The 57,671-nt window shown below is 71.3% G+C and carries 44 protein-coding genes and 3 pseudogenes (1 of these 47 running past the window's edge); 23 read left to right on the plus strand and 24 right to left on the minus strand.

Features of this window, described 5'->3' with window-relative positions; translation table 11 throughout:
* The 3 genes from treS to glgB form a co-directional block, all read left to right on the plus strand.
* Window positions 1-1,437: maltose alpha-D-glucosyltransferase (gene treS / locus AC068B_RS33445; RefSeq protein WP_478675292.1), on the plus strand; the 1,437-nt coding region annotated here is incomplete at its 5' end.
* A 13-nt stretch (window positions 1,438-1,450) separates the two neighbouring features.
* A complete protein-coding gene (locus AC068B_RS33450) occupies window positions 1,451-2,791 on the plus strand; it encodes a maltokinase N-terminal cap-like domain-containing protein (protein WP_478675293.1) in 1,341 nt (446 codons plus the stop codon).
* Between the two features lie 121 nt (window positions 2,792-2,912).
* Window positions 2,913-5,093 (plus strand): 1,4-alpha-glucan branching enzyme, encoded by a 2,181-nt coding sequence (gene glgB, locus AC068B_RS33455; RefSeq protein WP_478675408.1) that lies wholly within the window; start codon window positions 2,913-2,915, stop codon window positions 5,091-5,093.
* A gap of 42 nt (window positions 5,094-5,135) precedes the next feature.
* Here glgB and AC068B_RS33460 read toward each other — a convergent pair whose 3' ends face one another.
* Window positions 5,136-5,861, minus strand: a complete 726-nt coding sequence (locus tag AC068B_RS33460; protein ID WP_478675294.1) for a nucleotidyltransferase domain-containing protein — start codon at window positions 5,859-5,861, stop codon at window positions 5,136-5,138.
* A 235-nt stretch (window positions 5,862-6,096) separates the two neighbouring features.
* On the opposite strand from AC068B_RS33460, the gene AC068B_RS33465 reads away from it, so the two are divergent.
* The 4 genes from AC068B_RS33465 to narI are packed head-to-tail and all read left to right on the plus strand — an operon-like array spanning window position 6,097 to window position 12,714.
* Complete coding sequence (locus AC068B_RS33465) at window positions 6,097-9,771, plus strand: nitrate reductase subunit alpha (RefSeq protein ID WP_478675295.1); 3,675 nt, start codon at window positions 6,097-6,099, stop codon at window positions 9,769-9,771.
* Window positions 9,771-11,387, plus strand: a complete 1,617-nt coding sequence (gene narH, locus AC068B_RS33470; RefSeq protein WP_478675296.1) for a nitrate reductase subunit beta — start codon at window positions 9,771-9,773, stop codon at window positions 11,385-11,387. The genes AC068B_RS33465 and narH overlap by 1 nt, the downstream gene beginning before the upstream one ends.
* The gene (narJ, locus tag AC068B_RS33475; RefSeq protein WP_478675297.1) at window positions 11,384-12,016 is read left to right on the plus strand and encodes a nitrate reductase molybdenum cofactor assembly chaperone; all 633 of its coding nucleotides are present in this window, start codon (window positions 11,384-11,386) and stop codon (window positions 12,014-12,016) included. Before narH ends, narJ begins: the two co-directional genes overlap by 4 nt.
* On the plus strand, window positions 12,013-12,714 hold the full coding sequence (gene narI / locus AC068B_RS33480; RefSeq protein ID WP_478675298.1) for a respiratory nitrate reductase subunit gamma: 702 nt from the start codon (window positions 12,013-12,015) through the stop codon (window positions 12,712-12,714). The genes narJ and narI overlap by 4 nt, the downstream gene beginning before the upstream one ends.
* Window positions 12,715-12,901: 187 nt before the next feature.
* Here the strand turns inward: narI and AC068B_RS33485 are convergent, their stop codons facing one another.
* Window positions 12,902-13,702: an SDR family NAD(P)-dependent oxidoreductase gene (locus AC068B_RS33485; RefSeq protein ID WP_478675299.1), complete on the minus strand. Its 801-nt coding sequence runs from the start codon at window positions 13,700-13,702 to the stop codon at window positions 12,902-12,904.
* Between the two features lie 14 nt (window positions 13,703-13,716).
* On the minus strand, window positions 13,717-14,337 hold the full coding sequence (locus AC068B_RS33490) for an acyl-CoA-like ligand-binding transcription factor (RefSeq protein WP_478675300.1): 621 nt from the start codon (window positions 14,335-14,337) through the stop codon (window positions 13,717-13,719).
* A gap of 171 nt (window positions 14,338-14,508) precedes the next feature.
* Here AC068B_RS33490 and AC068B_RS33495 point away from each other — a divergent pair, with 171 nt between their 5' ends.
* Window positions 14,509-15,486 carry a helix-turn-helix transcriptional regulator gene (locus tag AC068B_RS33495; RefSeq protein WP_478675301.1) on the plus strand — a complete coding sequence of 326 codons (978 nt, stop codon included), beginning with the start codon at window positions 14,509-14,511 and terminating at the stop codon, window positions 15,484-15,486.
* A 50-nt stretch (window positions 15,487-15,536) separates the two neighbouring features.
* Window positions 15,537-16,250: pseudogene (locus AC068B_RS33500) on the plus strand (dioxygenase family protein); the annotation flags it as partial.
* A gap of 225 nt (window positions 16,251-16,475) precedes the next feature.
* On the opposite strand, the gene AC068B_RS33505 reads toward AC068B_RS33500, so the two are convergent.
* The 8 genes from AC068B_RS33505 to AC068B_RS33540 all read right to left on the minus strand — a co-directional run bounded on the left by AC068B_RS33505 (window position 16,476) and on the right by AC068B_RS33540 (window position 25,984).
* The gene (locus AC068B_RS33505) at window positions 16,476-17,432 is read right to left on the minus strand and encodes a GNAT family N-acetyltransferase (RefSeq protein WP_478675302.1); all 957 of its coding nucleotides are present in this window, start codon (window positions 17,430-17,432) and stop codon (window positions 16,476-16,478) included.
* Between the two features lie 375 nt (window positions 17,433-17,807).
* Window positions 17,808-19,373 carry a dynamin family protein gene (locus tag AC068B_RS33510; protein WP_478675303.1) on the minus strand — a complete coding sequence of 522 codons (1,566 nt, stop codon included), beginning with the start codon at window positions 19,371-19,373 and terminating at the stop codon, window positions 17,808-17,810.
* Window positions 19,363-19,962, minus strand: a complete 600-nt coding sequence (locus AC068B_RS33515; protein ID WP_478675304.1) for a hypothetical protein — start codon at window positions 19,960-19,962, stop codon at window positions 19,363-19,365. The genes AC068B_RS33510 and AC068B_RS33515 overlap by 11 nt, the downstream gene beginning before the upstream one ends.
* Entirely contained in the window at window positions 19,955-20,773 is an 819-nt protein-coding gene (locus tag AC068B_RS33520) for a C39 family peptidase (protein ID WP_478675305.1), read from the minus strand. Before AC068B_RS33520 ends, AC068B_RS33515 begins: the two co-directional genes overlap by 8 nt.
* Window positions 20,770-22,800 carry a dynamin family protein gene (locus AC068B_RS33525; protein WP_478675306.1) on the minus strand — a complete coding sequence of 677 codons (2,031 nt, stop codon included), beginning with the start codon at window positions 22,798-22,800 and terminating at the stop codon, window positions 20,770-20,772. The genes AC068B_RS33520 and AC068B_RS33525 overlap by 4 nt, the downstream gene beginning before the upstream one ends.
* 36 nt (window positions 22,801-22,836) lie before the next feature.
* Window positions 22,837-25,125, minus strand: a complete 2,289-nt coding sequence (locus AC068B_RS33530) for an Hsp70 family protein (RefSeq protein WP_478675307.1) — start codon at window positions 25,123-25,125, stop codon at window positions 22,837-22,839.
* Window positions 25,126-25,149: 24 nt separating this feature from the next.
* A complete protein-coding gene (locus AC068B_RS33535; protein ID WP_478675308.1) occupies window positions 25,150-25,350 on the minus strand; it encodes a hypothetical protein in 201 nt (66 codons plus the stop codon).
* Between the two features lie 13 nt (window positions 25,351-25,363).
* Window positions 25,364-25,984 carry an RNA polymerase sigma factor gene (locus AC068B_RS33540; RefSeq protein WP_478675309.1) on the minus strand — a complete coding sequence of 207 codons (621 nt, stop codon included), beginning with the start codon at window positions 25,982-25,984 and terminating at the stop codon, window positions 25,364-25,366.
* Between the two features lie 258 nt (window positions 25,985-26,242).
* Between AC068B_RS33540 and AC068B_RS33545 the strand changes: the two genes are divergently transcribed.
* A complete protein-coding gene (locus AC068B_RS33545) occupies window positions 26,243-28,156 on the plus strand; it encodes an Hsp70 family protein (RefSeq protein ID WP_478675310.1) in 1,914 nt (637 codons plus the stop codon).
* 12 nt (window positions 28,157-28,168) lie between these two features.
* Here the strand turns inward: AC068B_RS33545 and AC068B_RS33550 are convergent, their stop codons facing one another.
* On the minus strand, window positions 28,169-28,594 hold the full coding sequence (locus AC068B_RS33550) for an ATP-binding protein (protein ID WP_478675311.1): 426 nt from the start codon (window positions 28,592-28,594) through the stop codon (window positions 28,169-28,171).
* 240 nt (window positions 28,595-28,834) lie between these two features.
* On the opposite strand from AC068B_RS33550, the gene AC068B_RS33555 reads away from it, so the two are divergent.
* The 5 genes from AC068B_RS33555 to AC068B_RS33575 all read left to right on the plus strand — a co-directional run bounded on the left by AC068B_RS33555 (window position 28,835) and on the right by AC068B_RS33575 (window position 34,372).
* The gene (locus tag AC068B_RS33555) at window positions 28,835-30,010 is read left to right on the plus strand and encodes an alpha-hydroxy-acid oxidizing protein (RefSeq protein ID WP_478675312.1); all 1,176 of its coding nucleotides are present in this window, start codon (window positions 28,835-28,837) and stop codon (window positions 30,008-30,010) included.
* A gap of 84 nt (window positions 30,011-30,094) precedes the next feature.
* On the plus strand, window positions 30,095-31,615 hold the full coding sequence (locus AC068B_RS33560; protein ID WP_478675313.1) for an MFS transporter: 1,521 nt from the start codon (window positions 30,095-30,097) through the stop codon (window positions 31,613-31,615).
* 155 nt (window positions 31,616-31,770) lie between these two features.
* Window positions 31,771-33,078, plus strand: coding sequence for a ricin-type beta-trefoil lectin domain protein (locus tag AC068B_RS33565; protein WP_478675314.1), 1,308 nt, complete (start codon window positions 31,771-31,773; stop codon window positions 33,076-33,078).
* 92 nt (window positions 33,079-33,170) lie between these two features.
* Entirely contained in the window at window positions 33,171-33,653 is a 483-nt protein-coding gene (locus AC068B_RS33570) for an Lrp/AsnC family transcriptional regulator (protein WP_055568291.1), read from the plus strand.
* A 26-nt stretch (window positions 33,654-33,679) separates the two neighbouring features.
* Window positions 33,680-34,372 carry an HAD family hydrolase gene (locus tag AC068B_RS33575; protein ID WP_478675315.1) on the plus strand — a complete coding sequence of 231 codons (693 nt, stop codon included), beginning with the start codon at window positions 33,680-33,682 and terminating at the stop codon, window positions 34,370-34,372.
* 10 nt (window positions 34,373-34,382) lie between these two features.
* Here AC068B_RS33575 and AC068B_RS33580 read toward each other — a convergent pair whose 3' ends face one another.
* A complete protein-coding gene (locus tag AC068B_RS33580; RefSeq protein ID WP_478675409.1) occupies window positions 34,383-35,669 on the minus strand; it encodes a phosphatase PAP2 family protein in 1,287 nt (428 codons plus the stop codon).
* Window positions 35,670-37,110: 1,441 nt separating this feature from the next.
* Between AC068B_RS33580 and AC068B_RS33585 the strand changes: the two genes are divergently transcribed.
* The 4 genes from AC068B_RS33585 to AC068B_RS33600 all read left to right on the plus strand — a co-directional run bounded on the left by AC068B_RS33585 (window position 37,111) and on the right by AC068B_RS33600 (window position 39,869).
* Window positions 37,111-37,314, plus strand: a complete 204-nt coding sequence (locus AC068B_RS33585) for a cold-shock protein (RefSeq protein ID WP_478675316.1) — start codon at window positions 37,111-37,113, stop codon at window positions 37,312-37,314.
* A gap of 247 nt (window positions 37,315-37,561) precedes the next feature.
* On the plus strand, window positions 37,562-39,058 hold the full coding sequence (locus AC068B_RS33590) for a DEAD/DEAH box helicase (RefSeq protein ID WP_478675317.1): 1,497 nt from the start codon (window positions 37,562-37,564) through the stop codon (window positions 39,056-39,058).
* A gap of 46 nt (window positions 39,059-39,104) precedes the next feature.
* Window positions 39,105-39,509, plus strand: a complete 405-nt coding sequence (locus tag AC068B_RS33595) for a CBS domain-containing protein (RefSeq protein ID WP_478675318.1) — start codon at window positions 39,105-39,107, stop codon at window positions 39,507-39,509.
* Window positions 39,510-39,560: 51 nt separating this feature from the next.
* On the plus strand, window positions 39,561-39,869 hold the full coding sequence (locus AC068B_RS33600) for an SCO5918 family protein (protein WP_478675319.1): 309 nt from the start codon (window positions 39,561-39,563) through the stop codon (window positions 39,867-39,869).
* Window positions 39,870-39,931: 62 nt separating this feature from the next.
* Here AC068B_RS33600 and AC068B_RS33605 read toward each other — a convergent pair whose 3' ends face one another.
* A complete protein-coding gene (locus tag AC068B_RS33605) occupies window positions 39,932-40,951 on the minus strand; it encodes an asparaginase (protein ID WP_478675320.1) in 1,020 nt (339 codons plus the stop codon).
* A 141-nt stretch (window positions 40,952-41,092) separates the two neighbouring features.
* Here AC068B_RS33605 and AC068B_RS33610 point away from each other — a divergent pair, with 141 nt between their 5' ends.
* Both AC068B_RS33610 and AC068B_RS33615 read left to right on the plus strand, forming a co-directional pair.
* The gene (locus tag AC068B_RS33610; RefSeq protein WP_356265659.1) at window positions 41,093-41,548 is read left to right on the plus strand and encodes an Lrp/AsnC family transcriptional regulator; all 456 of its coding nucleotides are present in this window, start codon (window positions 41,093-41,095) and stop codon (window positions 41,546-41,548) included.
* A 104-nt stretch (window positions 41,549-41,652) separates the two neighbouring features.
* The gene (locus tag AC068B_RS33615; RefSeq protein WP_478675321.1) at window positions 41,653-42,708 is read left to right on the plus strand and encodes a chitinase; all 1,056 of its coding nucleotides are present in this window, start codon (window positions 41,653-41,655) and stop codon (window positions 42,706-42,708) included.
* Window positions 42,709-42,731: 23 nt separating this feature from the next.
* Here the strand turns inward: AC068B_RS33615 and AC068B_RS33620 are convergent.
* The 8 genes and pseudogenes from AC068B_RS33620 to AC068B_RS33655 all read right to left on the minus strand — a co-directional run.
* Window positions 42,732-43,248: pseudogene (locus tag AC068B_RS33620) on the minus strand (LysR substrate-binding domain-containing protein); the annotation flags it as partial.
* Between the two features lie 261 nt (window positions 43,249-43,509).
* Entirely contained in the window at window positions 43,510-46,224 is a 2,715-nt protein-coding gene (gene pulA, locus AC068B_RS33625) for a pullulanase-type alpha-1,6-glucosidase (RefSeq protein WP_478675322.1), read from the minus strand.
* Between the two features lie 118 nt (window positions 46,225-46,342).
* Window positions 46,343-47,740 (minus strand): annotated as a pseudogene (locus AC068B_RS33630) (alpha-amylase); the annotation flags it as partial.
* Window positions 47,741-47,839: 99 nt separating this feature from the next.
* A complete protein-coding gene (locus tag AC068B_RS33635; protein ID WP_478675323.1) occupies window positions 47,840-48,904 on the minus strand; it encodes a LacI family DNA-binding transcriptional regulator in 1,065 nt (354 codons plus the stop codon).
* Window positions 48,892-50,541: a glycoside hydrolase family 13 protein gene (locus AC068B_RS33640; protein ID WP_478675324.1), complete on the minus strand. Its 1,650-nt coding sequence runs from the start codon at window positions 50,539-50,541 to the stop codon at window positions 48,892-48,894. The genes AC068B_RS33635 and AC068B_RS33640 overlap by 13 nt, the downstream gene beginning before the upstream one ends.
* A gap of 106 nt (window positions 50,542-50,647) precedes the next feature.
* On the minus strand, window positions 50,648-51,532 hold the full coding sequence (locus AC068B_RS33645; protein WP_478675325.1) for a sugar ABC transporter permease: 885 nt from the start codon (window positions 51,530-51,532) through the stop codon (window positions 50,648-50,650).
* A complete protein-coding gene (locus tag AC068B_RS33650) occupies window positions 51,526-52,536 on the minus strand; it encodes a carbohydrate ABC transporter permease (protein ID WP_478675326.1) in 1,011 nt (336 codons plus the stop codon). The genes AC068B_RS33645 and AC068B_RS33650 overlap by 7 nt, the downstream gene beginning before the upstream one ends.
* Before the next feature lie 20 nt (window positions 52,537-52,556).
* Entirely contained in the window at window positions 52,557-53,828 is a 1,272-nt protein-coding gene (locus AC068B_RS33655) for an extracellular solute-binding protein (RefSeq protein ID WP_478675327.1), read from the minus strand.
* A gap of 357 nt (window positions 53,829-54,185) precedes the next feature.
* Between AC068B_RS33655 and AC068B_RS33660 the strand changes: the two genes are divergently transcribed.
* Window positions 54,186-55,205, plus strand: coding sequence for a LacI family DNA-binding transcriptional regulator (locus AC068B_RS33660; protein ID WP_359356821.1), 1,020 nt, complete (start codon window positions 54,186-54,188; stop codon window positions 55,203-55,205).
* A 33-nt stretch (window positions 55,206-55,238) separates the two neighbouring features.
* Here AC068B_RS33660 and rfbB read toward each other — a convergent pair whose 3' ends face one another.
* The gene (rfbB, locus tag AC068B_RS33665) at window positions 55,239-56,231 is read right to left on the minus strand and encodes a dTDP-glucose 4,6-dehydratase (RefSeq protein ID WP_478675328.1); all 993 of its coding nucleotides are present in this window, start codon (window positions 56,229-56,231) and stop codon (window positions 55,239-55,241) included.
* A complete protein-coding gene (locus AC068B_RS33670; protein WP_478675329.1) occupies window positions 56,228-57,295 on the minus strand; it encodes a glucose-1-phosphate thymidylyltransferase in 1,068 nt (355 codons plus the stop codon). Before AC068B_RS33670 ends, rfbB begins: the two co-directional genes overlap by 4 nt.
* 316 nt (window positions 57,296-57,611) lie before the next feature.
* Between AC068B_RS33670 and AC068B_RS33675 the strand changes: the two genes are divergently transcribed.
* Window positions 57,612-57,671, plus strand: the start of a protein-coding gene (locus AC068B_RS33675) for an aspartate aminotransferase family protein (protein ID WP_478675330.1). It continues 1,245 nt past the right edge of the window; 60 of the gene's 1,305 nt are visible here — the first part of the coding sequence; its start codon is at window positions 57,612-57,614; its stop codon lies beyond the right edge, outside the window.

The raw sequence follows: 57,671 nt of genomic DNA on the forward strand, positions 1-57,671 counted from the left end.
GTCGAATTCGTCGACTCCACCCACCAACGCGGCATGCGCGTCATCATCGACTTCGTCATGAACCACACCAGCGACCAGCACCCGTGGTTCCAGGCCTCGCGCACCGACCCCGAAGGACCCTACGGCGACTACTACGTCTGGGCGGACGACGACAAGCAGTACCAGGACGCCCGCATCATCTTCGTCGACACCGAAGCCTCCAACTGGACCTTCGACCCCGTCCGCAAGCAGTACTTCTGGCACCGCTTCTTCTCCCACCAACCCGACCTCAACTACGAGAACCCCGCCGTCCAGGAAGAAATCATCTCCGCCCTCCGCTTCTGGCTCGACCTCGGCATCGACGGCTTCCGCCTCGACGCCGTCCCCTACCTCTTCGCCGAAGAGAACACCAACTGCGAAAACCTCCCCCGCTCCCACGCCTTCCTGCAACGCGTCCGCGCCGAAATCGACGCCCACTACCCCGACACCGTCCTCCTCGCCGAGGCCAACCAATGGCCCGAAGACGTCGTCGACTACTTCGGCGACTTCCAAAACGGCGGCGACGAATGCCACATGGCCTTCCACTTCCCCGTCATGCCCCGCATCTTCATGGCCGTACGCCGCGAATCCCGCTACCCCGTCTCCGAAATCCTCGCAAAAACCCCCGCCATCCCCTCCGGCTGCCAATGGGGCATCTTCCTGCGCAACCACGACGAGCTCACCCTCGAAATGGTCACCGACGAAGAACGCGACTACATGTACGCGGAATACGCCAAAGACCCCCGCATGCGCGCCAACATCGGCATCCGCCGCCGCCTGGCCCCCCTCCTGGACAACGACCGCAACCAGATCGAGCTCTTCACCGCCCTGCTCCTCTCCCTGCCCGGCTCGCCGATCCTCTACTACGGCGACGAAATCGGCATGGGCGACAACATCTGGCTCGGCGACCGCGACGCCGTCCGCACCCCCATGCAATGGACCCCCGACCGCAACGCGGGCTTCTCCTCCAGCGACCCCGGCCGCCTCTACCTCCCCACGATCATGGACCCGGTCTACGGCTACCAGGTCACCAACGTCGAAGCCTCCATGTCCTCCCCCTCCTCCCTGCTCCACTGGACCCGACGCATGATCGAAATCCGCAAACAGAACTCCGCCATGGGCATCGGCACGTACACCGAACTCCCCTCGTCCAACCCGGCAGTTCTCGCCTTCCTGCGCGAATACCAGGACGACGTGGTCCTGTGCGTGCACAACTTCGCCCGCTTCGCTCAACCCACCGAACTCGACCTGCGGATCTTCGAGGGACGCCATCCCGTCGAGCTCATCGGCGGAGTGCGCTTCCCGGCCATCGGTGAGCTCCCGTACCTGCTGACACTCGCGGGACACGGCTTCTACTGGTTCCGGCTGTGCAACGACCTCCGCCCGCGCCGCCCGGCCGATCCCGCCGTGCGCCTCTGAAGGGACGCAGCGCATGCCCACGACCACAACGCAGTCGTGCGAAAGCCTCAGCCCTCCGCTGCTGCTCACCTCGCTGGCCGGAGTGCTGCGGCGGTGGCTGCCCGAACAGCGGTGGTTCGCGGGCAAGGGGCTGCCCGTCACGGAGTTGGCCGTGGCGTCGATGACCGAGCTGCACCCCGGCTGCCTGCACCTGCTGATCCGTTCCCGGCACGCCGGGTCGCGCAACGACTGCTACCAACTGCTCCTCGGCGTCAGCAGGGTGCTGCCCCCGCGCCTCCACCACGCCGTGATCGGCCGCCCGAGCGAGGGCCCGCTCGCGGGACTCACCGTGTACGACGCCCTCCACGACCCCCGCTCGGCCGCGCTGCTCCTGGAACGCCTCCGCACCCCGGGCACGGCGGGCCCCCTGCGCTTCGAACGTGCCGCACAGACCGTGGTGCCCCCGGGGCTCACGCCCCGCGTCCTGGACGGCGAGCAGTCCAACACCTCGCTGGTGTACGGCGATTCCTTCATCCTGAAGGTCTTCCGGCGCATCCAGTACGGCATCAACCCCGACCTCGAAGTGCCGTGGGCGCTGGCCGGTGAGGGCTGCGCCCGGGTGCCCGCCCCCGTGGCCTGGTTCTGGACGAGCGAGCCGCGCAGGACGACGCTCGGCGTGCTCCAGCCGTTCCTGCGCGGGGCGGCCGACGGCTGGACGCTGGCGCTCCAGTCCCTCGCTTCGGGGCGGGACTTCACCGACGAGTCGTACGAGCTGGGACGCGCCACCGCCGAGGTGCATCTCGCGCTGGCCCAGGTCTTCGTCCCCGGCACCCCGGACCGCCACGGGGGCCGCAGGCTCGCCGCCGCGATGATCTCGCGCCTGGACACCACCGCCCGTCAGGTGCCCGCGCTCGTTCCGTACGCGTCCCGGCTGCGAGCCGCGTACGACGCCGTGGCGGCGCGCGGTCCCGGACGGCCGCCCCAGCGCATCCACGGGGACCTGCACCTCGGCCAGGTCCTGCGGGCCGGACACCGCTGGTTCGTCATCGACTTCGAGGGCGAACCGGCCCGCCCGATCTCCGAGCGAAGACGCACCCAGGCTCCTGTGCGCGATGTGGCGGGCATGCTCCGCTCCTTCGAGTACGCGGCCCACGCCAGGCGCCCCTGGCAGCCCCGGTGGGCCCAGCGCTGCCGGGAGGCGTACTGCGCGGGGTACGCCGCCGAGGCGGCGTGGGACCCGCGGACGCAGGCCGAACTCCTGCGAGCCCACGAGACGGACCGGGCCGTGTACGAGGCGTTGTACGAGGCCCGGCACCGCCCGGACTGGCTGCCCGTGCCGATGGCGGCGATCGCCCGGCTCGCGGAGGGCCGCTGACCGCCACCGCCCTCCCCCGCCCTGAGGAGCCCTGAGATTCGTGGTCATCATCGATACGTCGGTCGGTACCTCCATCGATACGTCCGAGGCCGATCCCGCGCTCGCCCTCCGCGCCCCTTCCGTGCCGCTCGACGACGAGAGCCGCGGACGTCTCCTGTCGGGCACGCACCACGACCCGCACGCGGTGCTCGGCGCCCATGCGGTGGCGGGCGGCGTGGCGTTCACGGTGCTGCGCCCGTACGCCCGGGCGGTGAAGGTCGTCGTCGAGGGGCGGGCCGTGCCGCTCGACGACGTGGGGGACGGTCTGTTCACGGCCGTGCTGCCGCTCCCTTCGGTCCCCTCGTACGAACTGCGGGTGGCCTACGACGGCCTGGAGACGGAGATCCAGGACCCCTATCGCTTCCTGCCCGCGCTGGGCGAGCTCGATCTGCACCTGATCGGCGAAGGCAGGCACGAGGAGCTGTGGAAGGCGCTGGGGGCGCATCCGATGACCCACGAGGGCGTCGTCGGCACCCGGTTCACGGTGTGGGCGCCCAACGCCAGGGGGGTGCGGGTGTGCGGGGAGTTCTGCCACTGGGACGGGGCCGCCCACCCGATGCGTTCGCTCGGCTCGGCGGGGGTGTGGGAGCTGTTCCTGCCCGGCGTCGGCGAGGGGGACCTCTACAAGTTCGACATCACCCGCCCCGACGGCACGCACACCGTCCGCGCGGATCCGATGGCACGCCGGACCGAGGTGCCGCCCGCGACCGCCTCCGTCGTCACGCGGTCGGCCCACGTCTGGTCGGACGCGGAATGGATGGCGCACCGGGCGGACCGCCCCGTGCACCGGTCCCCGTTCTCCGTGTACGAGGTCCATCTCCCTTCCTGGAGACCGGGGTTGACGTACCGGCAGCTCGCCGACGAGCTCACCGAGTACGTGTCCGAAGCGGGCTTCACACACGTGGAGTTCATGCCGGTGGCCGAGCATCCGTTCGGCGGGTCGTGGGGGTATCAGATCACCGGGCTCTACGCTCCGACCTCCCGGCTCGGCACGCCGGACGACTTCCGGCACCTGGTCGACGCACTGCACCGGGCGGGCATCGGCGTGATCGTGGACTGGGTTCCCGCACACTTCCCCAAGGACGACTGGGCGCTGGCCGCGTTCGACGGGGAGCCGCTGTACGAGCCGCGGGACCGCCGTCGTGCCGAACATCCCGACTGGGGGACGCTCACCTTCGACTACGGCCGTCGGGAGGTGCGCAACTTCCTGGTGGCCAACGCCCTCTACTGGTGCGAGGAGTTCCACGTCGACGGGCTGCGCGTCGACGCCGTGGCCTCCATGCTCTACCTCGACTACTCGCGCGAGGACGGCCAGTGGGCACCCAATGGACACGGCGGCCGGGAGAACCTGGACGCGGTGTCGTTCCTGCAGGAGATGAACGCCACCGTGTACCGCCGCTGCCCCGGCGTGGTCACCATCGCCGAGGAGTCGACGGCGTGGGACGGCGTCACGCGGACCACCCACGACCAGGGGCACGGGGGCCTCGGCGGCCTCGGCTTCGGGCTGAAGTGGAACATGGGCTGGATGCACGACTCCTTGGAGTACGTCCAGCACGAACCGGTGCACCGGCAGTACCACCACGGGGAGTTGACCTTCTCGATGGTGTACGCGTACAGCGAGAACTACCTCCTGCCGATCTCGCACGACGAGGTCGTCCACGGCAAGCGGTCACTGGTGTCGAAGATGCCCGGCGACTGGTGGCAGCAGCGCGCCGATCACCGCGCCTATCTGGCGTACATGTGGGCGCACCCGGGCAAGCAACTCCTCTTCATGGGTCAGGAGTTCGCCCAGGGTGCCGAGTGGTCGCACGAGCACGGCCCTGACTGGTGGCTGCTCGACCCGTCGTACCCCGCCGCGCCGGACCACGACGGCGTGCTGCGTCTGGTGCGGGACCTCAACCACCGGTACCGGGCCGAGTCCGCGCTGTGGGAGCAGGACACGGTCCCGGCCGGGTTCGCCTGGGTCGAGGCGGACGCGGCCCAGGACAACGTGGTCGCGTTCCTGCGGTTCGCCGCCGACGGGACGCCGCTCCTGGCCGTGAGCAACTTCTCCCCGGTCGTCCGGCACGACTACGTGCTCGGCGTGCCAAGGACGCACGGACCGTGGCGGGAGGTGCTCAACACGGACGAGGCGCGCTACGGCGGCGGCGACGTGCGCAACGCGGAACCGCTGCGGACGGCCCCCGAGCCCGCGGGCACCTTCCCGGCCCGCCTGCGTGTGACCCTGCCGCCGCTGGCCACGCTGTGGCTGCGGCCCGAGTGAGCGGGCCCCGCGGCTGAGGGAGCCTTGAGAGGCCGGAGCGGATCAGGGGCGCCAGCGGTGCACGTACCCCTCCCGCAGCGGCCCTCCGAACAGGTCGAGCACCTTCTCGGCGGCGGCCGTCAGCGGCCCGGGATCGGCGTGCTCGGCCACGGCCCGATGACCGTCAAGCAGCGCCTTGCCCAGGGTCGGGTCCGCGCTCAGGAGTCGGCGGGGCAGCCACCTGCCCACGCCCGACCAGGCGTTGTGGTGGGCGGTGAGGAGGTGCGCCGCCTCGCGCAGCGTGAAGTCGGCGCAGGCGAGCTGTTCGTACCGGTCGGCCCGCGTGACGTCGGCCAGGTCGTCCATGAAGCAGGTGAGTCCGTAGCGGCTGCGCTCGCGTTCCGCGGGGGTGAGGGGAGGCGGGCCTGCGGCGAGGACGTCCCGGGCCTGTGCGCACGTACGGGCGAGATGGCCGTCGGGGTCGAGGACGGGCAGGCCTTCGGCGTAGATGAACAGGGCCGTGCCGCGTCGGCGGGCGCTGTCCCACGCGAAGAACTCCGGCACGTCCGCGAGCGCGGTCAGGAACAGCTCGACGGGGCGGCCCTCGTGGCGCATCACTTCGCGGCCGGTGGTGCCGGAGTCCGGCAGGAGGACGGCGACGTCGAGATCGCTCGTCGCGGTGGCACGTCCCTGGGCGGCCGAACCTCCCAGCACGGCGCCCAGAGCTTCGGGGAAGAGGGAGTTGACGAGGCGTGAGGCGTGCGTGGCGGGGCTCTCTCGACTGTTCATGGATGACCATCCTGGCAGCGCATATGCCTGCTCCCGGTAAAGGGACTGTGCTAGTCCGGCCTCCCGCGGCACTGGTCCGTACCAAGAGCGGGAAAAACAACTTCTAGGTACAACCAACTGGCCGGAATGAGATCCACACCGCGGACGGGGCGGGAGGACTCTGAGCTCGTTCATCGAGAGGCGCATGCCGGAAGTGACCGTTCCGGCAGGCCGGTCCCCGAGGGGAGTCCGTGGAATGGGACGTGGCAGGGCGAAGGCGGAGCGCATCGCGGCGGATGCCGCAGAACGCCTTTTCGCCGCGGGGCAGTTGCTGCAGAGGGCGCCGACCACGCCCGACAGCCGAGCGGTGTTCCGCACGGATCAAGAAGTCAACGACCAGCCGTACCGCGACCGTTGGGCGCACGACAAGGTGGTGCGTTCCACCCACGGGGTGAATTGCACAGGGTCGTGCTCCTGGCAGGTGTATGTCAAGGACGGTCTCATCACCTGGGAGACACAGGCGACCGACTACCCCTCGGCGGGAGCGGACCGGCCGGACTACGAGCCGCGGGGCTGCCCGCGCGGGGCGTCCTTCTCCTGGTACACGTACTCCCCGACGCGCGTGCGCTACCCGCACGCACGCGGCGTCCTCGTGGAGATGTTCCGCGACGCCAAGCGCCGCCTGGGCGGCGACCCGGTGGCGGCCTGGGCGGAGGTCACCGGCGATCCCGACCGGCGGCGCCGCTACCAGTCGGCGCGCGGCAAGGGCGGCCTGGTGCGCATCGGTTGGGACGAGGCGCTGGAGATGGCGGCAGCCGCGCACGTGCACACGCTCAAGGAGTACGGGCCCGACCGCATCGCCGGGTTCTCGCCGATCCCTGCGATGTCGATGGCCTCGCACGCCGTCGGGGCCCGCTTCCACTCCCTGATCGGCGCCCCGATGCTGTCCTTCTACGACTGGTACGCGGACCTGCCGATCGCCTCCCCGCAGGTCTTCGGCGACCAGACCGACGTGCCCGAGTCCGGGGACTGGTGGGACGCGGCGTATCTGATGCTGTGGGGCTCGAACGTCCCCGTCACCCGCACGCCCGACGCCCACTGGATGGCCGAGGCGCGCTACCGGGGGCAGAAGGTCGTCGTGGTCTCGCCGGACTACGCGGACGCGACGAAGTTCGCCGACGAGTGGCTGCACCCGCATCCGGGCACCGACGGCGCGCTGGCGATGGCGATGGGGCACGTGATCCTGCGGGAGTGCTTCGTGGAGCGGCAGGTGCCGTACTTCACGGACTACGTCAAGCGCTTCACCGATCTGCCCTTCCTCGTCGCACTCGACGAGCGGGGCACGGACACCCGCGTGCCCGGCGCCTTCGTCACCGCGCGGGACCTCGACCTGGTCAAGGAGGCCAAGGCCGAGTCACGGCGCTGGATGCCCGTCCTGTACGACGCGGCCACCGACCGCCCCGCCGTCCCCAACGGCACGCTGGGCGACCGCTGGGGCAAGGCGGGCGAGGGCCGCTGGAACCTGGACCTCGGGGACATCGACCCCCTCCTGACCCTGCACGGGCACCCCGCCGCCGAGACGGCCCACGTGGTGCTGCCCCGCTTCGACGAGGAAGGGGCGACGGTGCGCCGCCAGGTGCCCGCGCTGCGCGTCGACGGGCACCTGGTGACCACGGTCTTCGACCTGATGCTCGCTCAGTACAGCGTCGGGCGCGCGGGGTTGGGCGCGGAGCCGGGCAATGACGCGGCCGTGTCGTACGACGACGCGGACACGCCGTGCACCCCGGCCTGGCAGGAGGTGGTCACGTCGGTGCCCGCGCAGGCCGTGGTGCGTGCGGCGCGGGAGTTCGCCAGGACCGCGGAGCAGACGCGGGGCCGCTGCATGATCGTGATGGGGGCGGGCACCAACCACTGGTTCCACTCGGACACGATCTACCGGTCGTTCCTCTCGCTGCTGCTGCTCACCGGCTGCCAGGGCGTCAACGGCGGCGGCTGGGCGCACTACGTGGGGCAGGAGAAGGTCCGTCCGTACGCGGGCTGGCAGCAGGTGGCCACGGCGTCGGACTGGGTGCGCCCGTCACGGCAGATGGCCGGGACGCCGTACTGGTACCTCAACACCGACCAGTGGCGGTACGAGAAGTACACCGCGGACACCCTGGCGGCCCCCACCGCGCCCGGCGCTCTCACGGGCCTGCACACCGCGGATCTCGTCTCCCGCTCCGTCCGGCAGGGCTGGATGCCCTCGTACCCCACGTTCGGCGCGAACCCGCTGGACCTGGGGCGGCGCCTGCACGAGTCGGGCGCCGACCCCACGAGCTGGGTCGGCGCCGAGCGTGACGCCGGGCGTCTCTCGTACGCCTGCGAGGACCCGGACGATCCGGCCAACTGGCCCCGGGTGCTCACCGTGTGGCGGGCCAACCTCATCGGCTCGTCCGCCAAGGGCAACGAGTTCTTCCTGCGCCACCTGCTGGGCGCGTCCGACAACGCCAGCGCCGATGAGGCGCCGCCGGACCAGCGGCCGCGCGAGGTGACGTGGCGGGACGAGGCGCCGCGCGGGAAGGTCGACCTGCTGCTCGCCCTGGACTTCCGCATGACGTCCACCACGCTCTTCGCCGACCTGGTGCTGCCCGCGGCCACCTGGTACGAGAAGCACGACCTGTCCAGCACGGACATGCACCCCTACGTGCACGCCTTCTCCCCCGCCATCGACCCGCCGTGGCAGGCCCGCACCGACTTCGAGATCTTCCACGGCCTGGCCGCCGAGGTCGGCCGCCTCGCCGCGGGCCGCCTGGACGTGGCCCACGACCTGGTCGCCACACCCCTGCAGCACGACACCCCCGGCGAAGCGCCGCCCGACGGGCCCACGGGCCCCCGGTACACCCTCGTGGAGCGGGACTACACCGCCATCGGCGACCAGATCGCCTCGCTGGGGCCGCTCACCGGCGAGGAGGGCATCACCGTCAAGGGAGTGACCGTCCGCCCGCTGCCGGAGATCGACTGGCTCGGCGCCCGCTGCGGCAAGGCGACTCGCGGGCCGGTGCGCGGGCGGCCCCTCCTCGACACAGACGTCAAGATGTGCGAGGCGATCCTCGCGCTGTCGGGCACCACCAACGGACGGCTGGCCGCCGAGGGCTTCGAGCGGCTCGCCGAACGCTGCGGCGCCGACACGGGCCTCGGCGAGCTGGCGGCCTCGGTCGCCGAGCGGCGCGTCACGTTCTCCGACACGCAGGCCCGGCCGGTGCAGGTGGGGGCGAGCTTCGAGTGGTCCGGCAAGGAGGGCCCCGAGCGCCGCTACTCCCCGTTCACGATCAACACGGAGCACTTCAAGCCCTGGCACACCCTCACCGGACGCCAGCACTTCTATCTCGACCATCCCTGGATCGCCGAGTACGGCGAACAACTCCCCGTGTACCGGCCGCCGTTGAACCTCTCCGTGCTCGGCGAGCAGCCGACCGCGGATCCGGACGGGGGACGTTCGGTGACGGTGCGGTATCTGACGCCCCACTCGAAGTGGTCCATCCACTCCGAGTACCAGGAGAACCTGCTGATGCAGACGCTGGCCCGCGGCGGCCCCGTCATCTGGATCGGCGTGGACGACGCCGCGTCGATCGGCGTGGCGGACAACGACTGGATCGAGGCGCACAACGCCAACGGCGTGGTGGTGGCCCGCGCGGTCGTCTCCCACCGCATGCCGCCCGGCACCGTGTTCATGTACCACGTCCAGGAACGCATGGTGAACGTGCCGAAGTCGGAGGCGACCGGGCGGCGCGGCGGCGTCCACAACGCCCTCACCAAGCTCCTGATCAAGCCGACCCATCTGATCGGCGGCCACGCGCAGCTCAGCTTCGCCCCCAACTACTACGGCCCCACCGGCAACCAGCGCGACGCGGTCACCGTCATCCGGCGCCGCTCCCAGGAGGTGCAGTACTGATGCGCGTGATGGCACAAGTGGCGATGGTGATGAACCTCGACAAGTGCATCGGCTGCCACACCTGTTCGGTCACCTGCAAGCAGACCTGGACCAACAGGGCGGGCACCGAGTACGTGTGGTTCAACAACGTCGAGACGCGTCCCGGCCAGGGCTACCCTCGCGGCTACGAGGACCAGGAGAAGTGGCGGGGCGGCTGGCAGCTCAAGCGCGGCCGTCTCGTACCCCGGGGCGGCGGGCGCGCCCGGCGCCTTGCCCGGCTGTTCGCCAACCCCGAACTGCCCGCGCTCGACGACTACTACGAGCCGTGGACGTACGACTACGAGACCCTCACCACCGCCCCCCTCGGCGACGACGTGCCCACCGCGCAGCCGCGCTCCCTGATCGACGGTGAGCCCACCGCGGTGACGTGGGGGCCCAACTGGGACGACGACCTGGGCGGCGGCCCCGAACACCTCGCCGGTGACCCGGTGTTGAAGAAGATGAACGAGAAGGTGCGCCTCGAGTACGAGGAGGCGTTCATGTTCTATCTGCCGCGGATCTGCGAGCACTGCCTCAACCCCTCGTGCGTCGCGGTGTGCCCGTCGGGCGCCCTCTACAAGCGCATCGAGGACGGCATCGTCCTCGTCGACCAGGACCGCTGCCGCGGCTGGCGCATGTGCGTGAGCGGCTGCCCGTACAAGAAGGTGTACTTCAACCACCGCACCGGCAAGGCCGAGAAGTGCACCTTCTGCTATCCGCGCATCGAGTCGGGCGAGCCGACCGTCTGCTCCGAGACGTGCGTGGGCCGCCTGCGGTATCTCGGCGTGATCCTCTACGACGCGGACAAGGTCGGCGAGGCCGCCGCAACCGAAGACGAACAGGACCTGCACCAGGCCCAGTTGGACTGCTTCCTGGACCCCGACGATCCCGAGGTGGCGCGCGCCGCCGAAGCGGCCGGTATCCCCCACGACTGGGTCACCGCCGCCCGGCGCTCCCCCGTGCACGCGCTGATCAGCCGCCACAAGGTGGCGCTCCCGCTGCATCCCGAGTACCGCACCATGCCCATGGTCTGGTACGTCCCGCCGCTGTCGCCCGTCGTGGAGTCCCTGACCGCCACCGGGCACGACGGCGAGGACCCGGCCAAGCTCTTCGCCGCCATCGACTCGCTGCGCATCCCCATCGGCTACCTCGCGGAGCTGTTCACCGCGGGCGACCCGGCCCCGGTGGAGGCGGCGCTGTGCCGACTGGCCGCGATGCGCTCCCACATGCGGCGCGTCAACCTCGGCGAGGAGCAGGATCCCGCCATCGCACGCGCGGTCGGCATGGACGCCGACGAGATCGAGGCGATGTACCGGCTGCTCGCGCTTGCCAAGTACGACGAGCGCTATGTGATCCCCACCAGCTACACCGGCCAGACCCCCGCCGACGAGCTGGACGCGGGCTGCAGCCTGGACGGGCAGGGCGGACCCGGCATGTACGACCCGGACGCCTTCCACATCCCCCTGGGCCCGCCCAAATCCGGGAAGGAGCCCGAGCACGCGGGGACTTCGCTGCGCGACCGGGTCAACCTCCTGAACTGGAACGGCCGCGGGCGCCCCGATGGCCTCTTCCCGAGCACGGAGGGCGACGCCCGGTGAACCGAGCCGTCGTCCACCAGGCCGCGTCCCTGCTGCTCGGCTACCCGGACCGGGACTGGCCAGGTCGGCTGGACACAGTGCGTTCGGCGCTGGAACCCGTGCCGGGCGCCGACATCCGGCTGCTTCGACAGTTCTGCGCCCGGGTCGACGGCACGGAGCCGCTCGAACTCGCCGCGCGGTACGTCGCCACGTTCGACCGGAGCCGCCGCCGCTGCCTGTACCTGACGTACTACACGGACGGGGACACCCGCAGGCGGGGCACCACCATGGCCGGGCTCAAAGCCCTCTACCGCGAGCACGGGTGGCGGCCGCCCGCGGACGAGCTCCCCGACTTCCTGCCCCTGATGCTCGAGTTCGCCGCCCGCACCCCGGACACCGGCGTGCGACTGCTCGCCGACCACCGCCCCGCCCTCGAACTCCTGCGCTTCGGCCTCACCGCATACGACAGCCCCTACGCCAACGTCATCGAGGCCGTCTGCCACACCCTGCCGGGCCCCGGCCCCGCCACCCGCGAGGCGGCCCTCCGCCTCGCCCGCACGGGCCCGCCCGCCGAATCGGTGGGCCTCCTCCCCTTCCCCCGGCTCCGACCGGTTCCCGACGCCCCGCACGCGGAGGAGACTTCCCGGTGAACCATCTGCACATCGCCCTGTGGGGCGTACTGCCCTATCTCGTCCTGGCCCTGCTGGTCACCGGCACGGCCTGGCGCTACCGCTACGACCGGTTCGGCTTCACCACCCGGTCGAGCCAGCTGCACGAGCACCGCCTGCTGAGCGTCGGCGGCCCGCTGTTCCACTACGGGCTGCTGTTCGTGGTGGCCGGGCACGCCGTCGGGCTGCTGATCCCCGAGTCGCTCACCGAGCGCGCCCACGTCCAGGAGTGGATGTACCACCTGAACGCCCTGGTCGTGGGCGGCACCGCGGGCCTGGCCACCCTCGCGGGCCTCGGGATCCTGGTCCACCGGCGGCTGCGCGTGCCCGCCGTGCGGGCGGGGACCAGCCGCAGTGACCGCGTCGTCATGCCGGTCCTGGTCTGCGTGATCCTGGCCGGACTGACGGCCACGGCCACCACGCTGCAACCCCACTCCTACGACTACCGGCTCGGGGTCTCGGTGTGGTTCCGCTCCCTGTTCGCCCTCGACCCGGACGTGTCCGCCATGGGGAACGCCCCGCTCGCCTACCAGGTCCACGCGCTGCTCGGCATGGCCCTGTTCGCCCTGTGGCCGTTCAGCCGCCTGGTCCACGCCTTCACGGCACCGCTCGGCTATCTGGCCCGGCCCTACGTCGTCTACCGCTCGCGCGGGGTTCCGGCGGGGCGGCGGGTGCGCTGACGGCGGCGGTCGGCCCTCAGGGCAGGGGCCGGGCCGGGGTCAGCTCTTCCGTGTGGACGACGACGTCGAACCAGCTCACGAGTGACCCGCCCGGCAGGTGGTGGGATGCGTCGTCCCGGGGGTCGTAGGAACGGAGTCGCCGAGCGCGAGCCCGGTGACGCCCGCGGCGCTGTCCGCCTTCATCATCTCAACGTGCCGCGTAGCCGCCGTCGACCAGGTGGTAGCTGCCGTTGATGAACGAGGCGCGGTCCGAGAGCAGGAACAGCGTGAGCTCGGCGACCTCGTCGGCGGTGCCGAGGCGGCCCTGCGGGTGGAGGGCGATGAGCGCGCGGTGCTGGGCCTCGTCGCCCTTGAGCAGCGGGGTGTCGATGAAGCCGGGTGCGACGGCGTTGACGCGGACGCCCCTGGCCGCGTACTCGACGGCCGCGGTCTTGGTCAGGCCGACGACCGCGTGCTTGGCGGCGGAGTACGCGGCGGAACCCGCGAAGCCGTTCGTGCCGAGGATCGACGACATGTTGACGACGGCGCCGCCGCCCGCGGCGAGGAGGTGCGGCAGCTCGTACCGGAGCGAGTAGAAGACGCCGTTGAGGTTGGTGTCGATGACGCGCTGCCAGTTCTCGACCCCGTACTCGCCCGTCGGAGCGGAGGCGCCCGCGATCCCGGCGTTGTTCACGGCCAGGTGCAGGCCGCCGAAGGTCTCGACGGTGAAGTCGACGGCGTGGCGCACCGACTCGGGGTCGGTGACGTCGACGCGCACGGCAGCGGCCCGGCCGCCCGCCTCGGTGAGCGTGCGGGCGACGTCGTGGGCGCCCTGTTCGTTGTAGTCGGCGACGACGACGGCCGCTCCCGCGGCGGCGAGGCGGCGGGCGACCTCGAGGCCGATGCCGGAGGCGGCGCCGGTGACGAGGGCGGTCTTCCCCGCGAACTCCGCGGCCGGTGCCGCGTCCGTCCGGGGTGCCGCGGTGGTGCTGGGAGTGCTGGTGCTCATGGTGGTGCCTGGTTTCACATAGTGGTGGTTCGGGGTGCGGGCTCGTCGGCCAGGGCCGCGAACGCCGCGTCGATGAGCTGCGGCAGGGGGCCGTTCTCGCCGGGGGCGATCCAGAACCGCACGGCGGTGCCGAACGCCCCGACCGCAAGCGAGACGGCAAGGGCCGGGCGCAGGTCGCGCTCGGCGTCGAGCCCGAGCCGGTGCGCGACGATCGCCACCGACTCGGCCTTGGCCTCGTCCTGGACCCGCAGATAGGCGGGCAGCAGCGACGGCTCCTCGTGGAGCAGTTGCAGCAGGTCGCCGGAGCGGGGCAGGCGGTGCCAGGCGGTCGGCTCGTCGTCCAGCCAGCTCCGGAGCGCCCGGTAGTAGGCCGTGAGGGGGTTCTCCCCCGCGGGGCGGGCGGCGAGCGCCGCGTTGATCAGTGCGTAGTCGACGCGCAGGGCGTCGACCACGGCGTCCTCCTTCCCCGTGAAGTACCGGGAGAAGGTGCGGCGGGAGACGTCGGCGCGGTCGCTGATCGTCTCGACGGTGACCTGGTCGAGGCCGTGGGCGAGGACCAGGTCCACGGCGGCGTTCGCCATGGTGGCCCGGCTCTCCTGGACCTTGCGGGTCCTGCGGCCCTGTGTGCTGCTCATGCTTCGACCGTACTCCTCCAAGTGTCTCAGTGGGACACTTGTCCCGACGAGACAGACGTGAGACGCGCCACCGGGCGGGCTTCGGCGTATTCGCGCTCCTGCTCACGGACGGCCGCTCGTGCCATCGTGAAGAGGGCCAGGGTTGGTCCGGACCAATTGAGGAGCGTGTACATGCGCGGCACAACGGTCTTACCGGGTGAGGGGAACAACGGAGAGCCGGGCGAGGACGGCATGCCGATGCACCGGCTGCAGGTCCCCATGCCCAATGCCCTGCCGTTCGCCATCGGCACGTTCGACACCATCGGTCCCATGTCGCGCGCCCCGTTCCCGCACCGGCACACCTTCCACGAGATCGTCCATGTCACCGGTGGCACCGGACGGCACGTCGTCGACCTGAACCGCTTCCCGCTGCGGCCGCCGAACCTGTGCTTCATAGCCCCCGGACAGGTCCACCACTGGGAGAACGTGACCGGCCTTGAGGGCCGGGTCATCCTCTTCACCGACGACTTCCTCGTGGACCACTCCGCCGACCGGCACGTCCTGCGGACCCTCTCCCGGCGCTCCTGGCTCGACCTGCCCGAGGAGGCGGCCGAGGAGACCGCGCGCCTGGTCGCTGAGCTCGACGGCGAGTACCGGGCGGGGGGCGCGGGGTTCCAGAGCGTCCTGCGGGCGCTGCTGCACGTCCTGGTGGTCCGGGCGGCGCGGCTTCCCGCGCCCCGGTCACCGGTGGAACCACCCGCGCCACCACCTCCCGAGCCCCCGTCCCACTCGCGCCCCGGCTCGGTGGCCGCGGACTTCTCGGCGCTGCTCGGGGCGCCCGAGGGGGCCCTGCACTCCGTGCGGTCCTGCGCGGACGACCTGGGTGTCTCGGTGAGCTACCTCAGCGAGGTGGTGAAGGCCGCCACCGGCCGCACGCCCGGCGAGCTGATCCGGCAGACCCGGGTGCACGAGGCCAAACGGCTGCTGCTTCGCACCGAGTTGTCGGTCCGTCAGGTCGCGGGGCGGGTCGGCTTCAAGGACCCGGCCTACTTCTGCCGCTTCTTCCGCCGCGAGACCGGTGCGAGCCCCGGGGACTTCCGGCGCGGCGGTGGCGATATTCACCACGACCACCGGCTCGAGTCCATCGCCGCGCCCTCCTCCCGCGCATAGCTTCATAGCCGATCCGGAACCCACCCACCCCCTCAGGCTCAGGAGGAGCGATGGACCAAGAGACCGGCAGCCCCACCGGAGACGGCATACCCGGCGCGGACGGCACCCCGGGCACGGGCAGCGACCCAGGTTCACCCGTCAACGGCAGCAAGGGCCCAAGCCGCAAGACCGTCCTGCGTGCCGCGGCCGCGCTGGGCATGGCCGTACCGGTGTCCCTGATGGGCGTCCCCGCGCTGGCCCGGACGGCCGCCGAACGCGGCGAGGCGCCCGAGATGACGCCGACCTGCGACGACGGTGACGACCCGACCATTCCGCAGATGGAAGGGCCCTACTTCAAGCCCAACTCCCCGCAGCGCACCTCGCTCGTCCAGCCCGGCACCCCGGGCGTGCGCCTCACCGTCACCGGTTACGTCTTCGGGCGCGCCTGCAAGCCGATCCCCCGGGCCCTGCTGGACTTCTGGCAGGCCGACACGTACGGAACGTACGACAACGCGGGGTACCGCTTCCGCGGACACCAGTTCACGGACGCGAACGGCGCGTTCAAGCTCACCACGATCGTGCCCGGCCTCTACCCGGGGCGCACCCGGCACCTGCACGTCAAGGTGCAGGCCCCGGGGCGTCCGATCCTCACGACGCAGCTGTACTTCCCCGGCGAGCCGCGCAACAACACGGACTCGATCTTCGACCCCCGCCTCCTCATGAACGTACGTGCCGTCGGAAACGGGAAGGAGGCCGACTTCGACTTCGTGCTGAACGTGCCGCAGTGATCCCCGCGGGGTCGCCGTACGACCCTGGACGGCCGTCGCCGGTCAACTGACCGGTCCCGACCGTCCGAGGAACAAGGGCCCGGTCACCCGCACCGTAACCCCGGCGGCGCCCCTCGGCTTCATGGACAAGTCGCAGTGGTGGAGCTACGAGAGCGAGGAGCGGCCCGACGGACCGGTGCCGGTGGGGGCGCCGGGATCCGTCCGGCCGTGAGCGGGGTCGGCTCAAGCGGCCGGGCGGATCAGCTCCCAGGTGTCGACCGCGTGGTCGAGGGTCATGCCGTGCCGTTCGTACAGGCCGAGTGCGCCGCTGCTGTTGTCGGTGTCGACGCCGAGGCCGATGCGGTCGCGGCCCAGCGCGGCGAAGTGCCCGAAGGCGTGGCGCAGGAGGTGGCTGCCGAGGCCTCGCCCGCGGGCGTCGGCCAGGACGCCGAGGTTGCCTATCCAGCCCGACGAGGGGCGGTTGTTGTGGGTGCGCAGCACGGCGGCGTCGCCGACTCCTTCGACGTGGGCGACCCAGATGAGTGACCAGTCGACCTGCTCGGCGTCGATGTCGTCGAGCCACTGCTCGTAGGTGCGCGGCTGGTGGTCGAAGTGGTCCGTGAAGGACTCCTGGAGCAGGGCGTGGGCGCGCCTGCGGTCCTCCTCTGCGAGGCAGGGGCGCAGGACCACTCCGGGCGGCGGCTTGGGCAACAGGTCCGCCCCCGCGTCGACCTGACGGGTCATCACGTTGTAGCGCCGGACGGTGCGCCACCCTCGCTCATGGAGGTGTTGCGGGTCCGTGGTGGGCTCGGTGTTGAGGTGCAGGTGCACCACGGCGCGCGGCGCGCCGTTGGCCGCGGCCCGCTCCGCGGCGCGGTTCTCCAGCAGGTCGAGGAGGTGCAGGGAGCCTTCGGTCCTGCCGGGCAGGACATAGTGGTCGACGTCGATGCGCTCGCCGCCGGACTCGTCCCACAGCAGCGCGTACCCCACGAGCAGGTCGCCGTCGAAGAGCAGCCAGGAGTCCTGCGCCAGGTCCACCTCGGGGTGCTTCAGATCGGCGCGGACATCGGAGATATCAGTCTCGGCACGGCCTGTCTCCAGCAGGTCGACTTCATTGAGCAGCTCGCACACCGCTGCCGCGTCGTCGAGCGTCGCCGACCGGACGGTCAGGCCGGGGGGCGGCTTCAGGGACGTGGTCATGGTTCCACTGTCCGGGGGCGGGGGCCCCGCTCGCAACGGACTTTCCGCGCCGCCGGGCTACCGCGCCGACGGCCGCTCCCCCGGCTCCCGGTCCCGCAGCGTGCAGACGCCCGTGAAGACGGTCGCGAGGTGGTCGGCGGGCGCGGCGAGGGCCGCGGCGGGGCCGCCACGGCCGCGGGCTTCCTGCTCCTCGCCGTCCTTGCCGTGTGGGTGCTCCCCGGCAGGTCACGGGCGTGGATCTGGCGCGGATCCTGCTGTTCGTGCCGGACGTGGGGCGGGCGCTCGTCGCGGTCGGTGTGCTCGCCGCCGCGCTGGCACTGGTCCGCGACGCCCGCACCGTCCGGGCGTTGCGTGCGCGTCGGACCCCGGCGTCGGTCACTCGTACGGACCGGACGCCCGATGCAGGTCGGGTCGGTCCAGGCGGCCGACCAGCATTTCGTACGAGCGGCGAACGACCTGACAGGCGCGGCGTGTTGCGCCGGAGTACATCGGGTCGGCCGTCAGGCCCGCCCAGTGGGTGAGGCGCTCGCGGGCGCGCGCGGCGGTCTCCGTGTCGTGGGCGTCCGCGGGCAGGCCGAGCAGTTCGTGCGGGGCGTGGCCGTACTCGCCGGTGATCCGCAGCAGGTCGGCGGCTTCGGGCGGGTCCAGGGCGACGGCGCCGCTGTAGTGGCCGCGCAGCACGGCGAGTTCGGCGAAGGCGTGCTCCGCGTGTTCCAGGCGGGTGACCGCCGCGGCGGCCCGCTGCAGCGTCGCGCGGGCCCGGGGCGCCTCGCCGCCGAGGTCCGGCAGTGACTTCAAGTGCGTGACGGCGCGGGCCAGTTTGACCAGTTCGGCGCGGTGCCCGAAGTGGTCGGCGAGGAGGGTGCGGAAGTCCGCCATGCCGCTGGCGCGGTACAGCTCGGCCCGCAGCACCTCGCGGGTGTCGACGCCCTCGCGGATGAGCCGGGCCGCCAGCACGATGCCGTAGCCGCCGAACCGGGTGTGGAGCGCGCGGCGCCTGGCCGCCGGGACCGGCACGTCCGGCATGTCACCCCCGGCGAACTCCGCCCCGAAGTACACCCGGTCCTCAAGATCCTGCGGTGACAGCCCGGCCAGCGCCACGAGGTCGGCGAAGTCGTCGTCGGTGCAGCTGCCCGCGGCCGCGCCGACCAGGCTCGCCAGCGGGCACAGGTCGTACAGGAGCCGCCGGGCTCCCGCCGCGCCCATCAGGCGCCCGGCCACCCGGCGGCCCTCGGCGAGCGGGTCGTCGTGCGCGGGCCAGAACAGCTCCACCTTGGTGAGCGCGCCGACCGTGGTGACGGGCCCGGCGCCCGAGACGTCCGAGCCCGTGAAGTCCCGCAGCAGCTCCTCCTCCGACGAGGCGAGGCCGCGCGCGAAGACGAGCACGAGCGCGTCCGCCTTGGCGGCCTGCCCCAGCGTCGCCGCCCGCACGTCGCCCTCGTCCAGGGCGAGGAACCGCAGCGTGTTCGCGGAGTCCTCGCCGAAGTGCGAGTCGAGGCCCGGGGTGTCCACCAGGTCGAAGGCGCGCAGATAGGGGTGCGGGTCGGTGATCTCCAAGTAGTCGATGCGGCGCAGCAGTTCGGCGAGTTCGGGGGTGTGCCGTGCGCGTACGGTCAGCTTCTCCAGTTCGTCGATGTCGCGGCGCTCCGGCGGCGAGCCGTCGGTGAAGTGCACGGTGAGGGTGCTGGCCGGGCCGTGGCGCAGCCAGTTGACGTTGTACGTCAGCTCCTCGATGCCCGTGGGCACGCGCTCCCCGCCCAGCAGGGCGTTGGCCAGGGTGGACTTGCCCGAGCTGACCCGGCCGACGAGCGCGATCCGCAGCGGTGCCGTGATCCGGGCGCGCTGCTCGGCAAGCAGGGCGCGCGCCTCGTCGAACTCCGCTGCCGCGCCCAGGAGTTCACCGGCGGCCGCGAATGCGGCCGCCGCCCGGTCACGGAGCACCGGAGCCGTCCGCACGGCCGAGGAAGTGGGCGTAGAAGTCGGGTCCGAGCGCCCGGTAGTACGGTTCGAGCCCCGGTTCGAGCAGCTTGCGCAGCAGGGCGGAGAACCGGGTCCGGCGCTCGAAGGGGGTGTGCGCGGCGAGGCTGTCGCACAGGTCGTCGTAGAGCGCGAGGAGTTCCTCCCGGGCGGCGCGGTAGTCGCCGACGGTCCCTTCGACCGCCTCGTGCGGGAAGATCCCCACCGGTTCCGCGCCGGCCGGCAGGGGCCAGGGCCGGGTGAGACGCAGGTCGACGTACTCCATGGGGCGTCCGGTGGTGCGGTCCAGGGTGACCGTCGCGAACGGCGGGAACAGTTCGGCGCCGCCGCCGCTCAGCGGGCGCATGCCGAAGAGCGGCAGCCGCAGACAGACGCGGGTGGCACCGGAGCCGGAGGCCAGCCGCAGCGGCACCGGCCAGCCGATGCCGCACTCCATGGGGGCGAGCTGCCGGAACAGCGGCATGCGGCGCAGCCGTTCGAGGAGCTCCGCGGCGGGGACGGGGGTGGGCGTGGGGGCGCCGGGCCGCGCCGGGGCCTTGGCCGCATCAGACATCGCCGCTCCCTCCCGCGGTGACCGTGAACCGGCCCGAGTCCTCCCAGGCGGAGAGGAAGTCCGCCTCGGGCACTTCGAGGCCCGCGCCGTCCGGTCGGCCGGGATCGTTCAGGATCACCTGCGGGTCGTCGGGGTCACTGCGGTCGAAGCCGATGACCTGGACGACGTGGTCGGCGCCCTGGCCGGGGATGCCCGACGCGTCGGCGAGCGCCTCGCTGTCCGGGGCGTCGGGCAGGATTTCGCTGGAGTCGACGGCGACCAGGACGCCCTCCCCGTCGGACAGGGACGACTCCAGGTCGTCGAGGGTGTCTCCCTGGGTGCGTTCGACGGGCACGTCGTAGTGCTCCAGGAGGTTGCCGACGTCCTCGATGGGCGTGCCGCCGCCCGGCCGGTACCAGTCGTTGGCCTCGGCGACGGCGACCAGTTCCTCCTCGGTGTGGTCGGTACCGGTGAACCGGTCGATGAGGAACTCCTGGCCCGCGATGGCACACGTGTCGGGGGCCTCCTGCTCGTGCCACAGGTCGATGTCGTCCTGGCTGGCGTCCAGGTCCGCGTCGGCGGTGTCGGCGTCCGTATCCGTGTCGGCGTCCGTATCCGTGTCGGTGTCGGTGTCGGTGTCCAGGTCCGCATCCGGGCCGAGGTCCGCATCCGGATCCGGATCCGGATCCGGATCCAGGGTCGGATCCGTCTCCAGGTACGGGTCCAGGGTTGGATCCGTCTCCAGGTCCGGATCCTGGAGCAGGGGATCCTCGAAGGCACTGCTCTCCTCGGTCCCGGGTTCCAGATCGTCGTACGAGTCCTCGAAGCTCATGCGTCCGCCCACCCACCGTCGTCGTTGCCCTGCCCGCCCTCAGGAGCGGGCGCCTTCTTCTCCGCGGGACCGGCCTTCGGTTCCGCGCGCTTCGACTCCGCGCGCTTCGGTTCGGCACGCTGCTGCCTCGCGCGCCCCAGCGCCGCTGCCTCCGCCTTCAGGGACTCGGCCTTCTTGCGTACGTCGAGGAGGGGCGCCCGCCGCTGCCGCAGCCCCGTGGTGCGCTCGGCCGCCTGGGCGCGGGTCGCCGCCCGCGCGTCGCCGATCCGGGCCAGGGACGCGCTGACGCTCTCGTGTTCCTGGCGGATCCGGCTGTCCAGCTCCGCCATGACGGCGGCGATCAGTTCGTCGGTCATCTCGGCGACGGCGTCCTCGACGTGCCGCTGCTGGGTCTGGCGTAGCGGCGCCAACTCGGTCTGCAGGCTGTGGCGTTGCTGTTTCCGGTCGGAGTGCCGCGAGGTGCGGACGGCGCTGGCGAGGCTGATGCCCGCGCCGACCAGCGCCCCGATGGCGGCGCCGATCACGCTGCCGGGTCCGGGTCCCGCGAAGCTGCCGATCACGAAGCCCATGCCCGCACCCATCGACGTACCGAAGGACGTCTCACGGACGGCCCGCATCCCGCCTCCCGGGGCGCGCTCGTCGCCGAGGCGGCCCGTCACCTTCAGGGAGGGGACCGGCGGGTCGGGCAGCGTGCCGACCTTCTGCTCGGCGAGGTCGAGGCCGTGCACGGCGCTGAACTCGCGCAGGATCCGCGCCGACCTGCGGTTCGCCAGGGTGTTGAGGCCCGCGACGACGGCCCCGGCGTGCGTGGAGAGCTGTCCGACGAGGCGTTCGGGAGCGGCGAGGAAAATGTCCCGGTAGAGGTAGTCGGTCTGGAAGGTGTTCCACACCGTGTCGATGCCTTCGCGGCCCTCGCTGCGCAGCTTGCGGCCGAGCGCGGCGAACTGCCGCCGCAGCTCCGCCCGCCAGCCCGCCTCCCCCTTCCCGAGCCCCGCGAGACGCGCCTTCTGCAGCTCCAACTCGCCTTCGAGACGCGCGAGTTCACTCTCCGTCTGCTGCGTGAGCACTTCGAGCTCGGTCTCCACGGGCCGCAGCAGGGCGAGCGCCGCCGCGTCGAGGTCGGCGAGGGCGCCGCCGAGCAGGAGCTTCGCGCGGCGGCGTTCCAGCGCCTGCCACAACAGGGCTTCCAGGGCGGGGAAGTTGCTGAGGGCGAGATGGCGTTCGCTGCCGGTTGCGAGGTGGCGCTGCTTGGCCAGGTTCGAGACGGCCACGAGCGGCAGCTCATCGGGGCGGCGCCCGGTGGCCTCGGCGAGCTTGGCGACGGTGTTCTCGCGGATGCCCGCGGTGTCGGTGGGCACGTCCGTCTTGGTGAGGACGAAGACGATGCCGTCGACGTCGTCGGTGACCTTGGCGGCCCCGGCCGCCTGGCGCAGGAAGACCAGCTCGCTCTCGGTCAGCGGCTGGGTGGCGTCGGCGACGAAGAGGAGGGCGTCCGCGCTCGGCAGGAAGGCGGCGGTCACGGCGGTGTGCTCGCGGTAGACGCCTCCCACCCCGGGTGTGTCCAGGACGGTCACGCCGGACGCAAGGCGCGGGTTGGGAGTCTCGATCTCCACCAGGCGGGCGCGGCGCACGTTGTGGGGGTTGCCGCCCTCGGTGGCGTAGTCCGCGATCTCCGAGCGGTCGATGGCGCGATGTTCCAGCTCCGCGCCGGGCCCGTCCTGTTCCGCGCCGTCCAGCAGCACGGTGATCCGCTCCGTCTCGCCGTACCGCACGGTCGTCACGAGTCGGGTGGCGTACGTCGTGTCCACCGGGAAGAGGTCGGGATCCTCCAGCAGCGCGCCCAGCAGGCTGGACTTGCCGCGCTTGAACTCGCCGCAGACGACCACGGTGAGGCGGCCCTCGGTCAGCCGCTCGCGGGCCGCGCCGACACGCCGCGCGCTCTCCTCGGCCCCCTGCTCCGCCGCGGCCTTCGCCAACCCCCCGAACAGGCCGAGGACTTCGCTCCGCAGCGCCTCGTACGTACGCATGCTCTCCCCCTTCGTACGAATGCTCCTGGTCGGCGGTCAGGACGCCTGGTCCTCCTGGGTGAGGGCCCAGACCCGCGCCGTGCCGTCCTGGCAGGAGGTGGCGAGTCGGCGGCCGTCGCCGCTGAGGGACGCGCCGGTCAGCGCCTCGGGATGTGCGATCTCGCACAGCAGCCGGTCCGTGTCGACGGCCCTGACCTGCGCCGACCACAGGGCGGGAGCGACCGCGAGCAGGCTCCCGTCCGAGCTGAGCGAGACCGAGTTCACCGCGGCTACGTGGTCCTGGGCCAGGAGGCAGTACCGGCGCGGCAGGTCCCACACGTGGACGCGGCCGCTCTGCACCCCGACGGCCAGCCGTTCGCCGTCCGCGCTCAGGGACACCCCGTTCACGGCGCCCTCGTACGGGATCGACCACGTCTCCGTGGCGTCCGGCACCGACCAGACATGACAGGTGCCGTCGCGGTCCCCCGTGGCAAGCACGCTGCCGTCGGCGCTCAGGGCGAGGGCGAGCACCCAGCTCTCGTGGCGCAGGCTCGCGATGCGGCGGCGGGCCCGTACGTCCCAGACGTGGGCGACCGCGTCGTCGGAGCCCGAGGCGAACCACCGCCCGTCCTCGGTCACCGCCACGGCCCGCACCCAGTCGCCGTGGGTGGAGACCAGGACGGAGTCGGAGTGCCTGCTCAGCCGGGCGTCCGGGGCCCGGGCGCCCGAGGCCAGCAGGCTGCCACCGTCACCCACGGCCACGGTCAGCACGGGCTCGGGGTGCCGGACGGTCGTGAGGGTCCGTCCGGTGGCCATCTCCAGCACGCGTGCCGTGCCGTCGGACGCCCCGGTGGCCAGCCAATCCCCGTCCGTGCTGAGCGACGGCGGGACGACCTCGCTGTCCTTGGCGTGCCGGACCGTGCGCAGCAGCCAGCCGTCGGAGAGCCACGCGGTCGCGCCGTCGCGCTCCGGAACCTCCTGGGTCTCCGGGGCCGGGGCGCCCACCGTGACCAGCCAGTCCCCCGACACGACGGTCTGGCCCACCGCCGCGTGCTGGGCGACGATCCGGCCGGGGCGGCCCTCGGCGCGCAGCTCCCACAGGCTGCCGTCGGACGGCCGGGCCAGGGCGAGCGCCTCACCCGCCTCGTAGTCGGCGCCCGGCGCCTGGAGCCACTGCACGAGCTCCACCGTGCCTTCGGCGAACTGCCAGCTCAGCGGGCGCTCGCCGCGCGGGTGGTGCGCCGGGACGAGGTGGCGCTCACGGGCGTACGAAGCCCATCTCGCCGCGCCCTGCGCCACGGCGAGCTCGGGGTCCTCGACGGAGCGCAGCGGGCGGCCGAGCGCCTGCTGGACGAGGTCGGCGATGGCGGGCATGCGGGTGGTCCCGCCGACCAGGAGCACGGCGTCGACCTGTTCCACCGTCAGTTCCGCCGCGGTGAGCAGGTTCCGGCAGCAGTCGATGGTGCGGGCCAGGAGGGGTTCGACGATCTTGACGAAGCGTTTGCGGTCGAGTTCTACGACGACGTCGGTCGAGCCGAAGATGTCCTCGACGTAACTGTCCGCGCTCAGCTGGTGTTTGAGGCCGCGGGCGAAGTCGCCCAGTTCCAGGGCGTTCCTGCGGGCCGCCGTGCGCGCGCCCGCCGTCTCGGCGGCCGGACGCAGCGCGGCCGCCATCGCCTCGCCTCCGCGCCTGCGGATCTCGGCGAGCAGCAGCGCGTCGATGTCGCTGCCGCCGCAGTCCTCAAGAGCGTCGTGCCCGAGGACCTCGTGGCTGCCGCCTGCGCGCAGCCGCACGAGCGCGGCGTCGAAGGTGCCGCCGCCGAAGTCGTAGACGAGGACGGTCTGTCCGGGGCCGACGGGCTTGCCCGCCACGGGTGCGTACGCGGCGGCCGCCGGTTCGGCGAGGAGTTCGACGGCGCCGAAGCCCGCCACCCGGCCCGCCTCCAGCATCACCTGCCGCCGCGGGTCCGCGGGTCCGTACGCGGCGGGGACGGTGAGCACGGCCCGGTCCACCGGCCCGCCGAGCAGCCGCTCCGCCTCGTCGCGAAAGGCCGCGAGCACCCGGGCCACGAGGTCGCCCGGCGCGAAGGACCGCTCGCCGAGCGGGATCGGCGCGTCCTGCCCGATGTCCCGCTTGAACTCGCTGCGGTAGAGCTCGGGGCGCACCTTCTTGCGGTGTTCGGCCGGGGTCCCGATCAGCAGGGTGTCGTCCCGCAGGCAGACCGCCGAGGGCCAGGCCCACGAGCCGGTGGCGCGCTCCTTCAGGAGCCGGGTCCCCGTGTCGGTCAGCAGCGCGGCCGAGGACGCCGACGTCCCGAAGTCGATGGCCAGGACGGGCTGTTCCATGGTCGTCTCCCCGTTTTCCGTCACTCATGGCTCCCCGTGCCGTCGCCGTCCGCCGGTCCGCCGCGCGCCACGGGTGTCCCCCGCGCGCGTCGCGGCCGCCACCATCCGCACCCAGTCGGCAGCTCCGCACGCGTCGTCGGGGACGTCCCCGATGGCCGCGGAGAGCCTGCGCAGCAGCGGGGCGGGACCGGCCCGCTCCGGGTCGACGTCGGGGTAGACCGACATGTCGGCCCACTCCTCACCTCTCACGTCGGGCCTCCCCGCGCTCCACCGCACCCTCGTCGGGATCCGGGCCCAGCAGGACGAGCAGCGCCTGACGCGCCCGGGAGATGCGGCTCTTGACGGTGTTCAGCGGGATGCCGAGGATCTCGCCGACCTCCGCGTAGCTGCACTGCAGGCACTCGCGCAGCACGATCGCCGCGCGGTACTCCGGGGGCGCCCGGTCCAGGGCGGCCTGCACCGAGAGCATCGTCACGACGCGTTCCGCGACGGCGGGCACGTCGTACGTCTCGTCCGGCATGTCGAGGCCCGCGGGCCTGGGCCGCGCGGCACGCCGCTCCACCTCGGCGAGCGCGGCGTTGACCGTGATCCGGTACAGCCAGGTGGAGAAGCGCGCGGTGCCGTGGAAGCCCACCAGGCCGCGCCAGGTGCGCGTGAGCGTCTCCTGCGCCGCGTCGGCCGCGTCCTCCGGGTTGCCGGTGACACGCAGGCAGACGGCGTACACCTTGGCCCGGTGGCGTGCGGCGAGCTCGGCGAACGCCTCGCGGTCCCCGGCCCTGCAGCGGGCCACCAGCTCGGTGTCCGGAACCCGTTCCGCCGTGCCGTGCGCCCATTGTGCCGTGCCGTGCGTCAGATCCACGACGCATCACCCGCCCCCGAGAGCGGCCGCGCGAGCCAGTTCCTGCGGAGCGCGGCCGGTTCCCACCGTAGGACCACTCCCGTGTCCGCCCCGATCGCTCGGGCCCGACCGGCGCGCAAGTGGTCCCGTCGCAGTAGGCGGCGCCCGGGGCTTGCGCGTAGGCCGACCGGTACACCGGCGGGGTCCGGGAACTTTCCGGGGTCCGCGGCGATCCGAGGACGGCAGCGTCCGCTGCCGCCCACCGAGGAGGACCGACCCGTGACCGAACCGGCCGCCATCGTCGTCATCGGCTTCGACCTGGGGCACGGCGAGACCGCCCTCGCCGTCGCCCGCGCGGACCTCGCCGTGCCGCCCGAGGTGCTCGACCTGCCGGGCAGCCGGGGCCGACGGCACGTCTCCGCGGTGCTCGACCACCCCTCGCGCGGCGTCCTCGTCGGGGAGAGCGCGGTCGCGGCCCGCGACGGCAGCCCGTACCTCGACTTCAGGAGCCCGGAGCTGGGGCTGCCCGAAGTGGTCGCGCCCCTGCGGCTGTTCGTGTCGCGGATCGCCGAGGACGTCCTCGAAGCGACGCCACCGCGCCCGGGGCAGGAGCTGCGGTGGGTGTTCGGCACTCCTTCCGGCTGGCCGCAGGAGGCTCGCGCGCAGTACGCCGGGATACTGGCGGAGCTCTGCCCCGGCTCCGTGGAGATCGTCCCCGAGTCACGGGCGGCGCTGCTGTACGCCCGTGAGTCCGCGCACCGGGGGAGCGGCCCGGTCCTGATCGTGGACAACGGAGCGTCGACACAGGACTTCACCTACGTCTCGGAGCACGGCGGCCACCCCGTCGACCACGCCTCCATCAGGCTCGGCGCCGCGCTGATCGAGAAGGAGATCTACCACCGCCTCGTGCTCCGCAGCCCGCAGCGGCGCCTCCTGGAGAAGATCCTCGTGGTCTCCCCCGCCCAGGCACGCCACCTCGAACTCCTGTGCCGCAAAGCCAAAGAGGAGTTCTTCCGCGCGGACCAGCAGCGCCTGGCGGCGAACCCGAAGGAGCGCATCGGGGTGATGGACACCGTCGAGGCGGACGACGGCGAGGAGGTCATGGTCGACATCCGCCTCTCGTACGCGGACATGCGGGAGGTCCTCGACTCCCCGCGCACGGAGCTCGGCGGGCTGTCCTGGCGGGACGCCTTCCGGCAGAACCTGGCCTCGGCCCTCGGCAGCCTGCCGGGCCCCGCCGCTCTGGTGCTCCTGACCGGCGGCCCCTCGCGCATGGGCTTCCTGCGCGAGATCGCCCGTGAGCTCGTCGGCGATCCGGACCGGGTGGTCATCGGCGGCGAGCCGGAGTTCGCCGTCGCCCGGGGACTGGCCCTGGCGGGCCGCGCCTCGGTGCGCACCGCGGGGTTCCGTGGGGGGATCGCGGAGCTGCTGCGCGGCGAGGCGGTCGAGGAGACCGCGCGGGAGCGCCTGCCCGAGCTCGCGCTGGCGCTGGGCTCAGCGGTGGCCGACGGGATGACGGAGCGTCATGTGATTCCGGCCTTCGGCCGCTGGCGCAAGGGCGAGTTCACGACGCTGCAGGACATGGCGGAGCGGGTCGCCGCGGATGTCCACGCGGAGCTCATGGACCCCGCGGACCCACGGCTGAAGCAGGCCGTCGCCGACTGGCAGAACGGCATCGCTCCCGAACTGGAGGGACTGATAGCGCCGTTGGCGGAGCGGTGGCGGCTTCCCGCACATGCCCTGCGGCTCCCCGAGGTCACCGTGACGGGCGCGGGTGAGTTCGCCGTCCGGGCGGACTCGGGCGCGGCGGCCGACAGCGTGGCGAACGTGGCGCGCGTGGTGAACGTCGCCGTCGCGACCGTCGTCACGACGGTGCTCCTCGGCACGGGCACCGCGCTCATCGCCACGACCGGCCCGTTCGCCGCCCTGTGGGGGCTCGCCGCGGGCAAGGGCGAGGCGATGCGCCGGATGCGTACCGCCGACATCCCGATGTGGGTGCGGCGCGCCAAGTCGGAGGCCTCGCTCGCGGCGAAGCTGCGCGGGAAGGCCGCGTCGGCGGAGGCGGAGCTGGCGCAGCAGATGGCGGACCAGTTCCTGACGGAGAGCGGCGACACACTGGCGCACGACGTCTCCGCGGCCGTCGCCGCGGAGTTGACCGCGCTCGCGGACGAAGCCGCGCCCGGGATCTCCTGACCCCGACAGGGCTCAGGCCAGCACCGCCCGCACCGTTTTGCCGCCGCGGTGTGCGCCCACGACCTCCAGGCGACGGGTCAGGTGCCTGACCATCGCCAGGCCGCGCCCGCTCTCCTTGTCCGTGTTGTCCATACTCTGCTTCTGGAACCGGGGGCGCTCGGGACTGGCGTCGGTGACCTCGACGGTCACCCTGCCTCCGGACACCACCACGCGCAGCCTGCAGCCGCCGTCGCCGTGTCGCAGCGCGTTGGACACGAGCTCGGAGACGATCAGTGCGGCGTCGTCCACCCGCTCGGCGTCCACCTCCGTCTTGCGGCGCCGGGACCCCGCGAGAAACCCCGAGGCCAGCTTCCGCGCGCGGCCCGCCGACGCAGGCTCCTGCGGCAGCGCGTACTCCACCCGTTCCGTGGGCCGATGGGCGCGCTGTTGCGCACGCATGGCAGCTCACTCCCCTCCCTGAGACGGACCGGTGTCCACCCGCGAACAACGTCGCCACCGGGGTCGCTCCCCATCCGGTGCGACCTGTCCTGCCCCACGGTGATGCCCTCGCGGGAAGATCCCCAATCCGCCCGTCGCCGCTTCCCGGGCAATGCCTCGCTCGGCCATGCATTGACCTTGACGTCAGCTTCGAACCAGACTGAGCGGTCATCCGATCCGTCCTGCTGGGAAAGGCCGCCCATGATTCCGACGCCCCGCCCCTTCAAGGACTACCAGGACGAGATCTACCTCGACGGTCTGCGCGGCGTCGCCCCCAAGTACCCCATGAAGTACGCGGAATTGGAGGCGCGCGCTCATGCCGCGATGCCTCCCTCGGTCGTCTCGTACGTCGCCGGGGGCGCGGGCGACGAACGCACGCAGGACGCCAACGTCACCGCGTTCGACCGCTGGGGGCTGATCCCGCGCATGTTCGTGGGAGCCGCGGAGCGCGATCTCTCCGTCGACCTGTTCGGCATGACGCTGCCCTCTCCCCTGTTCATGGCGCCCATCGGGGTCCTGGGCATCTGCACGCAGGACGGACACGGTGATCTCGCGACCGCGCGGGCGGCCGCACGGACCGGGGTGCCGATGATCGCCTCCACTCTGTCCGCCGACCCGATGGAGGAGGTCGCCGCCGAGCTCGGCGGGACGCCCGGCCTCTTCCAGCTGTACACGCCGACCGACCGCGCGCTCGCCGAGAGCCTGGTGCGCCGGGCGGAGAAGTCCGGGTTCAAGGCGATCGTCGTCACCATGGACACCTGGATCACCGGGTGGCGCCCGCGCGACCTGGGCACCTCCAACTTCCCCCAGCTGCGCGGGCACTGCCTGGCCAACTACACGAGCGACCCGGTCTTCCGCGCCCAGCTGCCCGCCGAACCCGAGCAGGACATGCAGTCCGCGGTCCTCAAGTGGGTGCAGGTCTTCGGCAATCCGCTCACCTGGGACGACCTGCCGTGGCTGCGCTCCCTGACGTCCCTGCCGCTCATCGTGAAGGGCCTGTGCCACCCCGAGGACGTGCGCCGGGCCAGGGACGGCGGGGTGGACGGCATCTACTGCTCCAACCACGGCGGGCGCCAGGCCAACGGCGGGCTGCCCGCGCTCGACGTGCTGCCCGCGGTCGTCGAGGCCGCCGGCGGGCTGCCGGTCCTCTTCGATTCGGGGGTGCGCAGCGGCGCGGACATCGTCAAGGCCGTCGCCCTCGGCGCGACCGCCGTCGGAGTGGGCCGCCCGTATGCGTACGGGCTCGGCATCGGCGGGGCCGACGGGGTCACGCACGTGCTGCGCTCGCTGCTCGCCGAGGCCGATCTCCTCATGGCCGTCGACGGCTACCCGACCCTCGTGGATCTCACCCCGGAGGCGCTCCAGCACGTGCGGTGACCGTCCGCACCGACGGTTCAGTGGACACTCGTACGTTTCGTGTGAGACATTAGTGTCTCATTCGGAACTGAGGTGTTACTCCCCATGACCCCGCAGCGTGATCCACGGCGCTGGGCCGTCCTCGCGATCCTCTCCGGCAGTCTCCTGCTGATCGCCATGGACACCACGATCCTGAACGTCGCCTTCCCCTCCCTGGTCTCCGATCTGCGTCCCAGCGCCGTGCAGCAGCTGTGGATCATCGACATCTACGCCCTCGTGCTGTCCGGACTCCTCGTGACCGCGGGTGCGCTCGGCGACCGGTGGGGCCGCAAGCGGCTGCTCCTGATCGGCTTCGGCGTCTTCGCCTTCGCCTCGCTGCTCGCCGTCTTCGCGACCGCCGCCTGGCAGGTGATCGCCGCCCGGGCGCTGCTCGGTGCCGGTGGCGCGGCGATCATGCCCGCCACCCTGTCGATCCTGCGGAGGGTCTTCACCGACGCCCGCGAGCGCGCCCTCGCCTATGCGGTGTGGTCGGCCGTCTTCGGTGGCGGCATGGCGCTCGGTCCGGTCATCGGCGGCCTGCTGGTCGAGCACAACGGCTGGCAGTCCGCGTTCCTGATCAACATCCCCGTGGCGCTGGTGATCATCGCGCTCGGTCTGTGGATCCTGCCCGAGTCCCACCAGCCCCGCGAGGGCCGCTGGGACTGGTGGGGCGTCGGACAGTCCGTCGTCGGCATGCTCGCCCTCGCGGGCGGCATCAAGCAGCTCGGCAAGGGCGGCCCCGCCGACCCCGCCGCCTGGGCGCTCCTGGTCGTCGCCGCGGTGACCCTCACGGTCTTCGTACGCCGCCAGCTGCGCCTGGACCACCCGCTGCTGCAGGTGCGCCTCTTCGCGTCCCGTCCCTTCGCCATCGCCGCGGCCTCGATCTTCCTCGGCATGATCGCGCTGGGGTCGGCGCTGTTCCTGATCACCCAGTGGTTCCAGTACGGACAGGGCTACTCCCCGCTGGAGGCGGGCGTCCGGTTGCTGCCCGCGCCGCTCGGCCTGGTGCTCACCTCGCTGGTCACCCCCGCGCTGATGCACCGGCTGCCAATCCGCCACGTCATGGGCGGCGGTCTGCTGATGATGACGGCGGGGCTCGCCCTGCCGTGGCTGCTCCAGCTGTCGGGGCCGCTCGGCTACGGCGAGGTCGCCGTCTCGCTCGCGGTGCTCGGCTGCGGCGTCGGCATCGCGACGACCGCCGCGTCCGTGACGCTGATGGCCGCCACTCCGGCCGAGGACGTCAGCGGCGCCGCGGCGGTCGAGGAGACCTGTTACGAACTAGGCGCCGCGATGGGCGTGGCCGTGCTCGGCAGCATCGCCACCGCGTTGTACCGCGTGAACCTGCCGGACCTCGGTCTCGCGGCCGACACCACGGCGTCCGTGCGCGACTCGATCGGCGAGGCGGCCCGGGTGGCCTCCGAGCTCACGGGCCCGGCCGGTGCCGAGCTCCTGACGCGGGCCGCGGGCGCGTTCACCTCCGGGATGACGCCGACGTTCCTGATGGCGGCCGCGCTGCCGCTGGCCGCCGCGGCGCTCACCTGGGCGAAGATCCCCAAGGGCCTGCGCCCGACGGAGGACGCGCACTGACGTAGGGCGCGCACCGAGCGGTGCGTCGTGTCACAGGCGTCGCAACTGTCAACAACAGCCCCTCACTTCACGCCTATCATCTGTTCGGCCCCGGATCCCGCACTGGAGCGGACCCGGGGCCGACACATGCTCGTCAGTGAGAGGACAACGGGGAATTGAGTTCCATACGTAAGCGCGGCGCACGCAAGCGCCGCATGGCGATGGCCGCAGTGGGCGCCGCTGCGGCCGTCGTGGCGGGGGTCCAGCTCTCGCCCGTCGCGTTCGGCACCGGCGGCGGCGACGAGAAGCCGACGGCGGCCCACCCGGCCGCCGAGGCGGCGGACTTCGGCGCCACCCGCTCGGACGGCACGTCGTTCGAGGACGGCACCATGTCGCTGAAGTCGGCGCCCGCAGCGCGTTCGTCGGCCTCGTCGGGGCAGGCCGCCGCGGCCGCCCCGCACGGCACGGGCTGGAATTCGGGCGGCGCGTCCAAGTACCTCGCCACCGGCTACACCATCAAGTTCTACGACAAGAAGTCCGCCGACTGGCTCGCGCCCTACGTGAAGAAGTCCGCCGCGGACCTCCAGCGCGTCACGACGCTCCCCATCAGTGTCGATACGCAGCCGGTGGGCTGGGGCTACGTCCGGCCCAAGGGCGAGATCGTCGTCGGCGTCCTGCACCGGCCCTGCGTGCCCCCGGCCGACGGCGGCTCCACGGGCTGGAAGGTGGTCCGCGACGGGTCCGGCAGCAAGAGCCTGAGCTGCGGCTTCTACGCCTCGTCCGTCGCCGACACGGTGACCAGCGGGCACGCGTACATCGACGACGAGTTCCTCACCGCGAGCGGCAAGCCCGCCCCGTCCATGGGCGAGACCTACTTCCGCAACCACATCAGCCACGAGCTCGGGCACACGATGGGCCTCGGGCACGCCAACCGCAGCGCGACCCGCGGCGACTGCGTCAAGGGTTCGGACTCCGGCCAGTTCCCGGTGATGTGCACGCCCACCACCGCGTACCAGGACAAGCGCGCGGGCACCTACGTCCAGCAGTACGACATGCAGGGCCTGCGTTACCTCGCCAAGGGCGGCGGCGCCGCGCTGCCCCCGCAGGGCAAGGTGACCGGCATCGGCAGCAAGTGCCTGGACACCAAGGGCGGCAAGGCGGCCAACGGCACCCAGATCCAGATCTACACCTGCAACAAGGGTGCCGGGCAATCCTGGATCCTCCAGAAGGACGGCTCGATCCGCGCCCTGGGCAAGTGCCTGGACAACTACCGCAACGCGAGCACCAACGGCAACAAGATCTCCCTCTCGGACTGCACCGGCGGCGCCTCCCAGCGCTGGAAGGTCAACACCAAGGGGCAGATCGTGCACGTCGCGTCCGGCAAGGTCCTCGATGTGAAGGGCGGCTCCACCGCCAACAGCACCAAGGTCCAGCTGTCCACGGCGAACACGTACAAGCGCCAGGTCTGGGTCACGCCCAAGTAGCGCGCCGGGGTGGGCGGGCGCGTCCGCGGGAGCAGCCGAAGCGGCTACAGTCACCTGCGATCAACCCCGCCCACCTGGGAGAACCTCGGACCATGGCCGTCGACGAACTCGACACCCGCATCCTCCGGCTGCTCCTCGAACAGCCCCGCACCAGCCTGCGCGAGTACGCCCGCGTCCTCGGCATCGCCCGCGGCACCCTGCAGGCCAGGCTCGACCGCATGGAGCGGGACGGCGTGATCACCGGCACGGGCCCCTTCCTCTCCCCCGCCGCGCTCGGCCACCCCGTGCTCGCCTTCGTCCACATCGAGGTCACACAGGGACACCTGGACGAGGTGGGCGACGCGCTCGCCGCCGTGCCGGAGATCATCGAGGCGCACTCGATCACGGGCGGCGGCGATCTGCTGACCCGCGTCGCGGCCCGCGACAACGGGCACCTGGAGGACGTCATCCAGCAGCTGATCAACCTGCCGGGCGTGGTGCGCACCCGGACGGAGATGGCGCTGCGGGAGCGGGTGCCGCACCGGCTGCTCCCGCTGGTCGAATCGGTCGGCAGGTCGGCCACCGGGCAGGGTTGACCAGGCGGTTTGGCATGCTGGAGGTCATGAGCACCTTCGGCAGAACCTCGGTCGTCTTCGACCTCGACGGCACCCTCGTGGACAGCGAGCCCAACTACTACGAAGCCTCGCGGGCCCTGCTCGCCGAGCGCACGGGCCGGGAGTACACCTGGGCCGACAACGAGCAGTACGTCGGCATCAGTTCCCACGAGACGCTCGCGCTCTGGCAGCGGAAGTACGGGATCGCGGCATCGGTGGCCGACCTCCTCGCCGACCTCGACCGCCGCTATCTGGCGCTGGCCCGCGCCGACACCCCGGTCTATCCGGAGATGCGCAAGCTCGTCGAGCAGCTGCACGACGCGGGGGTGCCGATGGCCGTGGCGTCCGGTTCCTCGCGCGTGGCCATCGAGGCGATCCTGGCCGGTACGGGCCTGGACGCCCGGCTGACCACGTTCGTCTCCGCCGAGGAGGTCCCGCGCGGCAAGCCCGCGCCTGACGTGTTCCTTGCGGCGGCCGCGCTGCTCGGCGCTGAGCCCGCGGACTGCGTGGTCTTCGAGGACGCGGCGCCGGGGGCCGCGGCGGCGCACGCGGCGGGCATGCGCTGTGTCGCGGTCCCCTACGTCGCCGCCCACGCGGACGACCCGGCCTTCGCCGCCGCGGAGCTGCTGTTCCGGGGCGGCCAGCACGAGTTCACGGCGCAGGCCGCGCTGGACGTGCTTGCGGCGGGCCGGGAGCGGTGAGGGCGGCGCCTCACACCAGCTCGGGCTGCGGTTCCGGCTTCTGTGCGGGCACGGGCTTCGGCTCCCAGAGCCGGGTGGTCCACAGATAGCCCTGGATCACCGAGGCCATCGCCAGGATGAGCAGCGGTCCGGCCAGCCACGGGTACTCGGCCATCTGCATCGGCAGATAGCGGTACGAGACCAGGAGCGCGGCGAAGACGCCCGTGCCGTAGGCGACCAGCCGGATGCCCGCCCGGTCCCAGCCCCGGTCGAAGGAGCGCAGGGCCGCGTCGATGGTGAACGCGAACACGACACCGGCGATGAGGTCCGCGCCGTAGTGGTAGCCGAAGCCCAGGGTGGCGCCGAGCGTGGCGACCAGCCAGAAGGTGCCCGCGTAGCGCAGCAGGCGCGGGCCCTTGCGGGAGTGGATGAAGATCGCGGTGGCCCATGCCGTGTGCAGGCTCGGCATGCAGTTGCGCGGGGTGATCCCGTCGTACGGCATCGCGTGCGGGGTGCTGACCGGCGGCGGTGTGTGCGGCCACAGGTCGGCGAGCGCCCAGTGCTGGCCGCCGGTGCCGAACGCGCCGTCCCCGTAGGCGAAGATCGGTCCGACCACCGGGAAGATCATGTAGATGGCGGGTCCGACCAGGCCGATCACCAGGAAGGTACGCACCAGGTAGTGGCCAGGGAAGCGGCCGTCCCTCGCGACGTTGCGCAGCTGGTACAGCGAGACGCAGACCGCGGCCACCGCGAGCTGGATGTAGACCCAGTCGAGGACGTGCGAGCCGACCGGTCCCGTGGCCTCGACCATCCGGCCCACCAGCCACGACGGGTTGCCCAGCGCATGGTCGGCGACGGCCACGTACGGGTCGAGCACCGTCGGGCGGGTCTTCGACGTGATCAGTAGCCAGGCGTCACCGGTCTTGCGGCCCGCCACGAGCAGCAGGCCGAGCCCGACACCCTTCAGGAGCAGCACCCGTGCCGGTCCCGTGCGGCGCGAGACGGCGATGACGCCGCAGCCCAGAATCACCCACAGCGCACCGTTGCCGAACATCTGGTCGGCGCCGACCATCCAGCGCACCAGGAAGAAGACGACGTCGATGCCGATCGCGACACCGGCGGCGATGAGCCGTTGCCGCCAGGTGAGCACCACCATCATCAGCGCCATGCTGGCGTACAGCAGCGGCCCCGACTTCGGCGCGAAGATCACTTCACTTGCCTGGTTGGCGATCGGCCCCGGCAGGCCGTAGTGCCGCGCGGCGATCTCCAGCGCGACGAGGAACCCGAGGGTCACCAGGCCGGCCGCGCCCCACAGCATCACCCGGGGCTTGCGCAGCGCCGAGAGCAGCTGTGAGCGGTCTTTGCGCGGAGATATCCGCGGTGCTTTAGCTATCAATTTCTGGCCGTTTGTTAGGTGCGTGGGCTGAACAGCTCACTCTCGCCGGGGGCCGGATCATGCTATCCGAGCCCGGCGCCGGTCAGGCGGCTCCGGCCACTCGCTCGGAGGTGAGCAGCTCCGCCAGGCGTTCACCCAGCGGCGTTGGCCCAATGAGGCCAGAAGGACGCATCCGCCATCGCCGGTCCCGTCGGGTGAAGTACGGCAGTAGGGCGGGCGTCAGGCCAACACGTTGCGAGGCACCAGCCCTACCTCCGCTCGCGCGGAGAGCGCAGAACCACGCCCCCCGGCGGTGAAGCACGCCTCGCCGGGTATCCACACGCGATCGACGACGACTGTCTGCCTGGCCGGGAAACGAAAATCTATGTTGGCTGGAGTAGACATCAGGTGGTGGTGTGGCTATGGTTTCTCTCGTAGCCAGAGAGACAAGCAGGGCCCGGCAGAGACGAACTGCCGGGCAGCAGTATCCGCAGTTGCAGTTCGCAGGACGGTGCGGCAGTGGAGTTCCGAAGCCAGATTTGTTGCAGAACGGCGACGGGGCTGACCGCCGGACCGGGCAGCCCGCAGTGATCAGGGGCCGCCTGAGCAGTGCCAGTTCAGAAAGTGCAGTTCGCGGTACCCAGCAGTGCAGGAAGTGAGCAGGACCTTGGTGAAGGCGTCGGCTGCGGGCGCGCGCACCGGGAAGTTCGTGCGACAGGAGTACGAGCAGTAGGTAAGTGATTGATCCCAGAGGGAAGAGCGAAGGAGCCAGGCACCATCAGGATCGCCCGGACGAACGTCTTGAGTCCGGGTACCGCAGGACATCGATAGTGAGGTGGTCTCCGGTCAAGCAACCGCGATCCCCGCAGCCCCGACGACTTCCAGGTCGGGTCGGCGGACACAGAAGGCCGGCGCAGTATCAGGGTCGGCAGATGGTGTAGCAGTTCCTTCGGGGCCCGGGTGCCGTACGGCATCCGGGCCCCTCCACGTGCTCCCGCCCCAGAGAACCCGACGGCTGCAGACTGGGGGGCGCCGCTGCCGTGGTCGCGCCCACCGAGCCGTGCATGACGACCGCTCCTGCCGGAACACTGTGTCGCGGGTGGGCCAATATCTATTACCGCGAGACGAGAGTTAAATGTATCGCGCGGACAGCATGTTTATCGCAGCAAACAAATTCGCCCTATCCGCCGCACACGGGCCGCTACCCCGTGCTACTGTCGATCCCAGTTGCAGTTGTGGTTCCCAAAAATTTCAACGCTTACGCCAGCTTTTACTGCGGGAAGCGTTTTGTATTTCCGGTTGCTCTCCGGGCGGGGCATCATCGCGGCGACCCGGTATCCGTGGATTGCGGGTTCCGGCGTACTGCCCCACAAGGAGATATGACATGGCGTCAGGCACTGTGAAGTGGTTCAACGCGGCCAAGGGTTTCGGCTTCATCGAACAGGACGGCGGAGGCGCCGACGTGTTCGCCCACTTCTCGAACATCGCCGCCGAGGGCTTCCGTGAGCTACTCGAAGGCCAGCAGGTCACCTTCGACATCGCACCGAGCCAGAAGGGCCCGACGGCCGAGAACATCGTTCCCGCCTGACGCTGACACGCACTTCGTAGCTGGGGCCCGCATCCCTCGGGGTGCAGGCCCCAGCTACGAGCATTTCCCTCAGTGACGCCACCCGTGAGACAGCGCGTCACCCATTTCCTCGCCTGCGCCCCGCACCGAATTTACCGCGTGGCGAATTCGCTTTCACATTCCACTTCGGCCCGTCCTTGTGATTCCCCGCGCTTTTCTTCCGCTGCGGGAATTCCTTGATGCGTGCCGTATCAAGGAAGGTTCTCAAATGAACCCCACGCGTACGAACGACCGCACCTCCTGGACCCGCCGCACCGGCGGCCCCGCCTTCCGTTCCGACGCCGGTTCGGGCCGGGGCAACCGCTTCGGCTCGCCCGCCCCGAGCCGCTCGGCCGGCCGCGGTCGGCGGCCCGCCGTGGTCCAGGGCGAGTTCGCCCTGCCGAAGACGATCACTCCCGCACTGCCCGCGGTCGAGGCGTTCGCCGACCTCCACATGCCCGCCCAGCTGCTCGCCGCGCTGACCGCGCAGGGCCTGAGCGTCCCGTTCCCGATCCAAGGCGCGACCCTGCCCAACACCCTCGCGGGCCGCGACGCCCTGGGACGTGGGCGCACCGGATCCGGCAAGACCCTCGCCTTCGGCCTGGCCCTGCTGGCCCGCACGGCCGGACAGCGCGCGGAGCCCCGCCAGCCGCTGGCCCTGGTCCTCGTCCCCACGCGTGAGCTGGCCCAGCAGGTGACGGACGCACTCACCCCCTACGCCCGCTCGGTGAAGCTGCGCCTGGCCACCGTCGTGGGCGGCATGTCGATCGGCAGGCAGGCCAATGCGTTGCGGGGCGGCGCCGAAGTCGTGGTCGCCACGCCGGGGCGGCTCAAGGACCTCATCGACCGCGGTGACTGCCGGCTGAACCAGGTTGCGATCACCGTCCTCGACGAGGCCGATCAGATGGCTGACATGGGCTTCATGCCTCAGGTCACCGCGCTCCTGGACCAGGTGCGCCCCGAAGGCCAGCGGATGCTGTTCTCCGCCACCCTCGACCGCAACGTCGACCGCCTGGTCCGCCGCTACCTCACCGACCCCGTCGTCCACTCCGTCGACCCGTCCGCCGGTGCGGTCACCACGATGGAGCACCACGTGCTCCACGTGCAGGGTGCCGACAAGCACCGCACGACCACCGAGATCGCGGCCCGCGACGGCCGGGTGATCATGTTCCTGGACACCAAGCACGCCGTCGACCGGCTCACCCAGGACCTGCTGAACAGCGGCGTGCGGGCCGCCGCCCTGCACGGCGGCAAGTCGCAGCCCCAGCGCACCCGGACCCTGAACCAGTTCAAGACCGGACACGTCACCGTGCTCGTGGCCACGAACGTCGCCGCCCGCGGTATCCACGTCGACGACCTCGACCTCGTCGTCAACATCGACCCGCCGACCGACCACAAGGACTACCTCCATCGAGGCGGCCGCACCGCGCGGGCCGGCGAGTCAGGCAGCGTCGTCACCCTGGTCACCCCCAACCAGCGCCGCGACATGACCCGCCTCATGGCCGCCGCGGGCATCGTGCCCCAGATCACCCAGGTCCGCATCGGCGAAGAGGCCCTGAACCGGATCACCGGCGCCCGGACACCCTCCGGCACCCCCGTCACGATCACTGCGCCGGCGGCCGAGCGGCGCAAGCGCAGCGCATCCTCACGCGGCCGACGCGGCCCCGCCTCGGCTGCCCGGCGCACGAACGTGCGGCAGACCTCCTTCGACGCGGCGGCGGCCTAGAAACTCCGTGATCAAGAAACTGACCCACCACTGCAGGAGGCACCTTTTGACGCTGGTCCAGATGCAGCCCCGCTCGACGAATGACATCCCCACGGACGGAAGGACGGCCGACGTCATGGACACCGGCGCACCGCAGGTCTGCGACGACATGACCGTCGAGGTCGCCCTGTCCGTCATGGCCGCTGCCCGCACGGGTCGGCTGGTCGTCTGCGACCAGGACGGCCAGTGCACCGGCCTGGTCGCCCACGCCGAACTCACCGCACTCCGCGACAGCTCCGCCTACACGGACCGCGTCCGCCTGCGCGACCTCCTCGGCGACCACCGGTCGCGCACCTCACCCGTGACCACGATGGCCGAAGCCGAGCACGCGATGCGTATCCGCCGGCTCGGCGCCCTGCCGACGGCCGACGAGCGGGACGGTGCGCTGGGAGTTCTTGCTCTCTCCTGTTGAACCGTCTCACCCCGGCCGGCAAGTTCGGGTTCTTACTCTCTGCGAGGTCACATGCGCTGCATCATCGCCCGCTTCCCCTTCGAACTCACCAAGGCCGGCGTGCTGGAGTCGATGAAGGGCATCAAGCCCGAGCCGGGCACCGGCGAATCCGTCATCATCGGCCGACGCCACTACCCCGTGAAGCAAGTCGGCCAGGTCGTCACCCACCAGGACCGACGTGACTTCAGCTCCGCCGAAGTCCTGCGGGCCATGGAACAGCTCGGCTTCACCTGCCGCGCTCGCCCCAAGGCCGCGCCCGTACGCGTCCTGAGCCCGTTCCAGCATGCGTCCGCGATGCTCGGCACTCCTGCGTCCATCTGACCGAGGGAGCCGACACCGGGGAACTGCGCGACCAGCCACAGCGGTCCCGCGGGCGGACGCGTTCAGGCAGCCGCGGCCTCGTCCGCACCCGTCCCCGGATCGACGATGTGCCGCAGGGCCGCGACCCGCTCCGTCCGGCCGGAGGCCGAGAGCAGCGCCGCGAGGACGGCGCTCCGCGCCTGTCCGGCACGCAGGGTTCCGGTGAGCACCGCTCCGGCGGCCGCGAGGTCGACGGCCCCGCCGTGCGTGTAGATCTCGGTGACGGGGCCGCCCTGGACGCGGGTGGTGAGGGCGACCAGGACACCCTTGTCGATGGCGTCGGTGACGGCGCCGACGAACTCGGGGGTCGCGTTGCCCGCGCCGGTGGCGACGAGCACGATGCCCTGGGCGCCCGCCACGACGGCCGTCTCCACGAAGAGCGGGTCGGCGTCCACGTGGTGCATGACCATGTCGATGCGCGGCAGGGTCGCGTCGGCCGCGGGCAGCGGCAGCGGCTCGGGGCGCGCCGGGCGGTGCAGGATCGAGACCTTGCCGAAGCCGACCTTGCCGACGGGCGGCCCCGACGGGTCGGCGAAGGCGTCGGCGGCGAGGGTCTGGGTCTTCACGGTGCCGCGTGCGGCGTGCACCTTGCCGTCGAAGACGACCAGCACGCCGAGGTCGCGCACCGTCGCGGCGGTGAGCAGCGCGTCGTAGAGGTTGCCGGGGCCGTCGCCGTCCTCGGCGCCGAGCGGCTTCTGGGCGCCGGTGAAGACGACCGGCCGGGGGTCGTCGTGGTGCAGGTCGAGGAGGAAGGCGGACTCCTCCAGGGTGTCCGTGCCGTGGGTGACGACGATGCCGTCGACGCCGGGGTCGGCGAGGACCTCGTGCACGGTGCGCAGGAGGGTGAGCTGCTGGGCGGAGGTCAGCCGCGGGCTGTTCACGTTGAACAGGTCGATGACCTCGGAGGTGATGGCGTGGGGTATCGCGGCCGTGGCGAGCACCTCGTGGCCGGGGGCGTCGGCGGCGAAGCCGGTCCCCTGCCAGCGGCTGGCGATCGTCCCGCCGGTGCTGATGACGACGATCCTGCGCGCCTGTGCTTCCACGTCTGCGTACCTCCCAGGGAACCCGAGGAACATCAGCCCCCTGAGCAGTGGGCAGCCTCGTCGCAAGGATAGATCGAACATTACGCAATGTGCTCGCCAAAATCGGACGTCTGTGCAACACACGTGGTGGATAATTGCGCCATGGACGAGATCGATCGCAACATCTTGCGTGAGCTGCAGAACGACGGGCGGCTGACCAATCAGGAACTCGCCGCGCGGGTCGGCCTCAGCGCCTCGCCCTGCATGCGCCGGGTGCGCCAACTGGAGCTCGACGGCGTGATCCAGGGGTACCGCGCGGTCGTCGCCCCGGAAGCGGTCGGCAGGGGCTTCGAGGTGCTCGTCTCCATCGAGGTGCGCCGCGACCGCGAGACCGTCGAGGCCTTCGAGGCGGCACTCCAGGACATTCCGGATGTCATCGAGGCGCACCGCCTGTTCGGCAGCCCCGGCTGCCTGCTGCGCATCGCGGTCGCCGACCTCGCCGCGTACGAGCGGCTCTGGATCGAGCGGCTCACCACGCTGGCGGGAGTCACCGAGGTCAACTCCCAGATCATCATGAAGCGCATCAAGGAACCCCAGGGCCTGCCGGTGGACGGCTGACTCCCCTCTGGTACAGACCTATTGACGCCTGGTCTGTACCAGCCTAAGTTGACGCACCGCACGAGGCACGTCTCCAGATCCACTCCGCATCCAGGGAGCACCGCGTGATCGGTCGGACGTTACGCCTGCTGGGGTCTGCCCTGGCACTGGTCTGTGTCGCACAACTGCCGGCCGCCGCGGCGGCCCACGAGCCCGCCGCACCACAGGCCGACACCTGCGCGATCAAGCCGAAACCCGCGGGCAAGGTGCTCCAGGGGTACTGGGAGAACTGGGACGGCGCGTCCAACGGCGTGCACCCGCCGTTCGGCTGGACCCCCATCACCGACAGCCGCATGAAGCAGCACGGCTACAACGTCATCAACGCGGCCTTCCCCGTCATCCGCTCCGACGGCACCGTCCTGTGGGAGGACGGCATGGACGCGACGGTGAAGGTCGCGACCCCCGCCGAGATGTGCCAGGCGAAGGCGGACGGCGCCACCATCCTGATGTCCATCGGCGGCGCCGCGGCGGGCATCGACCTGAGCTCAAGCAAGGTCGCCGACCGCTTCGTCGAGACGATCGTGCCGATCCTGAAGAAGTACAACTTCGACGGCATCGACATCGACATCGAGACGGGCCTGGTGGGCAGCGGCAACATCAACCAGCTCTCGCCCTCGCAGTCCAACCTGATCCGCATCATCGACGGCGTGCTCGCCCGCATGCCCGCGGGCTTCGGCCTGACGATGGCCCCCGAGACGGCGTACGTCACCGGCGGCAGCGTCGTCTACGGCTCGATCTGGGGCGCGTACCTGCCGATCGTCAAGAAGTACGCGGACAACGGCCGCCTGTGGTGGCTCAACATGCAGTACTACAACGGCAGCATGTACGGCTGCTCCGGCGACTCCTACTCCGCGGGCACCGTGCAGGGCTTCACCGCCCAGACCGACTGCCTCAACAAGGGCCTGACCATCCAGGGCACCACGATCAAGGTCCCCTACGACAAGCAGGTCCCCGGCCTCCCCGCCCAACCGGGCGCAGGCGGCGGCTACATGTCCCCGAGCCTTGTCTCCCAGGCCTGGAACCACTACAACGGCGCCCTCAAGGGCCTGATGACCTGGTCCATCAACTGGGACGGCTCGAAGGGCTGGACGTTCGGCGACAACTTCAACCGGCTGACCTGACCTGCGGGCCCGTGTCGGCACCGGGGATCGGGAGCCTCGGACCGGATGTCGGGGGTGAACCCCGCGGCGGCGCACGCGGCGACGAAGTCGTCCCGCCAGACGTGGTCCTGGCCGTCCTCGACGGCGACCCAGGGCAGCCCGTCGAGATCCCCGGGCAGCAACTCCGCCGCCTCGGCGAGCGGATGACCGCTGGGCACGGCCAGGAGCAGCGGGTCCTCGAGCAGGAGCTCACCGCGCAGATCCGGGTCGCCCGCGGGCGGCGTCTCCGGCACCAGGGCGATGTCCAGGCCGCGTTGGCGCAGCCCCTCGAACTGCTCGGCGGCGGTCAGGGCGTAGAGCGCCCACGTGGATGCCGGGGCGGCCCTCGTTGAGCGTGCGCAGGGACGTCCGCAGCAGGCCGGTGTGCATGGCGTCGCTCACCTATCCCACGCACAGCCCGCCCTCGTCGCCGCGGCCGAGGCGACGGCCGAGGTTCTCCAGGCGGTCCGCGTGCCGCAGCAGGGCCGTGGCCTCGGCGAGGAAGACCCGGCCGTCGGAGGAGAACGACCGTGGCCTCCACCTCCGTCAGCCGCACGGTGCCCGCCTCGCCAAAGCAGGCGTGGGACCTCATCGGCGGATTCGACGGCCTGGAGGCCCTACACGAGTCGCTCACCGCCTGCCCCCCTTCGGGATCTTCGGCCCCTGGTGTCCCCACCGTTGTCTGCCTACGGTGGGGACACTTCCGTCAGGTCGAGCACGCTCGACAGCACCGTCTGCAACACCGCCGGTGCCCCGCGAGGCCGTTCAGGGTGTCGTCGCCGCTCAGCCGCGCCTGAAGACCGCGACCGTGCGCGCGGGGACGGTGAAGGTGCCCGAACTCCTCTCGTACGTCGATGACTTGACGGTCCGGTCGGCGCCGGAGGCCTGCACGGGGTGCAGGGCATACCGGTCGCCCTCGGCCGCGCCGACCCGCTGCCGCTGCGTCCGCGGGCTCGCGTTGAAGACGACCACGAGGTCGCCGAGCCGCATGGTGATGACGCCGGGCGTCTCCGCCTCGGTGCCGGACAGCGGGAAGGAGAGCTCCGACTGCACCCGCCCCGCCGTGGCGAGGGAGAACTCCGGCTCGGTCGTCCGGATCCTCAGCAGGTCCTGGTACGCGGCCGACGTGCCGTTGATCTCCGCGCAGCCCGGGGTGAGCGCGGCCGCGGACGACAACAGGGGCTTGGCGTAAGGCCACTTGTCCCTGTTGTCGGCGGCCGGGGGCAGACCGCGGCCGAAGCCGTTGCCCGCACGGCAGTCCCAGTTGATCGTGTTGAACCAGTCGCCGCTGTCGAAGGAGTTGCGGTCCAGGGACTTGGAGCGCAGCAGATCCGTGCCCGCCTGGGAGAGCGCAGGGCCCTGGGAGAGGGAGGCGGTCGCCATGGCGAGGACCTGCAGGCGGGCGCGGTCGGCCATCGCCGTGCCCTTGGGCAGCTTGAAGGCGAGCGCGTCGTAGAGCGATTCGTTGTCGTGTGCGTCGGCGTAGGAGAGGGCGTCGCCGGGCTTCGCCGCGTATCCGGCCGGGGCGCCGTTGTAGTCGACGTCCGCTCCCCGGACCGTGCGACCGGCCGAGTCCTTGAAGGTGAAGCCCGCGAGGTTGCCGGACAGGCCGACCTTGATGAGGTCCTGGTAGTGCAGGAGGCGGGCCTTCTGTTCGGCCGGAGTGCCGTTCGCCTTAGCGGAGTTGGGGTCGGTGTACAGGCCGGTGGCGAAGCCCTGGACGCCCGGGTCCTCGTCGAACGGGCCCCCGCCGCGCAGCGCGTCGCGCGAGCGGTCGGAGAACGTCGCGATGCCGGTGCCCGCCATGTTCTTCTGGGTGGCCTGGACGAAGCGGGCGTCGTCGGCGACCTCGCCGAAGTTCCACCCTTCCCCGTACAGGACGATGCTCTTCCCGTCGACGCCGTCCTTCGCCGGGGTCAGCGCGTCGAGCGCCTTGCGGACGGCGAGGATGTTGGCCTTGGGGTGGTGTCCCATCAGGTCGAAGCGGAAGCCGTCGACCTTGTACTGCTTGGCCCAGGTGACGATCGAGTCGACGACGAGCTTGCCCATCATCGTGTTCTCGGGCGCCGTGTTGGCGCAGCAGGTCGAGGTGGCGACCGCGCCGTCGGCGTCCAGGCGCTGGTAGTAGCCGGGCACGATCTTGTCGAGCACGGACTTGTCGGCCTGGCCGCTCGCGACGGTGTGGTTGTAGACGACGTCCATCACCGTGCGCAGGCCCGAGCCGTTGAGTCCCTGCACCATCCTGCGGAACTCCACCGTGCGGCGGGTGCCCTCGGGGTCGCTCGCGTAGGACCCCTCAGGGACCGTGTAGTGCAGCGGGTCGTAGCCCCAGTTGTACGGGTCCTTGCCCGCGCTCTTGGTGACGCACGCCTGCTGTTCGTCGGAGTCGGGGGCGTACGCGGGCAGGTCGCAGTCGGGGGTGGCCTGGTCGGCGGCGCGTTCGGGGACGGTGCCGATGTCGAAGACGGGCAGCAGGTGTACGTACGACGTGCCGGAGCGGGCGAGACGGCGCAGGTGCTTCATGCCGTCGGACTTCTTGTCCGTGAACGCCAGGTACTGGCCCGGGTGGTCCGACGTGCGGTCCGCGACGGAGAAGTCCCGGACGTGCAGCTCCTGGATCTGGGCGTCGCGCAGCGGGGTCGCCTTCGGCTTGCGCAGCCTGTCCCAGCCCTTGGGGGCGAGCTTCGGGTCGGCCAGGTCGACGGCGAGGCTGCGCTCGGAGCCGGTGGTGAGAGCGGTGGAGTAGGGGTCGGTGACCTTGTTGGTGACGACCTTGCGGACGCTCGGCGCCCACACCTCGACGACGTAACGGTAGGCCTTGCCCGACCAGCTGCCGGGCCCGGTCGCCGACCAGACCCCGGAGGCGTGGTCCCGGTGCATCTTCACCGTGCGGCCGCCGATGTCGAGGGAGACCTGCTGGGCGGTGGGGGCCCAGACGGCGAGGGTGACGCGGCCGTGCGCGAAGCGGGGGCCGAGCGTGGCCTCGGCGGCGGCCCGGCCGTACAGGTCATCGAGGATGCCCTGGGTCTGTACGCCGGTGGCGGAGCGCAGGGTGCCGTCGGCGGACCGGGCGGTGGCGACGAGCTGGCCGATCAGGGCGGCGCGGATCCGGTCGCGGTCACGGGGGTCGACGGTGAAGGCGGCGTAGCCCTTGAGGTGCGGGAACTTGGCTTTCTGGGCGTCGGTGAGGCCGCCATCGACCGGCGCGAGGCGCAGTCGGTGCGCCGCGGCTCCCCCGATGTCGCCCTCCTCGACCGTGAGGCCGCCGCGGGGTGCGTACAGGAGCTCGTGGCGGCTCCCCGTGCCCGTGTCCCAGGCGAGGGTGTTCCTGTCGATCCACTGGGCCCGTGACTTCGACAGGTCCAGTGGATCGGCCTGCTCGGCCGCGGCGGACGGCGTCGACGCTGCCATCGGTACGGCCGTCGCGGTCAGGGGCACGGTGGCGGCGAGCAGGGCGAGGGCCACGGTCACGGCGGCGCGGCGCGGGGAGCCGGTCACGGCGGTTTCTCCTTGAGGGGTGGGGAAGAGAGGTGCGGCCGCCCGGCAGCGGGGACACGGATGGGCCGGGCGGCCGGTCTTGGGGGGGCCGGTCAGCAGTTCATCGCCCCGGTGTTCAGCAGTTCTTGGCCCCGGTGTGCAGCGCGAGAGCCGTGTTCGGGGCGACGGACGCGGTGAACTGTCCCGAGCCGTTCACGCTGACGCTCCTGCCGCTCTGCACGTCGCAGTACGTGCCCGCCGCCAGGGAGGTCTGGAAGGTGCGGTTGACGGCGGACCCTTCGTGGTTGACGACGACGTACGCCTTGTCGCCGCGGCCGAAGGCGATGGTGTTGTTGCCGTTGTCCCACCAGTTGGTGACCGAAGCGCCGCGCGCGGTGTTGCGGAACTTGACCATGCTGCGGATCTCCGGCCAGGCGTGCTGGCACTTCCATCCGTCGCCGTAACAGGCCTTCACCTGGCCGCCGTTGGGCGATCCGGCGTCGGCGTTGCTGAACTCGTAGCCGGACTGGACGTCGGGGGATCCGTACGGCCAGGCCAGCATGAAGACGTGCGCGAGGGTGTAGTTGGCGCCGTCCTTGTAGCTGAGGGTCTGGCCGTGGCGCTCGGTGTCGTGGTTGGCGACGAACACCGAGGACGTGCCGCCCGGCATGTAGCCCCAGCCCTCGCCGAAGTTCTTGAGGTAGGCGAGCTTCTCGTTGTTGAAGACCCGCTTCAGGTCCCAGCCGTAGCGGAACTCCTGGGGATCGCCGGTGGCGGTGTACTCGCTCGGGGAGACGGGCTCTCCGGCCCCGTACAGCGTCTCCTGCTTCCAGTAGACGCCCGGGTTGCTCAGCCGCGACTTGATGTTCTTGAGGTCGTCCACGGGGATGTGCTTGGCCGCGTCGATGCGGAAGCCGTCCACGCCGAGCGAGAGGAGGTCGTTGAGGTACGTGGCGATGCGGCCGCGGACGTAGTTCTCGCCGGTGTCGAGGTCGGCGAGGCCGCCCAGCTCGCAGTGCTGGATGTTCCAGCGGTCCTGGTAGTTGCTGATGTCCGCCTTGCAGTCGTCCATGTCGGCGGACGAGTACGTGCCCGGATAGTCGTACTTGGTGAAGCGGGACCCGGCCGAGCCGGTGCCGGAGGCGTTGGTCATGTGGTTGATCACGGCGTCGGCGACGACCTTCACCCCGGCGGAGTGGCAGGTGTTGACCATGCTCTTGAAGGCGGCGCGGTCGCCGAGCCGGGTGCCGATCTTGTAGCTGACCGGCTGGTACGCGGCCCACCAGGCGTCGCCCTGGATGCGCTCCTGCGGCGGCGACACCTGCACGTACCCGTAGCCGTCCGGGCCGAGCCGGTCCGTACAGGCCTTGGCGACCGACGCGAAGTTCCACTCGAAGAGGACGGCGGTGACGTCCTTGGCGCCGGGCGGGGCGGCCTGCGCCGCGGGCGCTCCGGCGACGACGCTGCCCGCGACACCCGCGATCAGGGCGAGCGCGGTGGCGAAGGGTCTGCGGCTCTTGGTGGTCCGGCCGGTCATGGGGTACCTCCTGCGCGTTGGGGAAACCTTCAGCAAGTGCTTGCAGCAAGTCAGCACAAGTTGTTGCGGGTTGGACCGTATGGCGCCCCCCGCATGGGGTCAACCCTCTGGACACACCCCGGTGGATCCGCGCACGACGAGCTCCGGCTGGAACACGAACTCCGTGCGCTGCACGGGGTTTCCGTCGATCTCTTCGAGCAGGGCACCGACCGCGGCGGTCGCCATCGCCTGCACCGGCTGGCGCACCGTGGTCAGCGGCGGATCGGTGAAGGCGATGAGCTGGGAGTCGTCGAAGCCGACCACGGAGACGTCGTCGGGCACCGCGAGACCGCGCTCCCGCACCGTCCTGACCGCGCCGAGCGCCATCAGGTCACTGCCGCAGACCATCGCCGTGCACCCCAAGTCGAGCAGGGCACCGGCCGCGGCCTGCCCGCCCTCGACGGTGAACAGGGTGCGCTGCACCAGCCGCTCGGCCTCCCCCCGGTCCAGGCCGAGCATGCTGTGCAGCGCCGCCGTGAACCCCTCCGCCTTGCGGAGCGAGGGAACGTACCGCGTCGGGCCGATGGCAAGACCGATCCGCTCGTGCCCGAGGTCGACGAGGTGGCGCACCGCCATGCGCACCGCCGAGCGGTCGTCGGGCGAGACGAAGGAGCCGGGGACGTCCTCGTTGAAGCCGTTGACGAGGACGAAGGGCACGTTGCGGCGGGCCAGTTCGCGGTAGCGCGCGGTGTCGGCCGTCAGGTCGGCGTGCAGCCCCGAAAGGAAGATGATGCCGCTGACCCCGCGGTCCTCCAGTTGCTCGACCAGTTCGTCCTCGGTGGCGCCGCCCGGCATCTGCGTACAGAGCATCGGGGTGTAGCCGTGCCCGGCGAGGACCTGCTCGATGACCTGCGCGAAGGCCGGGAAGATCGGGTTGGTGAGCTCGGGGATGACCAGGCCGACGAGACCGGCGCTGCGCCGCTTCAGCCGGGTGGGGCGCTCGTAGCCGAGGATGTCGAGGGCGGCGAGGACGCGGTGGCGGGTGGCCGCCGCGACCCCTGTCTTGCCGTTGAGCACCCGGCTCGCGGTGGCCTCGCTGACGCCGGCCTGGGCCGCGATGTCCAGGAGCCGCGGGGCGCCCCGGTGGGCGTCCCGCGGCACGGAGGGCAGCGTCACACCGCCCACCAGACCGTGGTGTCGGGGGGCAGCTGCACGGCTCCGTCCGTGACCTCCGCCTCCTCGCTGCCGAGCAGGATCCGGCCGGGAGCCGGGATCTTGACCGTCTCGGCGGTGGTGTTCACGGTGCACACGAAGCCCTCGCGGGCGAAGGCGAGCACTCCGTCGGGCGCGTCCAGCCACCCGATGGCCACGCCCGCGCCGAGCCCCGGCTCCCCGCGGCGCACGGCGAGCGCGCTGCGGTACAGCTCCAGGGTCGAGCCCGGGTCGCCCGTCTGCGCCTGCACGCTCAGGCCGCCCCAACTCGCGGGCTGCGGAAGCCAGCTGCCGCCCGCCCCGAAGCCGTACGACGATCCCTCGGTGGTCCACGGGATGGGCACCCGGCAGCCGTCCCGGAAGCCGTCCTGTCCTTCGGCGCGGATGAACGACGGGTCCTGGCGCACCTCGTCGGGCAGGTCGGTGACGTCGGGCAGACCGAGCTCCTCGCCCTGGTACAGGTACGCGGAGCCGGGCAGCGCCAGCATCAGCAGGGTCGCCGCGCGGGCGCGGCGCAGGCCGAGCTCGCGGTCGCCCGCGGTGCGCAGCTGGGTGCCGAGGCCCGGCGGGTTGGCGAGGCGCGTGGCGTGCCGGGTCACGTCGTGGTTGGAGAGCACCCAGGTGGCGGGGGCGCCCACGGGACGCATCGCGGCCAGCGACACGTCGATGACCTCGCGCAGCTCCGCGGAGTCCCACGAGGTGCCCAGGTACTGGAAGTTGAAGGCCTGGTGCATCTCGTCGGGCCGCACGTAGTGGGCGGAGCGCTCGACGGTGGGCGTCCACGCCTCGGCGACGAGGATGCGCTGGCCCTCGTACTCCTCGAGGACGCGGCGCCAGCTGCGGTAGATCTCGTGCACGCCGTCCTGGTCGAAGAACGGCATGGTGTCGTTGCCGAGCAGCTTGAGCTGGTCGTGGCGGCCGATGTCGGGAAGCCCGGCCTCCTTCACCAGGCCGTGGGCGACGTCGACGCGGAAGCCGTCGACGCCCATGTCGAGCCAGAACCGCAGGATCGAGCGGAACTCGTCCTGGACGGCGGGGTGTTCCCAGTTGAAGTCCGGCTGCTCGGGCGCGAAGAGGTGCAGGTACCACTCGCCGTCGGGCAGCCGGGTCCAGGCGGGGCCGCCGAAGATGGACTCCCAGTCGTTGGGCGGGAGTTCGCCGTTCGCACCCTTGCCGGGGCGGAAGTGGTAGCGCTCCCTGAGCGGGGATCCCGGGCCCTCGCTCAGCGCGCGGCGGAACCAGTCGTGGCGGTCGGAGGAGTGGTTGGGCACCAGGTCCACGATGATGCGCAGGCCGAGCTCGTGGGCGTCGCGGATGACCGCGTCGGCGTCCAGGAGGTTGCCGAAGACGGGGTCGATGGCGCGGTAGTCGGCGACGTCGTATCCGGCGTCGGCCTGCGGCGACGCGTAGAAGGGGCTGAGCCAGACGGCGTCGACGCCGAGGTCCCTGAGGTACGGCAGTCGGCTGCGGATGCCCTCCAGGTCGCCCATGCCGTCGCCGTTGCCGTCGGCGAAGCTGCGCGGATACACCTGGTAGATCACCGCGTCGCGCCACCAGTCCGTGCGCGTCTCGGTGGTGGGGGCGGCAGGGGCAGCGAGATGCTGGGTCATGTCTTCCCTGGGGATCGAGTGTGGTGGGGGCGGCGCCGGACGGTGTCGGTCCGGCGCCGCCGACGTGGCGGTCGCACCGTGCGTCTGGCGGATGCGGCGGGTCGCCTCAGGACTTCGTCGCGCCCGCCGTCAGGCCGGAGACCAGGTGGCGCTGGGCGAAGCCGAAGATCACCGCGGCGGGCACCGCCACGATCACCGCGGACGCCGTCAGCGAACCCCAGTCGCTGGTGTACTGGTTGACGAAGGTCTGCAGGCCGCCGGCGAGCGTGAGGTTCTCCTCGCCGGTCATGAAGGCGGACGCGTAGGCCACCTCGGCCCAGCCGGTGATGAAGCTGTAGAACCCGGTGACGGCAAGGCCCGGCTTGGCGAGCGGCACGATGAGCCGCCAGAAGGTGCCGAACGGGTTGAGTCCGTCCACCCGCCCGGCCTCGTCGATCTCTACCGGGATGGTGTCGAAGTACCCCTTCATCATCCAGGCGCAGAACGGCACGGCGATCGTCAGATAGGTGACGACGAGGCCGACGGGCTGGTTGAGCAGGCCGAGGCTGGCCAGGAGGTTGTACAGCGGCACGATGAGCACCGCGACCGGGAACATCTGGGTGATCAGGAGCAGCCACATCAGCGGCCGCATGCCGGGGAACTTGAAGCGGCTCACCGCGTACCCGGTCGTCGCCGCGATGAAGACGCCGATCACCGTGGTGAGGCCCACCACGATGAGCGAGTTGAGGAGCCAGTTCGGGAACTCGGTGTCGTTCAGGACGTGGTCGTAGTTGCCGAAGGTGAAGTCCTTCACCAGGTCGGTGGAGAAGGCCTCGCTCTCCGGCTTGAACGAGGTGACCAGGAGCCACAGGGGCGGCAGGACCGCGATGGCGCTGGCGAGCAGCAGGGTCAGGTGCAGGGCGACCGAGGCCAGCGGGCCGCGCTCGTCGCGCCCCCTGGGCCTGCGCTTCTTCGCCGGGGTCGGCTCCTTCGCTTCCACGGTGGTCACCACACCTCTCCTTGCTTGCGGAGCGCGCGGCGGTAGGCCACCGCGATGATCGACAGGAGGGCGAGGATGAGGACGCCCCAGGCGGCGGAGCCCGCGAAGTCGCGTGGGCTGACGACGAACGAGAGCCGGTAGGCGTACGTCACCAGGATCTCGGTGGCGTCCCCCGGTCCTCCCCTGGTGAGCAGGAAGATCACCGGGAACATGTTGAAGGTCCAGATGCCGCTGATCAGGATCACCGTGCTGGCCACGGAGCGCAGCCCCGGCAGGGTGATGTGGCGGAAGCGCTGCCAGGCGTTGGCGCCGTCCATCTCGGCCGCCTCGTACAGCTCACCCGGGATGGACTGCAGGCCGCCGAGCATGGCGACCAGCATGAACGGCACCCCGAGCCAGACGTTGACGGTGATCACCGAGAGCTTCGCCCAGGTCGGGTCGTTGAGCCACGGGATCGCGTCGATGCCCCCGCCTTCGAGGATCTTGTTGAGCAGGCCCTTCTTCTCGTTGAAGAGCAGCCGCCAGGTGAAGACGGAGACGAAGGCCGGGACCGCCCACGGCAGGATCAGCGCCATCCGGTAGAAGGTGCGCCCCGCCAGCTTGCGGTTGAGCATCGTGGCGAGCGCGAGACCGAGGACGAAGGACAGCGCGACGCAGGAGACGGTCCACACCACGGTCCAGGTGAGGCGGTCCCAGAAGACGCCGTCGGACAGGATCGACTGGTAGTTGTCGAGGCCGACGGACTCGTACGTGGCGGGGATGTCGTTGACACCGATGTGCCGCTCGACGTTCGCCTCGTTCGCGTTGGTCGTCGACAGATACATGCCGCGCACCAGCGGATAGCCGACGATCACGCCGATCACGATCACCACGGGGGCGACCATGGCCCACGCGTACCAATAAGTGGCGAACGCCCGGCGCAGCCGCCCTGGTTTCTTGCCGGGCCGGGGGCCGCGGCCGCGGATGCCCTTCGCATCCGCGGCCTTCACCACCGGCTGGCCGGTCTCGACAGCCATGGGTCGGTCAGCCCTCCCTCTTACTTGTAGTTCTTGAGGAGCTTGCGGTAGGCGTCACCGATGCCCTTGGCGCCCTTCTCGGGCGAGGACTTGCCGCTGAGCACCTTCTCCAGCTGCAGGCGGATCGGCTCGAAGAGCGCGTTGGCCTCGGGGATCCACGGACGCTGCACGGACTTGGCGACGGCGGGCTTGAAGAACTGCACCATCTGGTTGTCCTTGACGGACTTCACGTCGTAGACGGAGGTGCGGGTCGGCAGCAGGCTGAGCTGCTCGGTGGTCTGCTGCTGCACCTTGGCGGAGCTCATGTACTTGATGAACTCGTACGACGCGTCGAGGTTGCCGGACCCGGCGTACGCGGCGAGGTTCCAGCCGCCCTGCGGGGCGCCCTGGCGCGCGCTGCCCCCCGGGGCCGGGGCGACACCGAGGTTGCCCTTGTCGGCCTTGAACTCCTTGCCCTTCAGGGCGCCCTCGATGGACCACGGGCCGTCGAGCGCCATCGCGACGTCGCCGTCCTTGAAGGCGTTGAGCTGGTTGTTGTAGCCGTCGCTCGCGTCGGTGACCGCCGCCTTGGAGTCGACCAGGTCCTTCATCACCGAGAAGGCCTTGGCGCCCTCGGGCTCGTCGACGGTGACCTTCTTGTTCTTGGTGTCCAGGAGGTCGCCGCCCTCTCCGTAGAGGTACGGGAGGTAGTAGTACGGGTCGTCGCCGCGCAGGTAGAGGCCGGTCTTGCCGGACTTGGAACTGATCTTCTTCGCGGCGGACTTCACCTCGTCGAAGGACTTCGGCACGTCGACCCCGGCGGCCTTGAGCATCTTCTTGTTGTAGAAGAGCGCCAGGGTGTCGATGGTCTGCGGCGCGGCGTACGTCTTGCCCTTGAACTTGGTGCTCGCGGCGGCCTGCGGGAGGTAGTCGTCCGCCTTGTCGAGGGCGACGGTGTCGTCGAGCGGGGCGAGGTAGCCGAGCGAGGCGAAGTCCTGGGTCCAGGCGACCTCGGTGCGCATCACGTCGGGGGCGCCGGAGTTGCCGCCCGCGGCGTTCTTGAACTTGGCGTTGGCCTCGCCGAACGGGACGTTCACATAGTTGACCTTGACGTCCGGGTGCAGCCGCTCGAAGCCCTTGGCGATCTTTTCGTACGCGCCCTTCTCGGCGTCGTTCGAGGTGTCCCAGAAGGTGACGGTGCCGGAGAGCTTGCCGCCCTTGCTGCCGCCGCTGCCTTCGTCGTCGCCCCCGCACGCTGCCGCTGTCATGGCCAGGGCCGCGATCAGCCCGGTGGCCGCTATGCCACGCCGCATGTGAACTCCTTCAACTGATCCCGGAATCACGGGGAGACGAAGAGGTGCCTCCTGCTGGCCGCTCTGGACGGCGGCGCCGGGTTGCCAGGAACGTAACAGCGTTGGAATGTCGCCGAAAGACCTTGCGGTAAATTTCTGCAAGGACTGGCGATCGTTATTTCTGCGTGTCCTTACCGTGGCCCGGCTCGCGCTTGACAGCGCCGCGGGGCGCCTGGCAAGGGCGCGGGGCCGGGAAAGCGGCGCCCTGGAGCGACGGAGGCGACTGCAAGACTCTTGCAAGACAGGTCTTTCCGCAAGCTTTCACAAGCTTTCGCAGGCGGTGGGCAATCATCCCGATGACAGGTACAGTCCAGTGCCATGACCGCACGGCTTGTCGACATCGCAGCCCACGCGGGGGTCAGCGAAGCCACCGTGAGCCGCGTCCTCAACGGCAAGCCCGGAGTGGCCGTCGGCACCCGTGAGGCGGTCCTCGCCGCCCTCGACGTACTCGGGTACGAGCGCCCGGTGCGGCTCCGCCGACGCAGCGCGGGGCTCATCGGCCTCATCACGCCGGAGCTGGACAACCCGATCTTTCCCGCGTTCGCCCAGGTCATCGCGCAGGCCCTGACCCGCCAGGGCTATACGCCGGTGCTCGCGACGCAGACGCCGGGCGGCTCCACCGAGGACGAGCTCACCGAGATGCTCGTGGACCGCGGGGTCAGCGGCATCATCTTCGTGTCGGGCCTGCACGCCGACACCACCGCCGACATGGAGCGGTACGAGGTGCTGCGCGCCCAGGGCGTCCCCTATGTACTCGTCAACGGCTTCTCGCCGGACGTGGCGGCCCCCTTCGTCTCCACCGACGACCGTGCCGCCGTGCGCCTGGCCGTCACCCATCTGACGTCGCTCGGCCACACCCGCATCGGACTCGCGGTCGGCCCCAAGCGGTTCGTCCCCGTGGTGCGCAAGATCGAGGGCTTCCGGCTCGGGCTGCTCGAACGCCTCGGCCTGGACGACGAGGCGTCGGCGGAGCTGGTCCAGCACTCCCTCTACACCCTGGAGGGCGGCCAGGCCGCGGCCACCACCCTCATCAACCGCGGCTGCACCGCCGTCGTGTGCGCCAGCGACATGATGGCGCTCGGCGCCATCCGGGCCGCCCGCGACCTGGGCCTGAGCGTGCCGCGGGACATCTCGGTGGTCGGCTTCGACGACTCGCCGCTCATCGCGTTCACCGATCCGCCGCTGACCACGATCCGCCAGCCCGTCCAGGCCATGGGCCAGGCGGCGGTCCGCGCGCTGCTCGAGGAGATCGGCGGGACGCCCGCGCCGCACGGCGAGTTCGTCTTCATGCCGGAGCTGGTGGTGCGGGGCTCCACGGGGTCCGGGCGCAAGGCCTAGGCAGTCGGTCCCCCCAGGTGACTCCCCCGCGCCTCACGCGGCGACGAGCCGCTGCCACCACGAGCGGTTGTGCCGGTACCAGCGGGCCGTCTCGGCGAGCGCCGCGTCGAAGTCGGTGCTCGGCCGGTACCCCAGCTCGGTGCTGATCTTGGTGTGGTCCACGGCGTACCTGCGGTCGTGCCCCTTGCGGTCCGCGACGTGCGTGATGCGCCCGGCGTCGGCGCCGCACAGGGCGAGCAGCCGCTCGGTCAGCTCCAGGTTGGTCAGGGAGGTGCCGCCCCCGATGTTGTAGATCTCCCCCGCCCGCCCCCGGGTGCGTACGAGTTCGATTCCGTGGATGTGGTCCTCCAGGTGCAGCCAGTCCCGCACCTGCAGCCCGTCGCCGTAGACCGGCACGTTCTCCCCGTTCAGGAGGGCGGTCAGGAAGCGCGGGATGAGCTTCTCCGGGTGCTGGTGCGGGCCGAAGTTGTTGGAGCAGCGGGTGACGCGGACGTCCAGGCCGTGGGTGCGGTGCTGGGCCAGGGCGATGAGGTCGGCGGCGGCCTTCGACGCCGCGTACGGGGAGTTGGGCCGCAGTTGGTCCTCCTCCGCGGCCGCGCCCCGCGCGATCGATCCGTACACCTCGTCGGTGGAGACGTGGACGAAGGTCGTCACGCCGTGCCGGAGCGCGGCGTCCAGCAGGGTCTGGGTGCCGAGCACGTTGGTGCGGGTGAAGGCGGAGCCGTCGGCGATCGAGCGGTCGACGTGCGACTCGGCGGCGAAGTGCACCACCTGGCCGTGGTCCGCGGCCAGTTCGCCGACCAGCCCGGCGTCGCAGACGTCGCCGCGCACGAAGGTGAATCCGGGGTGGGAGCGGACCGCGTCGAGGCGGCCGGGGCTGCCCGCGTAGGTGAGCTTGTCGAGGACGGTCACTTCGGTGCCGGGCGGCCCCGCGGGGCCGAGGAGCGAGCGGACGTACGCGGAGCCGATGAAGCCTGCGCCGCCGGTGACGAGTATGCGGCGGCCCGGCGGGTCGAAGGGGGTCATGAGGTCAATTGCACCTTGCTGTGGTCGCCGATGACGAGTCGGTGGGCCTGGGGCAGCCGCGGGGCCGGGGCCACGACGGCGCCGCGGCCGATGAGCGAGGACTCGATGCGGGAGGCGCCCTCCACGTCCGCGCCGCGCAACAGGACGGAGTGGGCGATGGCGCTGTCCTCGATCCGGCAGTCCTCGGCGATGGCGGTGTACGGGCCGATGCTGGAGTTGCTGATGACGGTGCCCGCGCCGATCACCGCGGGGCCGACGATGCGGGAGCCGCGCACGACGGCGCCCTCGGCGAGCCGGACCCGGCCCACCACGGTGCTGTCCGGGTCGACCTTGCCGTCGACGCGGCCCTCGATGCCGTCGAGGACCTGGCGGTTGACCTCCAGGAGGTCGTCGACGCTGCCGGTGTCGCGCCAGGGGCGGGTGGTGGTCTCGGCGCGCACCCGCAGCCCCCGGTCGAGCATCCACTGCACGGCGTCGGTGATCTCCAGCTCGCCGCGCACGGAGGGGCTGATCGCCCTGACCGCTTCGTGGACGTCAGGGCCGAAGGCGTACACGCCGATCAGGGCGAGGTCGCTGCGCGGCCGCTCCGGCTTCTCCTCCAGGCGCACCACGTCGCCCCCGGCGTCGAGTTCGGCGACGCCGAACGCCGTCGGGTCGGCGACCGGTGTGAGCAGGAGGCGGGCGGCCCCGGGGTGGGCCGCGGCGCGCTCGGCGAACCCGGTGAGCCCGTCCTGGAGGTAGTTGTCGCCGAGGTAGAGCAGGAAGTCGTCGTCGCCGAGGAACTCCCGTGCGATGAGCACCGCGTGGGCCAGGCCGAGCGGCCGCTCCTGGTGGAGGTAGCTGACGCGCAGGCCGAAGGCGCTACCGTCGCCGACGGCCCGGCGGACCTCGTCGCCGCGTCGGCCGACGACGATCCCGGTCTCCCTGATGCCTGCCGCGGCGATGGCCTCGAGGCCGTAGAAGAGCACGGGTTTGTTGGCGATGGGCAGCAGTTGCTTGGCGCCCGTGTCGGTGAAGGGGCGCAGCCTGCTGCCCGTCCCGCCGGCCAGCACCAGGGCCTTCAAGGAAACCGCCCGCGGGGTGGGGCGGCCTGGGGATGCGTTCTCACGGGTCCCTCCTCGCTTGCGAGGCCACGCGGGCCTCGGAGTTGAAGCGGCGGCGCCTCGACGGCGGTGCCGCGACGGCGGTCTCCCGACGGCGGCACTTCGACTCAAGCAGAGCCGGACACGCCACCGCAAGAGCACGCTGAAAGTTTCAGCAATCTCTTGCCAATCTTGGTACGGCTTTGTTTGACTCGGTGCGCATCGCCGGTCCCACCGATCAACTTCGGTGCCGACCCGAGCAGTTCACCGGCACCACGCACATCGACTGGGGGCAGCAGTGACAGGTCACCGGCAGCGCGCACGGCTCGACCGGGAAGCCAGGCACCTTGCGCCCGGC

The organism is Streptomyces sp. NPDC042371 (genome assembly GCF_056437465.1).

What these genes read in the sequence shown, in the direction of transcription:
- AC068B_RS33450 (WP_478675293.1), top strand. Translation starts at nt 1,451, where the DNA reads ATGCCCACGACCACAACGCAGTCGTGCGAAAGCCTCAGCCCTCCGCTG.
- AC068B_RS33460 (WP_478675294.1), bottom strand. Translation starts at nt 5,861, where the DNA reads ATGAACAGTCGAGAGAGCCCCGCCACGCACGCCTCACGCCTCGTCAAC.
- AC068B_RS33465 (WP_478675295.1), top strand. Translation starts at nt 6,097, where the DNA reads ATGGGACGTGGCAGGGCGAAGGCGGAGCGCATCGCGGCGGATGCCGCA.
- narH (WP_478675296.1), top strand. Translation starts at nt 9,771, where the DNA reads ATGCGCGTGATGGCACAAGTGGCGATGGTGATGAACCTCGACAAGTGC.
- AC068B_RS33485 (WP_478675299.1), bottom strand. Translation starts at nt 13,702, where the DNA reads ATGAGCACCAGCACTCCCAGCACCACCGCGGCACCCCGGACGGACGCG.
- AC068B_RS33490 (WP_478675300.1), bottom strand. Translation starts at nt 14,337, where the DNA reads ATGAGCAGCACACAGGGCCGCAGGACCCGCAAGGTCCAGGAGAGCCGG.
- AC068B_RS33495 (WP_478675301.1), top strand. Translation starts at nt 14,509, where the DNA reads ATGCGCGGCACAACGGTCTTACCGGGTGAGGGGAACAACGGAGAGCCG.
- AC068B_RS33505 (WP_478675302.1), bottom strand. Translation starts at nt 17,432, where the DNA reads ATGACCACGTCCCTGAAGCCGCCCCCCGGCCTGACCGTCCGGTCGGCG.
- AC068B_RS33515 (WP_478675304.1), bottom strand. Translation starts at nt 19,962, where the DNA reads ATGTCTGATGCGGCCAAGGCCCCGGCGCGGCCCGGCGCCCCCACGCCC.
- AC068B_RS33520 (WP_478675305.1), bottom strand. Translation starts at nt 20,773, where the DNA reads ATGAGCTTCGAGGACTCGTACGACGATCTGGAACCCGGGACCGAGGAG.
- AC068B_RS33525 (WP_478675306.1), bottom strand. Translation starts at nt 22,800, where the DNA reads ATGCGTACGTACGAGGCGCTGCGGAGCGAAGTCCTCGGCCTGTTCGGG.
- AC068B_RS33530 (WP_478675307.1), bottom strand. Translation starts at nt 25,125, where the DNA reads ATGGAACAGCCCGTCCTGGCCATCGACTTCGGGACGTCGGCGTCCTCG.
- AC068B_RS33535 (WP_478675308.1), bottom strand. Translation starts at nt 25,350, where the DNA reads ATGTCGGTCTACCCCGACGTCGACCCGGAGCGGGCCGGTCCCGCCCCG.
- AC068B_RS33550 (WP_478675311.1), bottom strand. Translation starts at nt 28,594, where the DNA reads ATGCGTGCGCAACAGCGCGCCCATCGGCCCACGGAACGGGTGGAGTAC.
- AC068B_RS33555 (WP_478675312.1), top strand. Translation starts at nt 28,835, where the DNA reads ATGATTCCGACGCCCCGCCCCTTCAAGGACTACCAGGACGAGATCTAC.
- AC068B_RS33560 (WP_478675313.1), top strand. Translation starts at nt 30,095, where the DNA reads ATGACCCCGCAGCGTGATCCACGGCGCTGGGCCGTCCTCGCGATCCTC.
- AC068B_RS33570 (WP_055568291.1), top strand. Translation starts at nt 33,171, where the DNA reads ATGGCCGTCGACGAACTCGACACCCGCATCCTCCGGCTGCTCCTCGAA.
- AC068B_RS33575 (WP_478675315.1), top strand. Translation starts at nt 33,680, where the DNA reads ATGAGCACCTTCGGCAGAACCTCGGTCGTCTTCGACCTCGACGGCACC.
- AC068B_RS33580 (WP_478675409.1), bottom strand. Translation starts at nt 35,669, where the DNA reads ATGCTGTGGGGCGCGGCCGGCCTGGTGACCCTCGGGTTCCTCGTCGCG.
- AC068B_RS33585 (WP_478675316.1), top strand. Translation starts at nt 37,111, where the DNA reads ATGGCGTCAGGCACTGTGAAGTGGTTCAACGCGGCCAAGGGTTTCGGC.
- AC068B_RS33590 (WP_478675317.1), top strand. Translation starts at nt 37,562, where the DNA reads ATGAACCCCACGCGTACGAACGACCGCACCTCCTGGACCCGCCGCACC.
- AC068B_RS33600 (WP_478675319.1), top strand. Translation starts at nt 39,561, where the DNA reads ATGCGCTGCATCATCGCCCGCTTCCCCTTCGAACTCACCAAGGCCGGC.
- AC068B_RS33610 (WP_356265659.1), top strand. Translation starts at nt 41,093, where the DNA reads ATGGACGAGATCGATCGCAACATCTTGCGTGAGCTGCAGAACGACGGG.
- AC068B_RS33640 (WP_478675324.1), bottom strand. Translation starts at nt 50,541, where the DNA reads ATGACCCAGCATCTCGCTGCCCCTGCCGCCCCCACCACCGAGACGCGC.
- AC068B_RS33650 (WP_478675326.1), bottom strand. Translation starts at nt 52,536, where the DNA reads ATGGCTGTCGAGACCGGCCAGCCGGTGGTGAAGGCCGCGGATGCGAAG.
- AC068B_RS33655 (WP_478675327.1), bottom strand. Translation starts at nt 53,828, where the DNA reads ATGCGGCGTGGCATAGCGGCCACCGGGCTGATCGCGGCCCTGGCCATG.
- AC068B_RS33660 (WP_359356821.1), top strand. Translation starts at nt 54,186, where the DNA reads ATGACCGCACGGCTTGTCGACATCGCAGCCCACGCGGGGGTCAGCGAA.
- rfbB (WP_478675328.1), bottom strand. Translation starts at nt 56,231, where the DNA reads ATGACCCCCTTCGACCCGCCGGGCCGCCGCATACTCGTCACCGGCGGC.